The sequence below is a fragment of the Actinophytocola sp. genome, assembly GCF_035762905.1.
Taxonomy (GTDB): domain Bacteria; phylum Actinomycetota; class Actinomycetes; order Mycobacteriales; family Pseudonocardiaceae; genus DASYTH01.
This window is the reverse complement of record NZ_DASUCC010000061.1, coordinates 115,343-172,159: the sequence shown is the minus strand read 5'-3', so window position 1 is coordinate 172,159 and position 56,817 is coordinate 115,343. Positions and strand designations below refer to the sequence as shown.

The window sequence follows — 56,817 nt, the reverse complement described above, 5'->3', positions numbered from 1 at the left end:
GGCACCCGCAACATCCTGGAGTTCCAGGCGCTCATGTACCGCCCGCTGTACTACTTCGGCAGTGACGGCACTCCAGAGGTGGACTATGCCAACAGCATCGGCGAGCCGCCCGAGTGGAGCGCGGACGGGCTGACCGTCACGGTGCGGGTCAAGCCGTGGAAGTGGTCCAACGGCGAGACGCTGTGTGCCGACAACGTGCTGTTCTGGGTGAACCTGATGAAGGTCAAGGGCGCCCGGTACGGCGAATACGTTCCCGGGTACTTTCCGGACAATCTGACCTCATACGGAAAACTCGCCGAGGACACCTGCTACTTCACCTTCGACAAGGTGTACTCCAAGCGATGGGTGCTGATGAACCAGCTCAGCACCATCACGCCGCTGCCGAAGTCCTGGGACCGCACGGCCACCGGACCGGCCAATGCCTCCGGCGATCTGGCCGATGTCGAGGCGGTTTACGAGTTCCTGATGGCCGAGCAGGGCGACATCGTGGCCGAGGGCAACGAGCACCGAACCCGGTGGCCAGACAGCCCGATATGGAGTACTGTCAGCGGACCATGGGGGCTGGAAAGTTACACGCTGGATGGCGTGGTCACTTTCGTACCGAACGAACATTACTCCGGGCCGAACAAGCCGCAGCTGGACGTTTTCCGGCAGATACCCATGTCCTCCGACGAGGAGGAGTACGAGCTGCTGCGCTCGGACCCGGCCGCGGTTCAGGTCGGCTACCTGCCGCTGAGCTTCGCCACCGCGGGCGAGGCAAACCCGCTGGCCGACAACTACACGCTCGTGCCCCAGGTCGCATACTGCATCCGGTACACCAGCCTCAACTTCAACAATCCCACCGTGGTCGGCAAGCTGTTCGCCCAGACCTACATCCGGCAGGCCCTTCAGTCCACTTTGGACCAGGATCGGGCGGTCCAGGACATCTACCAGGGCTTCGCGTACCGGCAGAACGGTCCGGTGCCGATGCTCCCGGCCACCGACCTGGTCTCCCCCGCCCAGCGCGACCGGGCCTGGCCGCTGCCGTTCGACATAGCGCATGCCAGGAAGCTGCTCGACGAGCACGGCTGGGACACCAGTGTCACACCGGCCGTCTGCGTCGACCCGGACAAGGCCGGCCCGGGAATTCCCGCCGGCACCCGACTCAGCTTTCTGCTGCGCTACGTCGAAGGCAGGCCAGCTCTGACCCGCCTGATGACCCGGTACCGAGACGACGCCGCCGCCGCCGGAATCGAGCTGCGGCTGGAGGAGGTCTACGGCTCCATTCTGGTCGCCGAGGACGCACCCTGTTATCCGTGCGAGGAAACCCCTTGTCTGTGGGAGATGTGCTGCTGGAACGGCGGTTGGGTCTACCACTATCCGACCGGCGAGATCCTGTTCAAGACCGACGCCGGCGGCAATTTCGGCCATTACCACGACCCCGCGGCCGACGCCCTGATCGAACGCACCGTCACCACCGACAGCGTCGACGTCCTCTACGAGTACCAGGACTTCATCGCCGAACAGGTGCCGGTGATCTTCAATCCCAATTTCCCGATCCGGCTGTTCGAGGTCGCGAACAATCTGCGCGGCTTCGAGCCGGTCAATCCTTTCGGGATGATCAACCCGGAGAACTGGTACTACGTCGACTGATCATGTGGAGGCTGCGCCCATGAGTCACCCGGTTGCTCTCGCGCCGGTCGCGCCGATCGGGGCGCACGCGATCCTGGTGTTCCTGCTGCAGCTCGGGTTGCTGCTCGGCCTTGCTCTGCTGCTCGGCCGGCTGGCCATGCGGCTGAAGATGCCGGCCGTGGTCGGCGAGCTGGCCGCGGGCGTCATCGTCGGGCCGAGCCTGCTCGCCCACCTGGCGCCCGGGCTGTCCGCCTGGCTGCTGCCGGCGGACACCTCCCAGCAGCACCTGCTGGACGCGGTCGGGCAACTCGGCGTGCTGCTCCTGGTCGGCATCACCGGGATGCACATCGACCTGAAGCTGGTGCGGCGCAAGGGAACCACCGCCGCGCGGGTCAGCGCGGGCGGGCTGCTCATCCCGCTCGCCTTCGGCATCGGCCTCGGTCTGATGCTGCCCGCGTTCCTGCTCACCCCCGGCACCGACCGAGCCGTGTTCGCCGGGTTCCTCGGCGTGGCCATGTGTGTCAGCGCGATCCCGGTGATCGCCAAGACGCTGCTGGAGATGCGGCTGCTGCATCGCAACGTCGGGCAGCTGATCATCAGCGCGGCCACGGTGGACGACGTGATCGGCTGGCTGCTGCTGTCCATCGTGTCGGCGCTGGCCACGGTCGGGTTGACCACCGGTTCGGTGCTGCTGTCCGTGGGTGGCCTGGCTCTGATCGTGCTGATCACCCTGACCGTGGCCCGGCCGGTGGTACGCACGACGATGCGGCTGGCCGGGCGGTCGGCGGAGTCCGGCGTGACCATCGCGGCGGCGGTCACGCTGCTGCTGCTCGCCGCCGCCGGCACCCACGCGCTGGGCATGGAGCCGGTGCTCGGCACGCTGCTGTGCGGGATCCTGATCGGCGCGTCCGGCCACTTCGACCCGAAGCGCATCGCTCCGCTGCGCACCCTGGTGATCTCCGTGCTCGCCCCGATCTACTTCGCCACCGCGGGGCTGCGCATGGACCTCACCCTGCTGCGGGATCCCGCGGTGCTCGGCACCGCCGTCGCCGTCCTGGCCGTGGCGATCCTCGGCAAGTTCGCCGGCGCCTACCTCGGGGCCAGGGCCAGCCGGATGTCCCACTGGGAGGGCATTGCCCTCGGCGCCGGACTCAACGCCCGCGGGGTGATCGAGGTGATCGTGGCCATGGTGGGGTTGCGGCTCGGCGTGTTGAGCACCGCCACCTACACGATCATCGTTCTGGTGGCGATCGTGACCTCCCTGATGGCGCCGCCCATGTTGCGCTACGCGACCCGCCGGCTGGACGTCACCGAGGAGGAGAAGCTGCGAGAGAAGGTGTTCGATGGATAGGCCGCTGCTGCTGTTGATCGCCACCGGAATGCGGGTCTACCGCGAGTACCTGCTCCGGTCGATCAGCTCCCGGTTCCGCATCCACCTGTTCCACACCGCCGAACCATCATGGGAACGGGACTACCTGACCGGCTGGACCGTCGTCCCCAGCACCATCGACGGCCCCGCCATGGCCGCCGAAGCCGTTCGCCTCAACCGGGTCGCGCCGATCGCCGGCGTCCTGTGCTGGGACGAGGGCCGCATCCACGCCACCTCCGCCGTCGCCGAGGCTCTCGGCCTGCGCAACGGCGACCCCGCCGTGATCTGGCGGCTGCGCGACAAGGCCCAGACCCGCGCCGCCCTGGACCAGGCCGGCATCCCCCAACCCCGCTCCGTCCCGGTCCGCACCCTGCCCGAGGCCCTGGCCGCCGCCGACCGCGTCGGCTACCCCGCCATCCTCAAACCCCGCGGCCTCGGCGCCAGCCTCGGCGTGGTCCGCGTCGACACCCCCACCCAGTTGCGCACCATGTTCCCGTTCACCCGCGACACCAAGCCCCCCGACCCGGTCGTCTACGCCACCGACCACCCCGTCCTGGTCGAACAGTGCGTCACCGGCGAGGAAATCAGCGTCGACTCCGTCGTCCAGGACGGCAAGGTCATCCCCCTGTTCCTCGCCCGCAAGGTCGTCGGCTATCCCCCCTACGCCGAAGAGATCGGCCACTACGTCGACGCCGCCGACCCCCTCCTGCACGACCGTGCCCTCACCGACCCCCTCCAACACACCCACGAAGTCCTCGGCTTCCGCGACGGCTGGACCCACACCGAATACATGCTCACCCCCACCGGCCCCCAACTGATCGAGGTCAACGGCCGCCTCGGCGGCGACATGATCCCCTACCTCGGCCACCTCGCCACCGGGTTGAACCCCGGCCTGCTAGCCGCCTCCGCCGCCTGCGGCCTCGCTCTCCCCACCGAACCCACCACCACCGGTGTCGCCGCCATCCGCTTCTTCTACGTCACCCACGACGACTCCACCATCCGCACCATCCACTTCACCCCCTCCGCCCTCCCCCCCGAGATCGACCGCGCCATCACCGTCGCCCAACCCGGCGCCGTCGTCTCCCCACCTCCGAAGGGAACGGTCTGGGGCCGCATCGCCTACGCCACCGCCCTGGCCCCCACCGCCACCGCCTGCACCGCTGCCCTGGACGCCGCCGAAGCCGCCCTCCACGTCACCCTCGCCCCCCGTCCAACTTAATGATCATGTCCCGAGCCTCCTCCCGACACACCAAACTCCACCGCGCAAGATCACAAGCCGCCCGCCGCCGCACATGCCACGCCACCCCCTCATCCCCCATCAACTCCCGCGCAACCACCGACGCCGGCTCCCGCTGATCCGACCGCAACTTCGCCAACCCCTCGGCCGCCCGCAACCGAACCACCGCCCCGACCGACCGGTCGTCCGCCATCGCCCCCAACAACGGCGTCGCCTCCTCCGGATTCAACCTGCCGATCGCGGACAGCGCCGCGACCCGCTGCAACGGCTCGGCCATACTCCCGATCTCGTGCAGGACATCGATCACCTCGGGCCGACGGGCCGGACAGATCTCGCCCAACTGCCGAGCTGACCGGATCCGGATGGTCGCCGGCAATGTGGCAGTCCGCATCATTCCGGTCAGCACATCGATCGCCCGCCGCCGGCCCGGCCTCCCCAGCTTGGCCAGCGTCTCCAACGCCCGCAACCGCAACGCGGGCCGGCTTTCCCCATCCTCCGCGACCTGACCCGACATCCGGGCCGCCACGGCCCGGTCTCCGGCCGCAAACGCGACCAGCTTCGCCGCCGCGTCCAACCGGACCGGCATCGGCAGCAGGGCATCATTACGGAGAGCTCGCAGCGGTCCCGGCCCATCGACATGCCGGAGCAGGTATCTGGCGGATACCCGGCACCTACCCGCGAGCGTCGGGTCCGCGCCAACCTCGCGCAGGAAGTCCACAGCGACCCTGTTCGTCCGGTACTCGATGACCATCAGGGTCTCGGCGGCCAGCCGGCGATACCGCGCCGGCAACGAATCGTCGACCACCAAGGCTTCCGTCCGGCTCAACGCGTCACGCCGGGCCGGGCTGTCCAACCAGGCCAGTTCGGTCAGAGCCGTGAACCGGATCGGAGCGTCGGTCTCGGCAATCTTGATCAGGATCGCGACCGCTTCGGGCAGCAACCGGAAACTCAGTTCCGCCAGGGCGACCGCGGCAGAGATCCGTTCCCGGGGACCGAACTCCGGCGCAATGAGCACGTCCCGGATCGCCCGCTCGGTCTCGACGCGCAGCGGGGGCGACTCCCTGTAGCCCTGAGCGGCCGGCATGCGGTTGCCGATGCCGGCTTGATGATCGGCAAGCTGGACCCGTTGCGCGTCCAAGCGCATGCGGCCGCGAAGGAGATCGATGGCCTGCCTCCGATCGGACGGATCCAGCGCTGGATCTCGGATCAGCGCGCGGACGGCATGCAGCCCCTCGTCGGCCCCGGTCGCCTTGAGCGTGTCGACGCACTGGATCAACGCAAGCTGGTCGCCGCTCGTCCCGTACGGATCAGCCAGCCACCCTCGAACGCGGGCAACCGCGTCCGACCACCGCCCGCGATCCAGGCGAACAAGTCGTGCGGCGGCATCGCACCGCACCGGAACCGGCTGTTCGTCGTCCGCGAGCAGATGCTCCAGCAACGCAACCGCGGCCGCCGCCGCCTCCGGGTCCAACTCGACCAGGCTCATCATGATCTCGCTGCGCGTATGCTCGTCGAGATGCTCGTCACGGATCTGGCCACGGAGTTCGGCGACTGCGTCCCCGATCAGGTCCGGCTTGAGCTGCGGTAGCAGTTCGGCGGCACGCTGTCGGAGTTCGCGCTCGGCATCGAGACTCGCGAGTACGGACCGGACCATGGGGGTGGCATCATGACCCAACTTGGCCAGCGTCCAGCCCGCGCGACGCATGGTCCAGAAGATGTTGACAGGTTCGACGCACCGGAGCGTTGCCGCCACGACGGCCACTCGGCGGTCCGGGCGGAGTCCGGTTAGCGCGCAGGCGGCGTCGAACCTCGGCCCGGGCGTCGCGGTATCGTCGGTCAGCACCGCTTCCAAGACGGCGATCGCCTCCGCAGCGTGATCATCAGAAAGTGCGCTGATCACACTGGCCAGCTCGACCGTCCGCCGTGGACCCGCGTGGGGGTGGGAAAAATGTCTCAGCAACGCGGCGGCCAGCTTTGTGCGGGCCTCGATGCCCATACCGGAGAATGCGTCCCAGGCGTAGTTCGGCGGCAGATCGACAACATCGTGACGCAATAGGTCCAGCAGGCCGGCTGTGGCCTGGCGGTCGTACTCTCCCCCAAGGCCGGCGAGTGCGTTGCCGGCGGCGATGCGATGCTGGTCGGGCCGGGCCGGGTCGGTGAGCACCGAAATGAGAAAGGCGCCCGCCATCTTCCGGCGTTCCGGCCCCCGTTGGACGAGATCGGCCGCCGCCTGGGTCAGCACGGTGCTGTCCACAGTCACGGATCGGAGGATGCGGGCCAAGACCCGCGTCACATTGTCGTGGTGCTGCGTGCCTGCGTTGGACAGTCTGTAGCAGGCCGTAAAGATCCGGGGTTGCTCCGGTGCAGCCCGGTTGACCACCTGGAGCAAGAAATCCTCGATCTCGCGGTGGAATTCCGGGCCCAATCGGTTCAGCTCGGCTGCCGCCTGAATCCTGGCACCAGGTTCCAGTCCATGGTTTCGAACCTGCTCCAGGAGCCGATCGACGGCATGGTTGCGATGAGTCTGGCCCAGGGTGGCGACTTTCCCGAGCGTCCAATTCCGGACCCACCCGTCATTCAGAGGATCGTCGGCCACCTGTAGCAGGGCCTGTGCACAGTCCGCTTGGTATTCCGGTCCCAGTTCGACGAGGCCGTGGGTGATGTCAGAGTCCCAATCGGCCCGGATGCGGGCCGTCTCATACATCGCCATCAAATGGACAGCAGCGTCCGCGTGATGCGCGGAACCCAGCCGAGCCAGGGTGGAGGCATAGCGGGTCCGCTCGTCCAGGTCGGCCGACGGCTCGGCCAACATCTCGTGTACCAGATCAACCGCGGCAATCCCGAACTGCGACCCCAACTCGCGCAAGGTTTCCGCGGCCTCGGTCCGCCGGAAGTAGCGCTGGGTGCGGTCCCGGGCGATGGCTGTCAGCGCATCAGCAGCCTCTTGCGCGTGGCGCGGCCCCAGTGCCGCGAGACCCAGTGCCGCATTCCGTTTCACGGTGCCGGCGCCCCTCGCATGCAGGACGGACCGGAGAACCTTGGTGCACCGGTTGTGGAACTCCAGGCCGATCTCGGCCAGTGCGATCGCGGCCTCGACCAGCTGGCTCCACGGGGTCCACGGATCGTCCAACGTGGTGAGCAGGCTTTCCACCGCTTCGGCTCGTGCGTCGGCGCCGAGCCTGGCGAGCACGACTGAGGCACTTCGCCGCCGCATGGCCGGTGTCGCCGGATCGGCCAACAGCAGCCGGAGCCCGCGACGTGCTTCCTCGCGGCGGGATACCCCACACTCCGCGAGGCCTTCGGCGGCGTCCAGTCGGTCTGAGACGGCGAGCGTGGCGTCATTGACCACAATCTGAAGGAGGTCCGTGGCGCGACCGTCGTCCTGCCGGGTGGCTAAGGCGATCGCCGCCTTGATCCGAGACTGCCAAGGCGCTCTCTCGTCGTTGCTCAACTCGGCGAGCCAGGAGACGAGTCCGGGGTGGTGGGTGGCCCGGGTGACGTTGGCCAGGATCTCCCCGCTCGGATAGGTGGTCGTAAGAGCCCAGCTCTGCGCCGTGGCAAGGAATTCGTCGAAGACTTCGGTGCTGGCAGGTGCGCGTTTGGCGAGCAGGCGGGCCGCGAGAACGTGGTCCCGGGGAATGCCGGCGTGCAGGGAACGAATCAGGCGGTCGGCTTGGTCGGGGTGCAGACGGGTGTAGTGCAGGAGGACGGCGCGAGGGAACCGGCCGGCGTCCTTGTCGCGGGCGGTGTGCAGGAGGTGGGTGAACGTGGCGTGGTCCGCGGAGAACTCCGGGGGGAGGTCGCGGGCCGTGGAGGTGGCGGCGAGGTGTTCGGCGAAGCTGTGGTGGAGGAAGCGGAGTTGGTCGGCGCGCATCGTGAGGGGTCCGGCTGAGCTCAGCAAGGAGACCAGCTCGTCGCGCCAGTTCGGTGGGCGGTGTTCGGGTGGGATTCGGTTGGCGTACCAGTCGAAGGCGGTGATCAGGAGTGAAGCGTCGGAGGAGAGGCGGATGCGGCCGAGGTGCTCCAGCAGGGCGGTGCGCAGCGGGTCGAACGGGCCTCCGGCGGGCCGGCTGGCGCGGAGGTAGTCCAGGTAGGTCTCGTAGAGCTGGTACTGGTTGTCCGGCAGGGGACGGTCGCGGTACTCGGTGAAGATGATCGCCGCGATGGTGGCCAGGAGCGGGACGCGGACCAGGTCGTCGAGGTGGGCTCGGCGGATCTGGTGCAGGAATTGGTCCGCGGTGCCGGGTTCGTCGGCGGCGAACCAGCTTCCGGCGAACGTTCGCAGTGCGGCTTCGTCGAAGGGTTGCAGCTCGTACCGGGCGGCGCCGGCGCGGTGCAGTGGCGCCAGGGCTTCGCCCGGGACGGGACGGGTGGTCAGCACGACGCGGTAGGCGGACGCGGCCGGGTCGGAGGCCCGGGTCGCCAGCACGGTGACGAGGCGGTCGCGATCGGCGGTGTTGGCGACCTCGTCCAGGCCGTCGACCAGCAGCAGCCATCTGCGGCCGGCCACCCGCTCGGCGAACACGGCCGCGTCGACCGAGGTGCGGAGCAGTGAGCCGTACTCGTTGTGCACGCACTGCGCGAGTGCCTGGGCGAACGGGAAAGCGAGGCAGGCGGCCAGGCCCGGCGCGGTCAACCGAAGCGGGACAACGGGTTCGGCCAGCGGAGCGTCGCCCTCGTCCGGCCGGCTTTCCCAGGCGGCGGCGATGTCGGCGGCCTGGCGCAAGGAAAGTGTCGACTTGCCCTGGCCCGGTCCGCCGGTGATCAGCAGGTGGTCGTCGGCGTCCAGCACGGACCGGACGGTGCGGGCCGGTGGCCGGACCGCGAGCCGGACCGTGGGTGGCTCCGGCAGGCTCGCCGGTACCTTGCCGTCCCGGGACGGCTCGGTGCGTGGTTGTTCCGGCTGCGCGGTCTCGACACCGGTGCCGAGCTCCTGGCGGACGTAGACGGTGGCCAGCGACGGCTTCCGGGCGCCCGGTAACCGGTAGGGCAGTTCGCTGCCCGCCTGAACCTGCGCCCGCAGCAGGTCCGCCACCGGTCCGGGTAGCTCGTCGATGGCTCCCCACGTGGCCGGTGCGACCGCACCCCGGCCGGTCACCGGCGACGGGCCGGTCGGGTGCCGCAGGATCACGCCGAGCAGCTCCCTTGCGGCCGCGACGGTCAGCTCGCCCACCGCGTAGCGGCTGCCGGAGTTGGGTTGCAGGAACAGCGGGATCTCGTCGGGCCCGTGGCCGGCGAGCAGTACCGGGAGGACTTTCGGCAGCCAGACGGCGCGATCGCCGTAGATCAGGTCACGGAGCAGTGCGGCCTCGGACTGGACACCCTTGTGTGCCTCCGTCCAGGCCGAACCGTCGCCGACCTCCCGGTACCGCTTCGAGGCGATCACCAGCACGAAGTCGGCCTCGGTCAACTGCTCGATGGCCCACACGTACCAGTCCCGCCGCGCGCCGGTGAACCAGGTATCCAGGATCACCTCGATCCCCTGATCATGCAGGAACGAGGCGAACCGGCGGACGTGTTCCTTGTGCTCCTCGCCGTCGTGGGCGTACGAGATGAAAACCCGAGGTGGCGGATCCGGCGACATCGACGAATGGCCTCTCAACGGCGCACGCGTTGACCATGACCCTTCGACAGTATTCCGGCCTTCTCGATCACACAGCATGCCCCGGCGTGCCGGCATCGCTTCGGTCGGGAAGTGTCAAGTTTCCAGCCGGTGTATGGCATTTCCGGGTCAATTCGACACCGCCTCCGGTTTCCGCGCGCGGATGATCGCGGAGTGCATGCCGTCGGCGACCTGGTGGGTGGGGGTGATCTCGATGTCGGTGAACCCGGCCGCGTCGAGGCCCGCGCGGTATTCGGTGATCGAGAGCGCGCCGGCGATGCAGCCGACGTAGGAGCCGCGCTCGCCGCGCTGCTCGGCGGTCAGGGTGTCCTCGGCGACCACGTCGGACACGCCGATCCGGCCGCCGGGCACCAGCACCCGGAAGGTCTCGGCGAAAACGGCCGGCTTGTCCACCGACAGGTTGATCACGCAGTTGGAGATCACCACGTCGACGCTGCCGGCCGGCAACGGGATGTTCTCGATGGTGCCCTTGACGAACTCGACGTTGGTCGCGCCGGCCTTGGCCTGGTTGGCCCGAGCGAGGGCGAGCATCTCGTCGGTCATGTCCAGCCCGTAGGCCTTGCCGGTCGGGCCGACCCGCCGAGCGGAGAGCAGCACGTCGATCCCGCCCCCGGAACCGAGATCGAGCACCCGTTCGCCCGCCCGCAGCTCGGCCACCGCGGTCGGGTTGCCGCACCCCAGCGAGGCGGCGACCGCCTCGGCGGGCAGCTCGTCGCGCTCGGCTCCGGTGTAGAGGGTGGAGCCGAAGTTGTCGTCGAGCTCCACCGGCTGCGGGCCGCAGCAGTCGTTGGCCGCGCTCCCCGCCAGCACCGAGGACGCGGCGGTGGCGTACCGGGCCCGGACGGTCTCCCGCAGGTCTGTCTGTTCGCTCATGGGTGCTCTCCAGCCTGTATCGATGGTTGTCGATATGACTATTGCACTCTGATTCGAGAGCTGTCAATATAGAACTATGTCGAACCAGGAGCTTCCGGTGGTCCAACCGGACGCGGCGTGCTGCACGGACCTGTCGGCGGCGCCGCTGTCCGAACGGCGGGCCGCCGAGTTGGCCGGGGGGTTCAAGGCGCTGGGTGATCCGGTCCGGCTGCGGCTGCTGTCGATGATCGCCGCCCGCGCCGGCGACGACGTGTGCGTGTGCGAGCTCACCCCGGCCTTCGCGCTGTCCCAACCGACCATCTCGCACCACCTGAAGGTGTTGCGGCAGGCCGGTTTGATCGACTGCGAGCGGCGCGGCACCTGGGTCTACTACTGGCTGGTGCCCGAGACCGCCGCGACGCTCGCCGCCCTGCTGCGCGACCCGGCCAGCGACCCGCTGCCCACCCCGGCGTGAGGCGGCCACCGATGTCCGCGGTTCCGGTGGTGCTGTTCGTGTGCGTGCACAATGCCGGGCGATCGCAGCTGGCCGCCGCGCTGCTGCACCATCACGGACTGGGCCGGGTGACGGTTCGGTCGGCCGGATCCCAGCCGGCCGAGGCCGTGAACCCGGCCGCCGCCGCGGCGCTGGCCGAGTGGGGCCTGGACATCACCGCCGCGATCCCCGCCCGGCTGTCCGCCGCGGACGTTGCGGCGGCGGACGTGGTGATCACCATGGGCTGCGGAGACGCCTGCCCGGTGTTCCCCGGCAAGCGTTACCTCGACTGGCAGTTGGACGATCCGGCCGGGCTGCCGGTGGAGCAGGTGCGGCCGATCCGCGACGACATCGACCGCCGGGTCCGGGCGCTGCTCGCCGAGCTCATCGACGGCTGACCGCGCTCGACGGGGGACCTGAACAGCTCCGAAGACCAGTCCTCATCGTCTATTCGGCGCAAGGGGATGGCGGCGCGCCGGACGGGCCGGTGGCCCAGGTCGCCTCGGTCGGGTCGTCGGTGAGGTCGAAGGTCAGCGTGGTGCCGCCGGCGAGCGGGGTGTGGTCGATCCAGGCCCGGTCCCACCGCTCGTCGCCGACGGTCAACCCCTTGACGTACTGCAGTTTCGACGGATCCGCTCCGGGCGCGCGGAGCACGATGTCGCGGCCGTTCTCCAGATGGATGACGGCCTCGGGGAACCGGGGGGCGTGCAGCAGGAACTGGCCGGTGCCCGGCACGGCCGGATAGATGCCCAGGGCGCTGAACAGGTACCAGGCGGACATGGTGCCGAGGTCGTCGTTGCCGGTAACCCCGTTGGGAGCGTTGACGAACAGCGTCTGCGCCGCGCGCACCACGGCGGAGGTCTTCCACGGCTGGCCGATCAGCGTATACATCCAGGGGGCGTGCAGATCCGGCTCGTTGTTGGGGTTGTAGGTGTACTGCCGATAGTAGGAGTACGGGCCGACGACCCATTGTTCGCGCACGGCCCGGGCCGGATCGGCGACGAGCTGGGGGTAGGCGAAGAACTCGTCGAGCCGCCGCAGGGCCTCGTCCTTGCCGCCGAGGAGCGCGACCAGGCCGGGGACATCCTGCTGGGCCAGCCACTGATACTGCCACGCGGTGCCCTCGTGGAACCCGCTGGACTGCTGCGGGCCGTAACGGCGGAACAGAGCCGAGTACCACCGGCCGCTGCGGCGTTTGGGGCGCGGGAAGCCGGTGAACCCGCGATCAGTGACGCCGGAATCCCACAGCAGTCGGTAGTTGCGGCTACGCCGGCGCAGCGCGGCCGCGTCCTCGGTGCGGCCGAGGGCGTCGGCCATGATCGACAGTGCACCGTCGGCGAGCGCGTACTCCAGGGTGGCCGAACCGCCGTGCCGCGGGTCGGCGTCGTGGCCCTTGGCGCCGCTCAGCAGCTTCCAGAACGGGTTGTGCTGGACGAACCCCTTGGCCAGGTAGTTGGGATTCCCGGCCCGGCCCTGGAACTGCGAGTCCGCCGGCGGCACCTCGGTCACGTTCTGCCACAGCGCCGCATACGCCGCTTCCTCGCGCCCGGCCAGCGCGCCGAACCGCCACAGGTCGACCAGGAACGGGGTAACCGGGTCACCGGTCATCGTGTTGGTCTCCTGGTTGGCGTAGGCCCACCGGGGCAGCCAGCCGCCCTGCTCGTGCACGGCAAGCACGGACCGGGCGAGGTCGACGGACCGGTTCGGACGCAGCACGGCCAGCAGCTGGTTGTGCGACCGGTAGGTGTCCCACAACGACCAGAACTCATGGTAGGTCCAGCCGTCCGCCCGGTGCACCCGGTCGTCGAACCCGAGGTACCGGCCGTCCACGTCGTTTCCGGTCAACGGTTGCAGCAGCGCGTGGTACAGCGCGGTGTAGAAAACCGCCCGGTCGTCCTCGGACCCGCCGGTGATGTCCACACAGGACAGTTCGGCGCGCCACGCCGCGCCGGCCCGGTCGCGCAGCTCGTCGAAGCTCAGCAGCGTCCCGCCGGACCGCACCTCCGCGTCCAGGTTGCGGTCGGCTCCGGCATAGTCCACATGGGATATCGCGGTGTAGACGGTGACCTGGTCGGTGTCGGCGAAGGTGACCCACGCCCCGCGCGACCCGATCCCGCCGGCCGACACCCGCTGACCGGACGCGGCCACGGTCGGCCCCCAGGTGCCGAAGCCGTCGAACGGCCGGTCGAACGTGGTGACGAAGTAGGTCCGGTACGGTCGGCCGCCGCAGAATGCCTGCGCGACAACGGAACCGGAGATGGTCCGGTCGTCGTGCACCCGGATGTCGCTGGCGAAAACCGGTTCCTGGTCGTTCGCCTGGCCGACGTTGACGAGCACGTTGCGCTGGCCGGGTCCGTCGAAGGTGAACCGCTCCACGCCGGCCCGCACGGTCGCCGTGCACTCGACGGTGATCCCGCCGTATCCGGTGAGCCGGATCCGGAAGTAGCCGGGCTTGCCCACCTCACCGTCGTGCGTGAACGGCGTGGCATACCGCTCCTGGTCGAACGACCGGACCGGCCCGGTGGTCGGCAGGATCGAGACCAGCCCGCCCTGCTCGGGACATCCCGCCCCGGACAGGAAGAAATGACCGAAGCCGCGGATCAGCGGCTCGTCGTAGCGCCAACCGGAGTAGTGCGCGCCGATCGGGCTGGAATGCGCCATCCCGAACGGCATCGACGCACCGGGAAACGTGTTGCCGTCGTCCCTGGTGCCAATGAACGTGTTGACCGAGTCCACCGGGTCCTCAGGCGACATTCCCGAGATCGTACTGGAGCCGGTCACCCGGCAAGCGTCACCTCGGCCAACGGGACGAGCCCGTCGCCGGTGGCCCGTTCGATCGTGGTGACGGCGGTCCGGCCGGACAGACTGATGGTGGTGACGGCGTTGCCGAAGTGCGGGCCGGAGATCCGGGACCAGTCCACCGCCGCCGCCGGTACACCGGCCCGCCGGGCCCACCGCAGCGACACCGCCGCCAGCGGCGCCCACCATCCGGCGCGGAACGCCAGCCGCATCGGCCCTGGCACCGTGTTGTGGATGGGTGAGCAGGTGATCTGATAGACCGCCGCGCCGACCGGTTCGGCGAAGGTGGCGCGGGTGACGTAGGCGTGGTGCACGTCGCCGGAGAGCACGGCGATGGTCGCAGGCGGGTCCGGCTGCCGGCCGACCCGGGCGATGAGCCGGGTCAGCCGGTCGAACGAGGCGCGAAACGCCGCCCAGTGCTCGAGGTCGAGGGTCTGCCGCAGCCACTCGGCGAACCGGCCGCGCCAGCCGGGGCGGCGGCAGGCCCGCTCGTTGATCGACTGCAGGTCGGAAATGGTGTGCGGCAGCAGCCAGGGCAGCGACGACCCGACGAGCAGGTGGTCGATGTCCCCGTCGGCGTTGTCCTCGATCCAGGCGAACTCGTCCTCGTCCACCATCGACCGGGTGCCGCCGGCCAGGATCCGCCCGGCGCGGGTGTCGATGACCAGCAGCCGGGTCCGCCCGAAGTCGCGCCGGTAGCTCCACCGGGCGCCCTTGGTGCCGTCCACCTCGTTGTCGGCCTCGTCGGCGAACGCGACCAACAGGTCCTGGTTGTCCCGGCCGGACCGGACGACCTTCTGAAAGGTGGGGTCGGCGGCGAGGTCGGCCGGCCCGAGGTTGCCGATGTGCTGGTACACCCAGTAGGACGCGATCGCGGCGCGCAGCCGTTCGGTCCACCAGGGTTGCCGGCGCATCTTGCGCTGCCAGGCGTGCGAGGTGTTCCAGTCGTCCCGCACGTCGTGGTCATCGAAGATCATCGACGTTGGCACCGTGGACAGCAGCCAGCGCATGGTCGGCTCGCTCCACGCCTCGTGGTACAGGTGGGCGTACTCGGCGAAGTCGGTCACCTCGGTGCCGGGCGGCTGGCTGATGTCGCGCCGCTGCGCCAGCCATTCCTGGGTGGCGTCGCTGGTCTCGTCCGCGTAGACCTGGTCACCGAGCAGCAGCAGGGCCCGGGGCCATTCCGATTCGTCGCGGCCGGCCATCCGGCGGGCGTAGGCGGACAGCGCATCCGGGCCGAGGGCGTCCACCTCGAGCGGCTTGCGGCAGGAGCCGAACACCAGCAGCAGCGCGTCGTCCTCGCTGGGCGGGGTGCGAATGCGGCTGTACGGCAACGGGGATCGCGGTGGCGGCCAGACCGGTTCGCCGTCCAGCCGCACCTCGTAGGGTGTGCTGGTGCCCGGTCGCAGTCCGGTGAGGATCACCAGCGCGAAGTGGTGACCGGACACCTCGAACGTCCGCGCCGTACCGTCCAGGACGTCCACCGCGCACGGGCCGTCGGTCTCCACCCACACGGTCGCCGAGGTCTGGTCGACGTGCCGTAACAGCGGGCCGAGCACGAGTCCGGCCATCAGTGTTCCCCGGCAGATACGGCGATCGTCACCCGAGCACCGTATATACCGCGTCAGGGGGAAGGAAGTCACCGGACCGCGTCGGCGGCGTCGAACCAAGAACCGGGGTCGGCCCAGTCGGCGAAGGTCATTCCGGACGCGATCCTGGTCAGCTCCCCGGCCGGGTAGCCGGCCGGGTTCTCGGGCGCGGAGATCTGAAGGTGGAAAGCGCCGAGGTCCACGGTGATCAGCCCGTCCCAGACCATGGCGGGGTGACCGCCGATGGTGGTGTTGGGCCGCCACTTCGAGACGGAGATGTCGAGCGGCGGGCCGTCGCTGGCGAGAACGTGCATGACCCGCTTGCCGTCCTTGCCGAGGAACAGGCCGGCCGCCGGGTCGTGCCTGGCCAGCACGACGCCGCTGGGTTGCAGCTGGGCGGGAAGCTCGCCGAACCGGAACGGCAGCCGGGCGTGTCGGGGTTGCTCGAGCGTGACCCGGGAGGCGATCTCCAGCAGCCGGTCCCGAGCGGTGGCCTCGTCGAACCTCGCCTGCAGCACCGCCCACCCGCCGTCGGTGTACTGCCAGGTCAGCGACGGCTCGCCGGGCACGCCCACCTTGTCTCCGGCCGGGTAGGGCTCGATGCCGTAGTAACCGGGCCGACCGCCGACCTCGACGGGCTGGCCGGTCTTCGGCTGGTACGCGCCCGGCTCGAACAGCCAGAGGAACACGTCGGCGGCGTTCGGGCCTGGTGAGAGCGACAGGGAGGCGAACTGGTGCGTCGCGTCCGCCTCGAGGGTCAACACGTGCAGGCCCCCGATCGTGTTGTCGGACAAGGTGTATCCGAGAGCGGGCCGGGCGGTGAGCGGGGGCTCGGCCGTCAGCGCCTGCGTCGGCCGGCCGGCGGGTTCGCGGGGCCAGGTGGCGTAGCCGACCGAGACGGCGGTCGCCGCCACGGTCACCGCCGCGGCCGCGACGATCGTCGTCGCGGTGCGCCGCCCGCGGTGCCCCACCCGCGCCCGCACCCGGGCGAACACCCGCTCCGGCTCACCCGCCTGCTGCTCGCGGGCGACCAGCAGGTCCCGCAGGTCCGATTCGGTGAATCTCATGGCTGCTCCCTCGTCAGGACATCGGTTTGCTGATCCACCCGCAACGTGGCCAGGGCGCGCGCGGCATACCCGCGCACGGTCACCGGCCGGCAACCGAGCAGCTCGGCGATCTCGGCGTCGGCCAACTGCTCGTAGTAGCGCAGCACCAGGACGGCCTGCTGGCGCCGCGGCAACCGGGCCAACCGGGCCGCGAGCTCCTCGCGTTCGGCGTGCACCCAGGCGTGGTCCGGGGTGTCGGGCCGGGCCGGGGTGACCGTCTCGACCGGCACCACGCGGCCCCAGCGGCGGCGCCAGGAGATGAACTCGTTGACGATCATCCGGCGGACGTACAGATCGGGTGCGGCCATCTCGCCCACCCGCCGCCATCTGCCGTGCGCGCGGACCAGCACCTCCTGCACCACGTCCTCGGCAAGACCCCGGTCCCCGGTGAGCACCGTGGCGAACCGCAGCAGCACCGGCAGCCGGGCACGCACGAACTCCTCGAACGTCATCGCACCTCCAGCGGGCAATCCGCCATAACAACGCATTCCGGCGCCGATCCGTGGTGCCGAACCGTGGACCCGGTTCGCACCGTTCGCTATCGTGGTCGCGATCCTGGGGGTGGTACCGATGTCTGAGGCGAATCGCCGTGGTTTTCTGTCCTGGTTGTCGCGCAGTGGTCTGGCAATCGCCGCGGTCGGCGCCGGTGGAGTGTGGCCGGCGACCGCAATGGCCGAACGATCCAATGTTCTGGTTTTCACCAATGCCACGCTGATCGACGGAACCGGAGCGCTTCCGCGCCCGGGAACCACGATCGTGGTTGCGGGAAACCGAATCGCGGCCGTCGGACGGCACGGAATCGCGCCGCCCGACGGGGTTCGCGTGGTGGACCTGCGCGGGAAGTACGTTCTGCCCGGGCTGTGGGAGATGCACAGCCACACCATCGACCTCGAACGGATTCTGGCGCCGTCGTTCATCGTCAACGGGGTGACCAGCGTCCGGGAGATGTGGGGGACGCCGCACGTCCGCGCGGTGCGGGAACAGATCGAATCGGGTGCGCTGCTCGGGCCGCGCATGGTGCTGGCCAGCAACATCATCGACGGGCCGGACTCGATGCTGGCCGGCTTCGCGGGCAACAACCCGATTCAGGTGCGCACCGTCGCGCAGGCCCGCGCCGCGGTGCGGCAGGCGAAGCGGGACGACGCCGACTTCGCGAAGCTGTACTCGTTCCTGCGCCGGGACACCTTCGTCGCCGCCGCCGAGGAGGCCAGGCGGTTGGGCGTGCCGATCGCGGGACACGTGCCGGACCGGCTTCCGGTGACGCTGGGCAGCGAACTCGGGATGCGCAGCCAGGAGCACCTGTACGCGCTCTACGTCGACGTGTCGAGTGCCCGCGACGAGATCCGCCGCACCATCGAGAACACGCCCGTGGACCCGGCGAATCCGCTCGCCTTCTTCTTCACCGTGCGCGGGCTGGAGCGGGAGGCGATCAAGTCCTACGACCCGCGGCGCGCGGCCGAGGTGTTCGCCACGCTGGCCCGCAACCGCACCGCGCTGTGCCCCACACTGAGCGTGACGCGCGTGTTCTGCTTCCCGGAGGAGGAGTTCCTCCCCGACCCGCGGCTGCGGTACGTGCCACCGTGGGTGCGGCAGATCTGGGACGACAGCGTGCCCACCGAGGCGGAGTTGCCACCGGGTGAGCTGGAGGCGGGCCGGGAGTTCTTCGACGCGACGCTGCGGTTGGTCGCCGAGGCGAACCGGGACGGGGTGCGGTTCATTCCGGGCACCGACGTCAACTACCTTGCCCCGTACCAGTTCGCCGGGTGGAGCCTGCACGACGAGCTGGCGCTGCTCGTGCGCGCCGGGCTCTCGCCCATGCAGGCCATCCTGGCCGCGACCCGGGAGGCCGCCCGCACCGTGGACCGGTTGCACGTCAGCGGCACGGTCTCCCCGGGGAAGTTCGCCGACCTACTGGTCCTGGACGCCGACCCGCTGGCCGACATCCGGAACACGCAACGGATCCACGCGGTCGTCGCCAACGGCCGCCTGATCACCGGCGCGGAGCGGGACCGCATCCTCGCCGAGATCGAAGCGGAGGCGTTGCGCACCCCACCGCCGGCCGGCGGGCAACGGCCGGCGCGGCCCTGCTGCGCCGTGCCGCGCTAGCTGCGCCAATACCACCCCGAGGCCGCCGGGCGGATACTCGGGGTACACTGTGGCCGGTGGCCCGTTCTGTTCTGCCTCGGGCCGTTTTTGTTGCCCACGTCACGCGCCGCGGCCACATCGGGTTCGCGCCGGGCAGAACACCCCTCGACTTTTGGAGTTGTTGCATGCCGGCTGACCCGACGTTCGCCCTGTTCGGGTTGCCGCTCCGGCTGGTCAAAGCACTGGCCGCCCGGGGCATCACCGCGCCGTTCCCCATCCAGGCGGCCACGCTGCCGGACGCGCTGGCCGGTCGGGACGTGCTCGGGCGCGGCCGGACCGGATCGGGCAAGACCTACGCGTTCGCGCTGCCCGTGCTGGCCCGGCTCGCCGCCGCCCCCACGGTCCGTGAGCCCGGCCGGCCGCGGGCGCTGATCCTCGCGCCCACCCGCGAGCTGGCCCAGCAGATCGACGCATCGGTCGCGCCGCTGGCCAAGGCGCTGGGGCTGCGGACGCTGACCGTCTTCGGCGGGGTGCGCCCGAACCCGCAGATCGCCGCGCTGCGGGCCGGGGTGGACATCGTGATCGCCTGCCCGGGACGGCTGGGCGATCACCTCTCCGCCGGCCACGCCCGGCTCGACGCGGTGGAGATCACCGTGCTGGACGAGGCCGACCACATGGCCGACCTCGGCTTCCTGCCGGTGGTCACCCGGCTGCTGAACCAGACCCCGCGCGACGGCCAGCGGCTGCTGTTCTCGGCCACCCTCGACGCCGAGGTCGACGTGCTGGCCAGGCGGTTCCTGCACAACCCGGTCACGCACAGCCTGGACCCGGTGGCCACCCCGGTCGCCGAGATGGCCCACCACGTGCTGCGGGTGCAGCCGGCGGCCCGGCTCGAGGTCCTGGTCGACCTGGCCGCGGCCCCGGGGCGCACCCTGGTGTTCACCCGGACCCGGCGCGGCGCGCAGCGGCTGACCCGCCAGCTCATCGAGCAGGGGGTGCCGGCCGTCGAGCTGCACGGCGACCTGTCCCAGCAGGCGCGCACCCGCAACCTGCGCGCGTTCGCCGACGGCAGCGCGGCCACCCTGGTGGCCACCGACATCGCCGCCCGCGGCATCCACATCGACGACATCGCACTGGTCATCCACGCCGACCCGCCGGGTGAGCACAAGGCCTACCTGCACCGGTCCGGCCGCACCGCCAGGGCCGGAGCGTCCGGCACCGTGATCACCCTGACCACCGACGCGCAGCTGGCCGACGTGCAGGCCCTCACCCGCAAGGCCGGCATCAAACCGACCACCACCCGGCTGCGTCCGGGCCACCCGCTGCTCGCCGAACTGGCTCCCGGCGAGCGCACCTTCGTCGCCCCCGGCGCCAAGCCGGCCGTCGCCGCCGCACCGGCCCGGCGGCCCCGGCGCGGGCCGGCGAAGCCGGCCCGGAACCGGTCCGGAGCTCCGAAGAGCACCGGCAGCAAGCCGACGGCGGGCGCGGCGGCCTTCTCGTCCGGCTCGGGAGCCGGACGGCGCCGCGCCAGCTAGTACCCCCGCCCGGGATAAGCCCCCTCACCCGCGCTCGATCAGGTGGCCGATCACGTCCGGGCCGGGATGGGCGGAACCGGAGCCGTCCCGGCGCGGGTCGGCGGCGGGCAGCTCGACCGCGACGCCGGTGTCCGACGCGCCGACCGGCCGCGGGCCGACCCAGGCCAGCACGAGCCGGCTCTCCCCTTTGAGGAACCGGTGCGCGCGCACGCCGCCGGTGGCCCGGCCCTTGGCCGGGTACTGATCGAACGGCGTCACCTTGACGGTGCGCCCGGTCGAGGTCACCACCATCGGCTGGCCGTGCTCGTCGTCGTCGGTCCGGACCGCGCCGAAGTACACCACCGTGGCGCCCGAACCGAGGTTGATGCCGGCCATCCCGCCGCCCTTGAGGCCCTGCGGCCGGACCAGGGCGGTGGCGTAGCGCAGCAGTGACGCGTCGGACGCCACGAACGTGAGGTCCTCGGTCCCGTCGGTGAGCCAGGTCGCTCCGACCACCTCGTCACCTTCCTTGAGCCCGATCACCTCGAACTCGTCGGACCGGACCGGCCATTCGGGCGCGCACACCTTCACGACGCCGGCCCGGGTGCCGAGCGCGAGGCCCGGCGACGCATCGGCCCCGCCGAGCGGCGCGATGCCGATCACCTTCTCCCCGGACCGCAGCGACACCAGCTCGCTCGCGGCCATCCCGCCGGACAGCGACACCGTCCCCGGTTGCTCGGGCAGCACGGGCAGCGGCAGCACGTCGGTCTTGACCGCCCGCCCGTGGCTGGTGATCAGCAGAACCTGGCCGCGGGCCGTCGTGTGCACCACCGCGGCGACGGCGTCGTGCCTGACCCGGCCGCTGCGCCTGCGCCCCTCGGAGACCTCCTCCGACTCGGCCGCGGTCCTGGCGACCACACCGGTCGCGGACAGGATCACCTGGCACGGGTCGTCGGCCACCTCGAGCGGCCCGGCCGGCACCGACGCGGCCAGCACCTCCTTGAGGTCGCCGTCGACCAGCGCCGTCTGCCGCTCGGTGGCCAGGTCCTTGGCGACCTCGGCCAGTTCGGCCGCCACCACCCGGCGCAGCACCGCGTCGTCGTCGAGAATCCTGGTCAGCTCGGCGATCTCGTCGGTCAGCCGGTCCCGCTCGGTCTCCAGCTCGAGCACGTCGTACTTGGTCAGCCGGCGCAGCGGGGTGTCCAGGATGTAGTTCGCCTGGAGCTCGGACAGGCCGAACTCCCGCATCAGGCCCTCCTTGGCCGCCTGTGCGTTCTCGCTGCCCCGGATCAGCCGGATCACGGCGTCGATGTCGACCAGGGCCAGCAGCAGGCCCTCGACCAGGTGCAGCCGTTCCTCCCGCTTGCGCCGCCGGTACCGGGTCCGGCGGGTGACCACCTCGAAGCGGTGCGCGAGAAACACCTCGAGCAGCGCCTTGAGCCCGAGCGTGCGCGGCTGCCCGTCGACCAGCACCAGGTTGTTGATCCCGAAGGACTGTTCCATCGGGGTCAGCCGGTACAAGTCGGCCAGCAGTGCCTGCGGGTTCACGCCCACCTTGCACTCGATCACCACCCGGGTGCCGTTCTCCCGGTCGGTGAGGTCCTTGACGTCGGCGATCCCGGTGAGGCGCTTGGACTTCGTCACCTCGTCGGTGATCTTCTCGATGATCTTCTCCGGCCCCACGCCGTAGGGCAGCTCGGTCAGCGTGATGGCCTGCCGGCCGCGGCTGCCCTCCAGCGGACCGGTCTGCACCCGCGCGCGCATCCGGACCACGCCCCGGCCGGTCTCGTAGGCCTTGCGCACCTCGTCGAGGCCGAGCAGGATCCCGCCGGTCGGCAGGTCGGGACCGGGCACGAACTCCATCAGCTTGTCCAGCGTGGCGTCCGGGTGGTCGATCAGCCAGCTGGCCGCGTTGATCACTTCGCCGAGGTTGTGCGGGATCATGTTGGTCGCCATCCCGACCGCGATCCCGGACGTGCCGTTCACCAGCAGGTTGGGAAACGCCGCCGGCAGCACGGTCGGCTCCTGCAGCGAACCGTCGTAGTTGGGCCGGAAGTCGACGGTGTCCTCGCCCAACTCGCCGACCAGCAGCATGGCAGCCCGCGACATTCTCGCCTCGGTGTACCGGGATGCGGCCGGACCGTCGTCCGGGGACCCGAAGTTGCCGTGCCCGTCGATCAGCGGCGCGTTCATCGAGAAGTCCTGCGCCAGCCGGACCATGGCGTCGTAGATCGCGGCATCGCTGTGCGGGTGGTACTTGCCCATGGTGTCGCCGACGATCCGCGAGCACTTCACGTGCGGGCCGTTCGGGCGGTAGCCCTGCTCGTGCATCGAGTACAGGATCCTGCGGTGCACGGGTTTCAGACCGTCCCGGGCATCCGGCAGCGCGCGGGCATGGATGACGGAGTAGGCGTACTCGAGGTAGGAGTCCTCGATCTCGTGCTGCAGCGACTTGTCGATCACGGTCGCGCCCGCGCGGTCGAACGCGCCGGGGTCGATCCGCGTGGTTGGGCCCTTACGGCGTGCCATTGTGGTTCTCTCTTGCTCAGACGTCGATTGCTTCCTGGTCCACCCGCGCCGCCGACTCCACCAGCCAGGCGCGCCGGGGCTCCACCTTCTCCCCCATCAACAGCTCCAGCGTCTCGTCCGCCGCCCGGGCATCCTCCAGGGTGATCCTTCGGACAGATCGCGTGGCCGGGTTCATCGTGGTCTCCCACAGCTCGTCGGCGTTCATCTCGCCGAGGCCCTTGAACCGCGGCACCGGCGTGACGACCTGCTTGCCGGCCTTGATCAACGCGGCGACCGTGCTCTCCATCTCCTGCTGGGTGAACGTGAATCGGGTCTCCGGGTTGCGTCCCCTTGTCATCACCTTGTGCAGCGGCGGCATCGCGGCGTAGAGCCGGCCGTCCTCGATGACCGGTCGCATGTACCTGGCGAACAGCGTGATGAGCAGGGTGCGGATGTGTGACCCGTCGACGTCCGCGTCCGCCATCAGGATCACCCGGCCGTAGCGCATCGCGGCCAGGTCGAAGGTGCGTCCGGTGCCGGCGCCGAGCACCTGCACGATCGACGCGATCTCGACGTTGCGCAACGTGTCGGCCAGGCTCGCCTTCTGCACGTTCAGGATCTTGCCGCGCAACGGAAGCAGCGCCTGGTACTCGGACACCCGGGCCATCCGCGCCGAGCCGAGCGCGCTGTCGCCCTCCACAAGGAACAGCTCGCTTCGGGCCACCCCGGTGGTGCGGCAGTCGACCAGCTTGGGCGGCATCGCGGCGCCCTCCAGCGCCGACTTGCGGCGGGCGGCGTCCTTCTGCTGCTTCTGGGTCAGCCGGACCCGGGCCGCGTCGACCACCTTCTGCAGCACGATCTTGGCTTCGCCCTTGGTCTTTCGGCCCTCGGTCCAGGCCTTGACCTCGCGCTCCACGACGCCCTGGATGACCTTGGTGATCCCGGCGGTGGACAGCTCGTCCTTGGTCTGCGAGGTGAACTGGGGCTCCGGGATCCGCACGTGGACGACCGCGGTCATGCCCTCGAGAACGTCGTCGAGCGCCGGCGGATCCTCCTTCGGCTTGAGCAGGCCCCGGGAGCGGGACACGGCGTCCTGCACGGCCCGCGTCACCGCCCGGTCGAAGCCCTTGCGGTGCGTGCCGCCGTGCAGGTTGCGGATCGTGTTGGTGAAGCACTCGATCGTCTGCTCGTAGCCGGTCCCCCAGCGCAGCGCCACCTCGATCTCGGCCCGGCGCTCCACTTTGGACCGCATGACTCCGTTCTGGTCGGCGGCGTTCTCCTGGTAGCTGCCCTCGCCGGTGATCAGCAGGGTGCCGCACACCGGCCGGTCGCCGGCCGGGGTGAGGAAGTCGACCATGTCGGACAGGCCGCCGGGGAAATGGAAGGTCTCCTCGCCGACCATGCCCTCGGTGGCCTGGCGCAGCACGTAGCTGACCCCGGGGACGAGGAACGCGGTGTTGCGCAGCTTCGCCCGCACCGCCGCGACGTCCAGCGCCGCGCCGGCCTCGAAGTAGCGGGAGTCGTACCAGTAGCGGATCGACGTGCCGGTCCGCTCGCCGCGTTTCATCCGGCCGGCCACCTGCAGCCCGGACCGTTCGGTGAAGCCTGCGGACGGGCCAGGTCCATCGAACACGCCGGGTGTGCCGCGGGCGAACGACATCTTGTGCACCTTGCCGTCCCGCCGCACGGTCACGTCGAACCGGTGCGACAGCGCGTTCACCGCCGACGCGCCGACCCCGTGCAGGCCGCCGGAGGTCTTGTACCCCGAGCCGCCGAACTTGCCGCCGGCGTGCAGCCGGGTCAGCACCAACTCGACCCCGGACAGGCCGGACCTGGCGTGCACCCCGGTCGGGATGCCCCGGCCGTCGTCGTCCACCTGGACGCTGCCGTCCGCGTGCAGCGTCACCACGACCCGGCTGGCGTGGCCGCCGATCCCCTCGTCGGTCGCGTTGTCGACGATCTCGGTGAACAGATGGTTGATACCGCGGCTGTCGGTGGACCCGATGTACATGCCGGGCCGTTTCCGCACCGCTTCGAGACCCTCGAGATGGGTCAGGTCATCCGCCCCGTACAGGGCCTCCGCGCTCACCACCCGAGCGTATCCGCCGACCCGGCCGGTTCCCGGTCACACGCGCCGGAACGGCTGTGAGATAGTCCGCCGCTTGGTCACGGTGGGTGAAGGATCGTCGTTGCCGACCCGGTTCCGGGTCCGGTTCGCGGACCGGATCGCCGGCCGTGTCGCGGCACGGCGAACTGGCCGCGGCCGTGGTGGCGGTCGCGGTGCATCTGGTCACCCTCGGTAGCGCGGTGCTGGGCCTGTGGCTGAACCCGGGCCGGGTCCACCGCGAACTTTCTTCTCGGCCGGACGGGACAAGTCCCCCATGGCCCGACCTGCGGTCGGTGGCCGCGTGATCGGTAGGCTGCGCCGGTGAACATCGTCGCGAACGTCCTGATCGGGCTGGTTGCCCTGTTGCACGTGTACTTCCTCGTGCTGGAGATGTTCCTGTGGAAGACCCCTCGGGGCCGGGCGATCTTCGGCACGGACGCCGAGTTCGCCGAGCGATCCGCCGCGCTGGCGGCCAACCAGGGCCTGTACAACGGGTTCCTGGTGGCCGGCCTGGTCTGGGGCCTGATCGCCGGGGGCTCGATCGGCTACCAGGTCTCGGTGTTCTTCCTGCTCTGCGTCATCGTCGCCGGGGTGTTCGGCACGGCCACGGTCAGCCGGCGCATCCTGTACGTCCAGGCGGTCCCCGCCACCCTCGCGCTGATCGCGGTGTTCATGTCGCAGTGACTCAGCCGGTCACCGGCTCCCGGCCGATCCTGATCGTTTGTTGAGCTTCCCGCCGTCGCTCTTCGTCCGAATACTGTCCACAATGGACACTGCCCATGGGTCACGTTCGCCGCCTGGCCGCCGAACGGGCTCCTCCGCACGGCCTCGTTTCCCTGCCTCTTCGTGCGCCCGATCGGCACGTCGCGATCACGCTGGGTCCGAACGAATTCACTTCCGGACACAACAACCGCTATGGGAGGTCCTTGTGGCAGAAGTCCGGTTGCAGCAGGGTGATCACGGAGAATGGGTGGAGTATTTGCAGAAGGTATTGGAAAGCAGGGGAATCTCCCCCGGCAAGACCGACGGGGTGTTCGGTGATGTGCTGGGCGACGTAGTCAGGACCTATCAGGAGAGCAACGGGCTTACCGTCGATGGCGTCGTCGACACCAAGACCTGGGCCTCGCTGAAGGGCGAGAGCACCAACGGTGGCAGCACGATGGTCGTCGACTGGGCGCAACTTCCCTTCCTCACGGAACTGGCCCGATACGAGGCCACCGAAGCGGGGATGCGTCAGTTCCTCATCGATCGCGGTGTCGATGTCGATCTGCTGACCGGCGGACAGGTGTAGGGAGCTGACATGGGTGAATGGACAGAAGCGGACAAGACCTCGATGGTCATGCCGATCGGTGGCTTGATCAGCGGGTTGACCGTCATCGCCGGCGGGATCGCCGGAATCGTGTTCGGCACGCAGGCCAATGAGCGGGAGGCCGGCAGCGGCCAGGCCATGCTGACCGGCGGCATCACGGCCATCATCGCCGGCGCCGCGACGGCGACCGCGGGGATCACCGCGATAGGCCGAAAGATCGCGGAGGTCATGGCTCGCGACGACGGCAACGACAATGACAACGCGGCGCTGGACCAGACCAACCAGGTGCTCTCGCAGCTCGCCGTCGAGGTCGACAACGATGCAAACAAGGTGCGGGAAACAGCGGAGCAGTCGGTCTAGCCGATCACGGGTGATCCGCCGAGCCGAACGCGAACAGCAGCACGTCTCTCCTCAGGGAATGGGCCGGCCGGGGTGTCCAGGAGGCACTCCGGCCCGCCCAGCTCACGGCTCACCTGCCGATGGCGAACGTGAGTGCTCCCGCCGCGGCCAGCAGGCGGCACGCGCTGCGGTCTGGGACCCCTACAGGACTTTGGCGCCGTACATCTCGCCGAGCGGGTCGGCGAGCAGTTCGAGGCGAGCGCCGTCCGGATCGCGGAAGTAGATCGACGTCTTGCTCTCCAACAGGTACTCCACCTCCGCGGCGTCGAGCTTGCCGCGCAGGTGCTCCCAGCGGTCCGGCTCCACCGAGATGCACAGGTGGTGCAGGCCGCCGAGGACCTCGGCGTACGGGCCGAGGTCGAGGCCCGGCATGTCGAAGAACGCCAACAGGTTCCCGGCACCGATGTCGAAGAAGAAGTGGCTCGAGCCGGCGTAGTCGCGGTTCTCGAAGATCTCGGTCAGCGGGAACTCGAGCACGCCTTGGTAGAACTGGATGGTGCGCTCGACGTCCGAGGACAGCAGCGCGACGTGGTGCACACCTCGGGCGGAGGTGCGCGGCCGGTCGCCCGCCTCCTTCAGGTACGTCGTCCTGATCTCTTCGCGAGCCTTGTTGATGGCGTCGATGTCGATGGTCATGGTTCCGTGGCCCCCTCGGGTTCAGATGCGGAAGAACCCGCCGAGGAACCGGTTGGCGAGCGCAAGGTCGCCGCGCGCCGTGCCGGCGTTCATCCGACCGAACGCGGTCAACACGAGGCTCGCCGGGTCGAATTCGAGGACGGCGGGTAGGCCGTCGACCGGCCCTGGCTCGATCGCGACGCCGTCGGGGCCGGTGGTCACCTTGTGCTCGCCCGCGTTGACCCCGGACGCGACCCGGATGCCGAGCTCCGCGTGCTCGGTGAACGCGCCCGCCCGGGCGGTGGCCGACCAGAGCACGAAGTTCAACGGGACGAGCAGATCCGCCGCCTCCGCGGACAACGCGTGCGGCTGACCGATGCCCTGGCGGATGTCCCAGTTGTGCACGGCGTAGTCGACGACCTGGAAGATCGGGTAGAAGAACGCGGGCAGCGGGCCCATGTAGGTGTGGGGCACCAGCAGGCTCGTCCACTCCTCGTCGGTCAGGCCGTCGAAGATGCCGGTGAGCTTCTCCCGGTCGGTTCGGAGCCGGGCGATGAGCTCGTCCCGGCTGAGGTCCCGGAACCGCCGCGCGCCCGCGTCGACGGCGGTGGCCATGTCCCCTAGCGGGATGCCGGGATTCGGCTCCCCACGTCCTCGGGCGGCGTCGAATCCGACGAAGTAGCTCTCGGTGGTGTCGACCAGGTGGCCGATGACGTCCCTGGCCTGCCACTCCCCTGCCGCGGTGGGTGCTTCCCAGAAGGCGGGGTCTTCGACGAGGGCGAACATCCCGTCGGATTCGGTCTGGATCGCGCGGCGAAGGTTGTCCCTGCTTGCCGGGTCCATGAAGTTCCAGGCATCCACGACTGGCTCCTTGTCCGTATAGTGGACAAATGTTTGCTGTGCGGACACGTTAGGCTCGTCGAATGCCTGGTGTCAACGACCCGGCCGGCGCCGTCGAGCCCAACGACCGCGGTGACTTCGTCACCGCGTTGCAGCGTGGGCTCGACGTGCTGCAGACGTTCTCCCGGGCGAACCCGGTCCTTACGTTGACGCAGGTCGCCGAGTTGACCGGCCTGTCGCGGGGCACCGCGCGACGGCTGCTGCACACGCTCGCGCAGCTCGGCTACGTTCGGCAGGACGGGCGGGAGTTCCGGCTCACGGCACGGGTGCTCAACATCGGCTACGCGTACCTGTCCGCCCTCGACCTGGTCGAACTGTCGCGAGACGAGATGGAGTCGCTGGGGCAGGCGACCGGCGAGTCGTGTTCCATCGCGGTACTCGACAGCACCGACGTCGTGTACGTGGCCCGGGTGCCGAGCTCGCGGATCATGAGTACCGCCCTGGGGCTCGGTTCCCGCCTGCCTGCGCATGCGACGTCGTTAGGCCGCGTACTCCTGGCCGGCCTGGCAACCGCCGATCGGGACTCCTACCTGGCGACCGCGGCCCTGGAAGCGTTCACCGGCCACACGGTGACCGACAGCGCCGCGCTGCGCGCGGAGCTCGAGCGCGTGCGGACGCAGGGCTGGGCGCTCATCGACCAGGAACTCGAGCTGGGCGTGCGAGCGATCGCCGCCCCACTGCGAAACCGCACCGGCTGCACCGTGGCCGCGATGAACGTGTCGGCCCCAGCGAGCCGGGTCACGCTGGACTCCATGCGCAGCGAACTGCTACCACAGCTGCTGGCCGCGGCCGACCGCATCAGCGACATGCTCGCCAAGCAAATGTGAGATCACCGCGCGATCCGGCGTGGCGTGGGTCCACTTACCGTTCGTCGGTGCCTGATGTCGGTGCTGACCGGGAAGCCGCCGTCGGCTCGCGCCGGATAATGCGGGGCCTCGTGGGTATCCAGGCACATGTCGCATCAGCCTGCTGCCTTGACCGTCGGCGTCGAGGAAGAGTTCTTCCTGACCGGGAACTCCGGGGAGCTGGTGCACGTGGCCGAGGGCACCATCGCCACCGCCGACGAGGCCAATGCCGAGGGCGAGGGCGACGCGATCGACGTGAAGGCGGAGCTGCTGCGCGCGCAGGTGGAATCAGGCAGCGAGATCTGCCGGGATCACCGCGAGTTGCGCGCCAACCTGACCGATCTGCGGGCCCGGCTGGCCGAGGCCGCGCGGGAGCAGGGTGCCCGGTTGCTGGCGTGTGGCACGATCCTCACCGATTCCACCGACCCGCACCGGATCACGGTAGGACGGCGGTTTCACCGGATCGTCGACCATGTCGGTGATTTCGTGGTCGACGGCACGACCTGTGGCTGCCACGTCCACATCGGCGTGGACAGTCCGGACATCGCGATGCGGGTGAGCAACCATCTTCGTCCGTGGCTGCCGGTGCTGTTGGCACTGTCCGCCAACTCGCCGTTCTATCGCGGCGCCGACACCGGCTACGCCAGCTCGCGCTACCTGCTGTGGGGGCGGTGGCCCACGTCGGGACCGCCGCCTTACCTGGAATCCGTTGAACACTACGAGCGGATCGTGCGGGGGCTGCTCACCTCGACCGCGGCGCTGGACCGCGGGATGATCTACTGGGACATCCGGCCCTGCGAGCACCAGCCGACCGTCGAGATCAGGGTGCACGACACCGCCGCCACGGCGACCGAGGCCACGCTGATCGGGGTGCTGGTACGCACACTGGTCGCCGGCGCCCTCGAACGCATCGATCACCGTGTGCCGGCCGAGAAACTGCCGCACGAGGTGCTGCGGGCCAACCTGTGGCTGGCGGCCCGGGACGGCCTGGAAGGACAGTGCGCCGACCCGGTCACCGGCGAACTCCGCCCGGTGCACGACATTCTGGCCGAACTCGCCGCCCGCTGCCCGGGCGGCCGGGCGGAGACGGACTTCGCCGCCAGCACGCTCGCCGAGTTGCGCCGAACCGGCGGCGGCGCGGCCCGGCAACGCGCGGCCTACCGACGCCGGCATCGCTGGGAAGACGTGGTCACCATGCTGGTCGCGCAAACCCATGACACGTCCCCGGTGTAGCTACCCGCCCCTGTCGTGGCGGGATCAGGGCTTTGGTCGTCACCCGGGATGGTGGCCGGGGCCGGGATCGTGAGCGGGGTGGGGTGCCAGCGGAGTGGGACTCAGCACGGTGTCGTCCTCGCCGGCTTCCAACAGGGTCGCGGCAGCCCCGACGATGCGGGGATCCGGTTCACCGATGACCTCAGGATCTCTGTCCGAATAGTCGAACCGAGCCAGCAGGCTGCGCATCGCTTCGATACGGGCACGCCGCTTGTCGTTGCTCTTGACCACCGTCCACGGCGCCTCGTCGGTGTCGGTGGCCCGGAACATGGCGACCTTGGCCTCGGTGTAGGCATCCCACAGCTTCAACGCCTGGATGTCGTTGGAGCTGAGCTTCCATCGCCGCACCGGGTCGATCTGGCGGATCAGAAACCGGGTTCGCTGCTCGGCGCGGGACACCGAGAACCACAGCTTCACCAGCAGCACACCGTCATCGACGAGCATCCGTTCGAAGGCGGGGGCTTGGCGGGTGAACCGCTCATACTGCTCGTCGGTGCAATAGCCCATCACCCGCTCTACGCCGGCGCGGTTGTACCACGATCGGTCGAACAGCACGATCTCACCGGCCGTCGGAAGGTAGTTGACGTATCGCTGGAAATACCATTCACCCTGTTCGCGGTTGTTTGGTTTGCCCAGCGCGACCACCCGGGCTCCGCGGGGGTCGAGGTGCTCGGTGAACCGCTTGATGGTGCCGCCCTTGCCGGCCGCGTCGCGGCCCTCGAACACGATCACCATTCGCTGGGCCGTCTCCGTCACCCAGTACTGCAACTTGAGCAGCTCGATCTGCAGTAGCCGCTTCTTCCGGTCGTACTCCGGCCGGCTCATCCGCTGCTGGTACGGATAGTTGTCCCGCCAGGTGTCCACTTCGGAACCGTCCGGGCGGCGCAGGACCGGTTCGTCCTCGTCGCTGTAGTCCGCGGTGACACCCTCACCCAGCTCCGGGAACGCCTCCGCGACGTCGAGCGACTCATCGATCACCCGACCGGCATACCCCATGGACCCACCGGCAAACCGGACATCCGGGTACAGCTCTTCCAGGACAATGTGACCATGTCTGAGCCTCCGTACTCCTGGCCGGCGACGCCACCACGGCACGGCGACGTGGTGCTCCGGGAGTTCCGTGCCGACGACATCGGCGCGGTCATCGAGTTGTCGACGGATCCGTACCTCCCGCTCGTGACTACCTTGTCCGCGTGGGCCACTGCGGAACAGGCCGCCGACTGGATCGCCCTGCAGCGCGGCCGGCTGGACGAGGGTGTCGGATTCTCCTTCGCGATCATCCGCACCGCCGAACAGGGCGGCTACCTACGTGAAGGCCTGCTGCGCAGCCATCAGCGCATCGGCGACAGCCGGCGGGACATGCTCCTGTACGCCGCGATCAGAGCGACAAACACCTTGTAGCATCAGCGATCCGACCAGCATCGGCAGGCGGAGCAGCGGTTGCGGAGGGGGACAGCGGGGAGGGCCGACCGGTCGGCGTTTCATCCGGGATCCCAGCGACTACTCGGGCTCGCACAAGAGGACGCTGAGATTGCTCGTACCTTCCCCGACACCGGCCGGGGCATCCAGTTCCATTGCTTGAAGGTCCAGCACAGCCACGGATATCACCTCCTTTCGGCAGTTCGGCAGCACTGGACGCTACCGGCGATCACGATCATTGGGAACGTGCGGAACGCACGTTTCGTTCATGCGCGAGCGGCAGGCACGAGACCATGCCTGCCGCCGGCCGAACGGTCTTGTCGGGTGGATCAGCACGGACCAACGGACGACGCCTGGTCGTTCGGGTCCTTGCCGACGTAGAGCGAGGCCGTGCCCGCGTTCATGGGAAGGTCACGCACGGCGAAGTTCTCGTGCCAGTGCCAGCAGTAGACCATCGACGTGTTGTTGACCCACGAGCTCATCATGTCCGACCAGGTCCGTCGTTGTTGTGTTTGGAGCTGCGACAACCGGGGCAGGCATCCTCGGAGGCGTTGCGCGAATCCATCGGTGCCGATGACTCCGGCGCGAGGCGGCCGCTTTGGTGCTCGTCGCCGCCATCGACTGTCCACAGGAGACATGAGCTAAGGTTGCGGGGTGGAGATCTTCGACGACCTTGAGGCCGAGTACGACCGGCTCGATCAGGTCTTCGCGGGCTTGTCGGCGGCGGACTGGGTGCGCCCGTCGCAGGCGGCGGGCTGGAGCGTGGTGGACGTGCTGCTGCACCTGGCGCAGACCGAGGAAGCCGTGGTCGCCACGGTGACCGGTACCCCGCTGCAAGCCGAGGTCGCCGCGCCGAACCAGGACGCGGCCGGGGTGGACGAGGCGATGGACCGATGGGTGGCCGCCGAACGGGCCGGGCCGGAGCTGGTTTACCCACGCTGGCAGGCGGCTCGGCGCGCATCGGTTGCCGCGCTCCGGGCGGCGGACCCTCAGCGGGTCTCCCCGTGGGCGTCCGCGCCGCTGCGGCCGGCCACGCTCGCCACCACCAGGCTGGCTGAGCACTGGGCGCACGCCCTGGACATCACCGGTCCACTGGCCATTCCGTATCCGGACACCGTGCGTCTGCGGCACATCGCCTGGCTGGCACACCGGTCGTTGCCGTACGCGTTCACGTTGGCCGGTGTGCGGCCGGCCCCGGTGCGGGCGGAGCTGACCGGTCCCGACGGCGCGACCTGGCGGTTCGGCCCGGACGACGCCGACTCGGTGATCAGTGGGCCGGCCGGAGCGTTCTGCCGGGTCGGCGCGCAACGGTTGGCGGCGCGGGACTCTGGCCTGACCGCGACCGGTCCGCACGGCCCGACCGCATTGCGCGTGCTGCGCAACTACGCCGCCTGACCCAGCAGAATCGGGTTGACCATTGCCAGGCGTGTGGGGCTGTGAAATTCGCTGTCCGGTTGCCGGAGCACGGTGATAGACAGTCAGCGTGGCGAAGGCTCTGGGGTTCCCCGTTGTGCTGCGGCTGATCGACGAACGGTCGGTCGCGTTCCGAGCCGCGGTCGCCGCCGCGCCGAACCTCGAGGTGCGGGTGCCGACCTGCCCCGAGTGGACGTTGCTGGATCTGGTGCGACACTTGGGCAATTGGCACCGCCGCTGGGCCGCCACCGTCGCCGCGGGGCCTGCCGATGCTCCCCCGGCCGAGACCGCTTCGAACGGTGCCCCGGCTGTGCCCGGAGAACGCGAAGCCCTGCTGGCCTGGTCGGCCGAGTCCGCGGAGCAGTTGCTGAGCGCACTGCGGGAGTCCGGCCCGGATCGCGGCTGCTGGACGTGGTGGGGCGGGTCGCAGTCGCCGCAGACCTGCGGTGCTGTCGCCCGGCACCAGCTCCAGGAGGTCGCGGTACACACCTACGACGCCCAGATCACCTTGGGCGCCCCGCAGCCGCTGCCGGACGAGGTGGCACTCGACGGTGTCGACGAGTTCCTGTCCACCTGCTGCGCAGGGACGGCCGCCTGGCCGTACGAGCCCGCTGCCCTCGACTTCCACGCCACCGAGGGCCGAACCTGGCGCCTTTCGCTCTCCGCCGACGGCGCACAGGCCACCCGTCTCCCCCCGCCCGGCCCGATGCCCGCCACCCCTGCCGGCGAGAACCCGGACGCGGCCGCCGCCTCCCTCCGGGGCACGGCCAGTCAACTGGTTCTGGCCCTGTACGGCCGTGCTCCGGTGGACTCCCTGAAGCTCGACGGCGACCGACGTCTCTTCGACCTGTTCATCGCCTGGGCCCCGGATGAGTAGGGCAACGCTCGTCGTCGGCGCGAATGGGGTAACCCCATGGTCCGGACCGACTCAGGTCTCGTCGGGATATTGACGCCGCCGACGGTTCCCCGATAGGCACGAGCGGTGCGTAGAAAACTCCGGCTCGTCCCACTGTTCGCCGTCGCCCTGACCGCCCTGGCGACGCTGGCCGCGGCACCGGCCGAGGCCCAGCCGGCACCGGTCACCAAGGGTGAGGAACCGGCCAACGGGCCGGAGCGGAACGAGGTTGCCGCGAGCGATCCCGCGGTGCTGACCGCCGCCGCGGCGGGAGAGAACGTCGCCGGATCGCGGGCCGGGTACCCGAGGCAGACCCGGCTGCGGGTGTTTCCGGAGGACCCGGCGGACCGGTCGATCAAGCTCGGGCTGGTGCCCTACCACGGCATCGCGCCGCGGCTCAACGCGGTGCAGGCCCGCAGTGACCGGGTGTCCGTCGAGGTGGTCGGCCGCAGCGGCCTCGGCCGGGACCTGTATCTGGTCACGCTGACCGCTCCGGAGCGCCCGGCGCAGACCCGCCAGCAGACGGCCTGGCGGGAGCTGATCGAGAACGATCCGGCCCGGGCGGCGCGGGACCGCGGCCTGGACCGCGACTACAAGGTCCCGGTGTGGATCAACAACAACATCCACGGCAACGAGTGGGAGGGAACCGACGCGGCGCTGCGCCTGATCGAGGATCTGGCCACCAGCCGCGACCCGAAGGTGCGCCGGTTGCTTGAGGAGCACCGGATCTACTTCAACGTGACCGCGAACCCGGACGGGCGGGTGGCCGGAACCCGGGGCAACGCCAACGGGTTCGACCTCAATCGCGACTTCGTCACCTCGTCACAGCCGGAGGGCGTGGTGATGCGCGAGCTCGTGGAGCACACCCAGCCGGTGATGGTGCTCGACGAGCACGGCTACATCGACGGCACGCTGATCGAGCCGACCGGACCACCGCACGGCCAGAACTACGACTTCGATCTCTACATCCGGCACGGCCTGGCCAACGGGCTCGAAATGGAGCGTGCGGTCAAGGCGCTCGGCTTCCCCGAAGCGCAGCAGGTGATCGTTCCGTTCCGCGACATCCCGCCGGGCGAGTGGGACGGCTGGGCGCCGATCTACACCTCGCAGTACGCGATGTTCCACGGCGCGGTGTCCTACACCATCGAGATTCCCTTACAGGTCAACAATGATCTCTACGACACGCTGCCGGTGGACGAGCTGCGCAGGCGCGCGACGATCAACGCGGCGGTGTCCGAGCAGACCATGCGAACCACCCTCGACTACGTGGACCGGCACGCCGGGGAGCTGGTGGACAACCAGATCGAGATCTTCCGCCGGGGTGCGGCCGGTGAGCCGCAACGGTTCGTGCCGGACGGGTTCGTGCCCGGGTTCGGCCCGGAGGACCGGTTCACCACGCGGTTCCCGCGCGCCTATGTGATCCCGGCCGGGCCGGCCCAGCGCTCGGCGGTCGCCGCGGCCCGGTTGGTCGACCATCTGGTGGCGCACGATGTGCGGGTGCGGCAGGCCGAGCGTGCCTTCCGGCTCGGCGGACGCGACTATCCGGCCGGCTCGTATCTGGTCGACATGCACCAGCCCAAGCGGGCCCTGGCCAACGTGATGCTCGAGACCGGTCGGGACATCTCCGGCGACGCACCGGTCACCTTCGACATCGCCGGCTGGAGCCACCGGCTGCTGTGGGGCGCCTCGGTGGACGTGGTCACCGGCGGCGACCTGCGAGTGCCCAGCCGGCCGGTGCTGGTCGCCGCGCCGACCGGTCGCGTGGACGCGCCACCCGGCCGGGATCTGGCGATCGTCGTTCGGGACGGCAACGACGCCAAGGCGGTCAACGACCTGCTTGGCCGCGGCTTCGAGCTGCGCCGCAGGGCGGACGCGACGGTGATCGTGCCGGCCGCGGCACGGGTGGCCGCGATCGAGGTGGCCGACCGCTACGGGGTCCGGTTCACCCAGGTCCCGGCCGGCCCGCCCGGCGCCGTGCTGCGCCGGCCGACGGTGGCCGCCGCGGTGGCCGCTGATGAGCTGTTCGTGTTGCGGGACATGGGTTTCGATATTCGCCCGGTGTCAACCGCGATCCTCAACGCCGGCTTCGACCTGTCCCGGATCGACGTACTGATGGTGTCCTCGGGGCTGCGCTTCGACCAACTCGATCCACCGGCCGCGGCCGCGGTCGAGGCATTTCTGACCCGGGGCGGAGTGGTCACCCGGGGCGGCACGGGATCGCGATTCAATGCGGCCACGCGGCTGCTCGACGTGCGGGCGGTGGCCGGCCCCCAGGACGCCAACGGCATAGTGTCCATTGTGGACTCATCAGGGTCCGGGCAGTCGTTGGTGTTCTCGCCCCAATGGTTCACCAACCTCGGCACCGGGGTCACCGTCGAGCAGCGCTACGGCGCCGGCAACCCGTTGCTCGCCGGACACTGGCGGCCGGGCGATGACGGGACCGGCGGCCCGGAGGCGGCCGGTGGGCAGCCGGCGGTGGTCTCCGGCACCGACGAGCGCGGTGCCCGGGTGGTCATGTTCGGCACCGAGCCGCTGTTCCGGGCCCATCCCAAGGGCCTGTTCGCCCAGGTCGCCAACGCCGTGTACTGGGCCTCGGGCACAACGCGAGCGGCGGCACGGTAACCGGGCACTATCCAGCGTAACGGGAAGTCATCGCGACGAACCGTTTCGATACCGCGCGGCCAGCCGCCCGGAACGCATTCCTGAATCGATCAGCAATCGTCGAGGCTTACCTGCTGAAAGCCGAGTATTCCGCCAGGTCGCGGACGCTTCCGGGCATCATAAACCCGCTCGCCCAACTTTGCTGAATGAGCGGCCAAACATCCCCCGAATTAGTGCCGTGCTGAACCCCTGCGGAAGGTCACGCGTACTGCGGAGTGCAGTGTCTTCGCTTCTGAGGAGTTTTCATGTCAATGAGCCTTGTACGTCACGGCATTACCGGGCTCGCATCATTGCTGGCCATGGCGGGAAGCGTACTTCTCCCGGGGGTCGCCTCGGCCGACACGCAGGCACCATCCGTCCCAACGAACCTTCGGCTACAGGATCTTTCGTTCACCAGCGGCACGCTCATCTGGAACCCGTCCACCGACGAATCGGGCTGGGTCATGTACGAAGTCGAGGCCAACGCGCTCCCCCGATCTCTCCTGCGCTACGGATCGACCACGGCGAGCAAGGCCATCACCGGCCTGGTGCCGGGCCTGACCTACACGGCCTCCGTCGTGGCCGTCGACGGATCGCAGAACAGGTCCGCCCCGGCGTTCGTGCAGTTCACCACGCCGGTGGACAGCGCGCCGCCGACCACCCCGACCAACCTGCGCGCGGTGACGGTCAACGGGGCACTGGACTCGATCACCTGGAACGCGTCGGCGGACAGTTCGCCGGTGGCCTATGTCCTGCGCTCCAGCGAATTCACCTACCGCACCCTGCGCACCAGCGTGACCGCATTCGAACTGCTGTACCTCAACTGCGTCGTCCTGCCCGGCAGCACCCACACGCTGACCGTGGAAGCAATGGACGCCCACAACAATTTCTCCGGTCGCAGCAGCCCGCTCACGGTGACCTTCCCCAACCCTGCCTGAGCGATCGGCACGGTGTCGCCCGACGACGGCGCAGACCTCGATCTCGAGAACCGCCGGTGTCAAGGGGTAGCCTGATCGAGGCGGATGACTCCTGGCACGAGAGGCAGGATATGTCTACTGCGGCGGGCCCGACCTCGATTCCACAGGACGTTCCGTTCCTCAACATCGTTGACCCGGAATTCGACTTCGGCGCCGCGGAAGTGATGTCGGCTCAGGAGAAGAACTGGTACGCGCACAGCCCGGCCGGGTTGGTCGTGCTCCGCTACGAGCAGGCCCAGGAACTCGTCCGCGACCACCGCCTGCGACTCGACGGCCGGACCTTTCTGGAGACGAACGGGATCGTCGATGGTCCGATCCATGACTGGTTCATCCCGATGATCTCCAATCGCACCGGCGAAGACCACCGCCGCCTGCGCCGGCTGGTGAACCGGGCGTTCACTCCCCGAACGGTCAACCGCCTACGACCATTCATCCGCACGGTCGCCGAACGGCTCGTCGACGACATCGCGACGGCCGGTGTGTGCGAGTTCGTCGAGGACTTCGGCGATCCCCTGCCACTGGCGGTCATGTGTGAACTCCTCGGCGTTCCAGGCGAGGATGCCGACATCTTCCGGGCCTGGACGTTGGACATCGGGCTGGTGTTCAGCCTGGCCTACGGCGGCGACATCCCCGAACGGGTCGAACGAGCGGTCCTTGGCCTCAACGGATACATCGACTCACTGATGGCCGCCAAGGGCGCCGCACCGGCCGACGACCTCATCTCCGCGCTGGTGACCGAACAACGTGCCGACGGCGAGGTCAGCACCGACGAGTTACGCAACCTCATCGTCACACTGGTATTCGCCGCGCACGACACCACCCGCTTCCAACTCGCCAAGATGATGGTCACCTTCGCCGACCACCCCGACCAATGGGCGATGCTCGGACGGCAAGCCGAACTCGTCCCGCGCGCCGTCGAGGAGGTGATGCGCTGGAGCCCCACGGCGAACGTGGTGTTCCGCTCCGCCGTGCAGGACTTCGACTACCACGGGCTGCGCATCACCGAGGGCACCTTCGTCATCATCTGCGTGGCCGCCGCCCAACGCGATCCGAGGCTGTTCGGGCCGGCCGGCACCCGGTTCGACATCACCGTCGACCGCACGGCGGCGGTCCTGCAGTTCGGCGGCGGACCGCACCACTGCCTCGGCGTCGCGCTGGCCAGAGCCGAACTCGCCGAAGCTCTCGGCGCGCTGACCCGCCGGCTCGGCCCGCCGTCCGTCGCGGGGCCGCTCACCTGGCGCCCACCCATCGGCTTTCACGGCCCGAACACCCTTCCGCTCCGGTTCGCCTGATCCGCACCGCCTATCCTTGGGCATGCCCGAGATCCGCCTGGAGTCCGACATCCGCGGCACCGCCGAGGCGGTCTTCACCGCTCTTGTCGATCTTCGCGGCTACTCCCGATGGCTGGCCCCGTCCACGGCGTTCCCGGGTACCACGGAGATCAGCCCGGGTCCGGTCGGCGTCGGGACCACCTATGTCGAGTCCAGCTCGCAGGGTGTGCGCCGCGGAACCGTGACCGAGTACCAGCCACCGGACGCGGTCGCCTTCCACCAACCGATGACGATGAAGCCGGGCCTCCTGGGCGTCATCGACATTCGGGTGCGCTACACCCTGACCCAGGCCGCCGACTCGGTCCAGCTGAGCCGGGTCGTCACGCTGACTCTCCCCACCCTCCTCAAACTCGCCCGACCGGTCGTGCTGCGCGAGTTCCGCAAGGAAAGCGAACGCACCATGCGTGCCCTGAAGGCGTTCGTGGAGACGCAGGCCGCCGGGTGATCCCCGGGCCCCTCGGCCTCTCTCGTTACCGTCGCCCGCCGAACTGCCAGTTGTGGACCTCGATGGCGGCGTACCGGTCCGCGGTCAGGACGGCGCGTGCCGTGTCCGGGTCCGGCGCCCGGACCAGCACCGCCGTACCGAGCCAGCCGGTGCCGTCGTCGGACAGCAGCGGCCCGTGGGCGATCAGCTCGTCCCGCTGGGGCGGCACGGCGAGGTCGGCCTGGCCCGTGCCGAGGCCGAGCACCAGGTACCGGTTGCCACCGGTACGGCCGCCGGGGAAGTCCCACATGGTGCGGCCGAGCGTGTTGCGCCACCGGCGCAGCAGCACGTCGCGGTACACGCCGGCCTGGTAGTTGGGCTCGTCGAAGGCGAACGCGCGGGCGGCGGCGGGATCGGGCAGGTCGACGATGTGCACGCTGCCGGTCGGCGTGTCGCCGTCGCCCGCCAGGGTCGGGCCACGGGCGATCAGCTCCGCGGCGTACCGGTCCATGTAGGACCAGTGCTCTTCCAGCAGCTCATCGCGCAGCGCCTCGGAGCCGGGCCGATCCCGGTGGTAGCAGAAGAACTCCATGCCCAGAGTCTCTACCAATGATCTCCTGCGTGCGGTTGGTTACCGGAGCGCGTCGGGGTTGACGAGGGTGCGGGGGCGTTTGCCGGTGATGCCGGCGAGCAGGTTGTCCACGGCGAGCAGACCCATGGCGGTGCGGGTTTCGATGGTCGCGCTGCCGAGGTGCGGAAGGAGGGTGACGTTGTCCAGGTCCAGCAGGGCTTCCTCGATCTGCGGCTCGCGCTCGTAGACGTCCAGGCCGGCGGCGAAGATTTCGCCGGCGCGCAGGGCCTCGGCCAGGGCCGGCTCGTCGACGATGGGACCGCGGGCGGTGTTGACCAGGACGGCCGTGGGTTTCATCTGCCGGAAGGCGTCGGCGCCGAAGAGGTGCCGGGTCTGCGGCAGCAACGGGGTGTGCACCGAGATGACGTCCGACTCGGCGAGCAGGGTCTCAAATGGACACCACGTGACGTTGAGCTCGCGTTCCACCGCCTCGGAGAGCCGGACCGGGTCGTGGTAGATCACCCGCAGGCCGAACCCGGTGGCCCGGCGGGCAACGGCCTGACCGATCCGCCCGCACCCGGCGACGCCGAGGGTCTTGCCGTACATGTCGTAGCCCAGCATCATGCTCGGGCCCCAGATCCAGGGTCGGCGCGACCGCAGGAACCGGTCGCCCTCGGCCACGCGGCGCACGCAGGCCAGGATCAGTGACCAGGCCAGGTCGGCGGTCGCCTCGGTGAGCACGTCGGGGGTGTTGGTGACCAGCACGCCACGGCTGGTGCACTCCGGCACGTCGACGTTGTCGAAGCCGACCGCGTGGTTGGCCACGATCTTGAGCTGCGGTCCGGCCGCGTCCAGCAGCTCGGCGTCGACCCGTTCGGTCAACAACGTGAGCAGCCCGTCCTTGCCGGCGGCGCGGCGCAGCAGCTCCTCGCGCGGGATCGCCTCCGGCGGCCCCTGGTAGAGATCCACCGCGCAACCGCCGTCCAGGGCCCGCATCGCCTCGGGCACCAGGGCGCGGGTGACCAGAACCGATCTGGTCGACAGCAATGACTCGCTCATGCCTCGCTCACCAGCGTCTCGAAGGCCGCCAGGGCGGCGCGGATGTTGTCGATGGAGGTGGCGTAGGAAAACCGCAGGTAGCCCTCCCCGTAGCCGCCGAACGCGGTGCCCGGAAGGCAGGCCACCCCGCATCTCCGCAACAGCAGGTCGGCCAGCTCAGCGGCGGACATGGCGAGGTCACGCACGTTGGGAAAGGCATAGAACGCGCCACTCGGTGCCACGCAGGACACGCCGGGAATCGCGTTGAGCCCGGCCACGATGACCTCGCCCCGCTGCTGGAACTCCCGCGCCATGCCCTCGACGTCGTCCCAGGGCCCGGTCAGCGCGGCGATCGCCGCCCGCTGGCTGAACGCCGAGGTACACGACACCGAGTTGATCACCAGCCGGGTGACCGGTTCGACAAGCTCCGGCGGGAACACCCCGAAGCCCAGCCGCCACCCGGTCATCGCGAACGTCTTGGACCACCCGTCCAGCAACACGGTCCGCTCGGCCATGCCGTCGATGTCCAGGACGCTGTGGTGCCTGGCACCGGTCCGCAGCGCCCAGTAGACCTCGTCGCTGAGCACCACCAGATCGTGCCGGACGGCCAGGGCGGCGATGGCCTCGAGCTGCTCCGGAGTCGACGCGCTGCCGCACGGGTTGTGCGGGGAGTTGAGGATGAGCAGCCTGCTGCGATCGGTGATCAGCGATGCCAGCTCGTCCGGATCGATGGTGAACCCGTTCGCCTCGCGCAGCGGCACCGGCACCGGGCGGGCACCGCAGAACGCCGCGATCGAGGCATACATCGGGAATCCCGGGTCCGGACAGAGGACCTCGTCGCCCTCCTCGCACAGCGCCATGATCGTGAAGAACATGATCGGCTTGGCGCCCGGCGTGACCACCACCCGGTCCGGCGTCGTGCGCATCCGGCCGGTGCGCTCCAGAAACTCGGCCACCGCCGAGCGCAACTCCGGGATACCGGGCGCCGGCACGTAGTGCGTGTGGCCCGCCGCGAGCGCCTCCCGTGCGGCGGCGACGATATGCGCCGGCGTCTCGAAGTCCGGCTCGCCGATCTCCAGGTGAATGATCTTACGGCCCTGCCGCTCCAACTCCTTGGCCTTGGCCAGCACCTCGAACGCCGACTCGGTCCCCAGCCGGTCCATCCGACGGGCAAGTTTCACGACCGCTCCCTCCCATGGTCAGGTACAGGCCACCCGGCCGGCGTCGCGGATCACCCGACGCCGGCACAGCAAACAAACGCGATCCCGATCGCAAGGTCAAGCCGGCGCCGGCAACCCACGACCGGGCGCAGCACCCCGACCGGCATCCGGTGAGTTATGCGTTGTGGCCCAAACGGGAACGTGGCTGGTCGGATGCCCGTCGTAACATCCGGACGCGAGGGAGGTTGGCACGATGGGCAGGCAGACGACGATCGATGTCGACGGGGTCCGGACGCTGGCGGCGGCCGCCCGGCACGACCTCAGCGGTGCCGCTCCGGTAGACCGGCTCGCTCGGCCGGTCGCGGACGGCGGGATCCTGCTGGCGCACGGCGCGGCCACGGCCGCGCTCGGCGACGCGGCCGGGCGGCTGCGGGAGCGGCTCGACGCGCTGCAGGATTTGGTTGGTCGACTTGCCGACGCCGTCGATGCGTCGGCGACCGCGATGGACACCATGGACAACGGGAACGCGGACCGGCTGGACCAGATCCCCCGCACCCAGACCGGGCGTGGCTGGGCGTCCGTGTTGTCTCCGGACGGCGAGTCGGGCTGATGGGCACCGAGTGGACGTGGCAGCACGTGTTGCGCTCGGATCCCGCGGGCGCCACCCAGGCGGAGGCCGGATTTGCCGCTGTGGCAAGGGCTGCCGCGCGGCTCTCCGCGGTGGTCGACCGGATCGGGCAGGCGCCGTGGAGCGGGGACGCCGCCGAGCAGTTCCGCGACTACGCCGCAGTCCTCGGTCGGTCCATTCGCGATGTCGAGGAGGCCGCCGATGCCGGCCGATCGGCGGCCGCCGCCGCGGGCGCTGATCTCGAGGCGCTGCGCGGACCGGCCGGCGATGCGGCGACGCTGCTCAACCAGCTTTCCGCGGCCGATGCGCAGGTGCGCGCCGGCCAGCCGGTCGACCGGCTGCCCGAACTGGAGGCCGAGGCCATCGGCGCGCTCAAGCGGGTGCGCGCGGAGCGCGGGGACACGCTGGACACGTTGGCCAGCAAGGTAGGCGGCGGGATCGAGCGGCTGCTCGACCGTCCGCTTCCGCCGGAATGCGACAGCGACGAGCTCACGGTCATGACGCTCAACGTCGGTGGCGGGGCGGGCAACAGCGGCTTGAGCTCCGACGGCATGGACGAAGGCGACGTCGACGAGTTGGCCCGGCGGATCGTGGCGCAGGACGTGGACGTGGCCGCCCTGCAGGAAGTCTGGCAGATGGACGTCGCCCGGCTCGAGCGTGAGCTCGAGGAGCGCACCGGGGAGGACTGGGACCTGCATTTCGTGCAGGCCAGCTCCAAGTTCCGCACCGACGACGGCTTGTTCGAGCCCGGCTACCCCGATCAGCCCTTCGGTCAGGTGATCGCGGTGCGGCGGGGTGACGGTGTGGCCTACTCCGAGTTGGTGGGGACCGAGAAGCTCGATGAGCCCGGCGACGACGGTTCGGACGGCCGGGCGGCGATCAGCGTCCGGGTGCACACCGACAACGGCGGTGTGGTCGACGTCGCCACCGCGCACACCGACTACGACGGGGTCAGCGAGGCCGACCGCGCCGGCCAGATCGACCAGCTCAGGGAGTTCGCCGAAGCCGGCGCGGACGGCAACCCGGTCATCATCACCGGCGACCTCAACCACGCCATGACCGGTGACGGCCGGCCGAGCCGGGCCCTGCAGGATTACGTGGACGCCGGCTACACCGACGCAAGCGACATCGGTCCCACCGAGCAGTACGGCGACGGCCCCCGGCGCCTCGACTACATCTTCACCGGCCCGGACCTGACCGCAGGCGATCCCGAGCGGGTCCAGGGCGACTCTCCCGACCATGAAGGCCAGGACCACGACCTGTCCGACCACGACGGCATCGTCGTCGACGTCGAGGTGCCGGTCAGCGGCCGCTCCCCCACCGACCCGCCACCCAACCGGGACTTCGACGACGACGCCGACCACCGCCCCGACAACGACTACTGAACTCGGGTGTCAGCCGATCAGGTGTCGTTCGTCAAGCTCGCCTCGCGCAGGATGAGCAGGTCGGTGACGAAGCAGGCGACCTCACCGGTCGCGGTGCGGCCGAGCCAGGTCGGGTACATGCCGTCGCCCCAGCCGGATGAGAAGGCGACCAACGAGCCGCCCGACTCGGGGTCGGCCAGCTCTGCCGCCTTGGCGCCCCACACGGCGCAGATCGGGCTGTCCGGATCGTCGAGGGCGGTGTTGACGATGTCCGACAGGTCGTCGCGGGCTTCGGCGTCGGCGAAGCATGCCTGGCCGGTGTCGACGACGAAGCCGTAGTACTTGTCGTCGTCGAGCAGCCGTGGGTCCTCTCCTGGTTCGGCCGCGTGTTCCCAGGACACCACCGGTTGGCTGGACACGGTCAGTTTGGCCGCCGCGACGCGCTCGTGCGACGGGTCCTCGACGAACCGGATCATGGCCAGCTCGACCGGATATTCGCCGGGGGCGACGGTGGCCTCGAAACCACTCAGCCCGTCGTGCAGCAGCGAGGGGTCGGCGGCGACCAGCCGACCGCTGGGCGTCCGGACCGTGCCGGCGGGCACGACCTCGGTCACCACGACCGGGTTCGAGTTCCGCCTGCGCAGCGTCCACCGTTGGCCTGGCTGGAAATAGGAGTCGGCTTGGTCGGGTCGCATCGGCACGACCGGCCGCCACGGTGGCGTGGCCGACTCCTCCACGTCCGGGTCCGCCGCCACCAACTCCACGCCCGGGCCGGCCTCGATCACGCCGGCCCAGTCGCCGAAGCGCGGCGCCTCGCCGAACAGCCCGGCCGGGTCTTCCTTGGCGTTACGCACATCGCTTTCGCCGTTGGTCCGTTCGAGGTGCCGGGTCTTCCCGTCAGGCGCGTGCGTCGTCCTGATCAGATCGCAGCGGTTCTCGTCGAATTCCGGGCACTCGTCGTCCGGGTAGGTCCATTCGGCGGAGCGCAGCCGAAACAGCCTGCCGTCGAGGTTGCGGTATTCGACCATGCGGTTTCGCCGGCCCTGTTCGTCCAGCGACCAGCAGCGAGCGAAGTGGTGCTGCCAGGCGATCTCGACGACCTTGCCGATCCGCTCGGTGTCCGGCTCCACGACGCAGAACGCGTACTGCTCGCCGCGCTGGTCCCGTTCCCGCGCCGTGGCCGTGGCCAGCCGGCCGGCGATCGCCCGGCGCTCGGCATCCCAGCCCTCGCAGTACATCACCCGTAACAGTGTGTTCTCGCTCACGCCGCGCACTCTATTGAGTGCGATCTACGAACCGGGCGAGCGGGGCACAGCTGTCTCGATTGCAAATAGCTATGTGCGGGGCGCCTTCGAGCCTGGCTACCGTCGCCTGGGAATCGATCAACAACGGGGAGGACTCGGTGACGATCCTGGTGACGGGCGCAACCGGGCTGGTCGGCGGGCACCTGGTCGGACACCTGGTGACGTCGGGCGCCGACGTGCGGGCGCTGACCAGGCGGCCGGAAAGCGCCGGGTTGCCGGCGGCGGTCCAGGTCGTGGGAGGTGATCTGGAGGAGCCGGAGTCCCTTGCGCCGGTGTTCGACGGTGTCGAGCGGATGTACCTGCTCGCCGTCGGGAACACCCGGCGGGTGACCGAACTCGCCGGGCGGGCCGGTGTCCGGCGGATCGTGCTGCTGTCCTCGGCCAGCGCCGGGTTCGACCAAGGCATGGGCGGCGAGTTTCACCGCGCGGCGGAACGTGCGGTGGCGGACTCCGGCCTGGAATGGACTCATCTGCGGCCGGGCATGTTCGCGGGCAACCTCCTGGATTGGGCCGACGCGATCCGCGCCGAGGGCGTGGTGAAGGCGCCCCACGGTGCCGCGCGGCAGTCGCCGGTGCACGAACTCGACATCGCCGCGGTAGCAGCCACCGCGTTGTCGTCCGACGGCCATGGCGGAATCCACACCCTGTCCGGTCCCGAATCGCTCACCAAGCAAGAACAGGTGGCGGCCATCGGCACCGCCATCGGGCGGGACGTCCGCTTCGAGGAACTGACCCCCGATGAGTGGCGCGAGTCGGTCGAGGACGCGCTGCCCACCTACGTCATCGACTGGCTGCTCGGCCTCTGGGCGCAGGCGGTGGACAATCCCGAACCCGTACTGCCAACCGTCCCCGACATCCTCGGCCGGCCGGCGCGGACCGTGGCCGAATGGGCGGCGGATCATGCGGAGGATTTCCGTTGACCACTCCCGGACTCGTTCTGGTAACCGGGGCTACCGGGAATATCGGACGCTGTGTGGTGGACCGGCTGATCGGCGCGGGCCAGCGCGTGCGAGCCATGACCCGCAATCCGCGCACCGCGCACCTGACCGCAGGGGCCGAGGTTGTCTACGGCGACTTCGAACGCCCGCAAACCTGGCCGGACGTGCTGGATGGAGTCGAGCGCGTCTATCAGTTCCCCTTTCCCTGTGTCGGCACGGACTCCGGGTTCGTCGGGGCCGCGGCCCGGGCCGGCGTGCGCAGGTTCGTCGTGCATTCCGCCGCCGCTGCCGGGTTCGCGCCCGGCGACGACCCCGGCGACCAGACCCTCAGCGCACTGCGGCGCCACCTCGCCGAGGAACGCAACGCCCACCGGGAACTGGAGCTCATGGTGGAGGCCACCGTTGTCGAGTGGACCCACGTCCGGCCGGGGTTGCTCGCGGCCAACGCCCTCGGCTGGGCCGAGCGGATCCGCACCGAGCGCGTGGTGCGCGAACCGTACGGCACGGCCGGTTACCCCTGGGTCCACGAAGCCGACGTCGCCGAGGTAGCGGTCGCGGCACTGCTGACCGACGCCCACGTCGGCGCCGCTCACACGATCACCGGTCCGGCGAAGGTCTCGCAAGCCGAGCAGGTGCGGGCGATCGCGGAGGCAATCGGCGAGGAGATCCGCTTCGAGGAACTGAGCCCGCAGCAGGCCCGCGAGCATTGGCTGCGCGACGGCTGCCCACAGGAGTACCTCGACTGGCGGATCGAACTGCTGGCCGCCTCCCTCGACGGGACGGGCGCGCTCCCCCCGACCAACACCTTCCAACACGTCACCGGGCATCCCGCACGCACCTTCACCCAATGGGCCAAGGACCACGCCGGCGACTTTCGCCCACCCACCACCACCATGGCGGACACCGTTTGATCTCGGGTCCTCGTACCGCGTGGCGGAATGTTCCAGTGCCGTCATCGTGGTGTCGAGGTCCATCCTTTTCCCAGCAACGGTATGCAGCGTGACGTGATTGGGGTTCCCCTGATGCCAGCCGACGATGCCGGTCGGCCAAGCGGCGACTCGCCCGCCGCCGACCCGGCTCCCGCCCAGCCCGAGGCGGCCGATCCGTCCACTGTGGATCCGGGCGTCCCGGACCAGGTTGCCGTTGCGCACTCCGCCGGCCCGTTCTCCGGGTCGGACACGCCTACTCCGCCGGGCGGGTTTCCCGGTCCGTGGGGCGCCGGCGTCGCCCAGCAGCCGAGGGTGCGAAAGTCGCGGCGGAAGTTGTGGCTTTCGCTCGGGGCGGCCGCGGCGGCGGTTGTGCTGCTGGTCGTGGGGTACACCGGAGTGCGGTTCCTGGTGGATCTTGGCAGCTATCACGACGGGCACGAGGCGTATCAGCGTGCGGACTGCGCGGCCGCGGTCGGCGAGTTCGACTCGGTGATCGGCGGTTGGCGGGTCGTGACGCTCGGCGGCACCGTGCGGCGGGCCGAGACGGAGAAGGCCGAGTGCCAGGCCTACCAGGCGGGGGTGGACAAGTGGGCGGACGGTGACGGCCCCGGGGCGCTGATCGCCTACGTCCGGTTCGTTCCCGGCCGGCCGGCGAGCCCGTTGACGGAGGCCGCCCGGAAGCGGATCGCCGAGATCTTCGACCGAGCCGACTTCACCACGTTCGCCACCGTGGACACCTGCAACACCCTGGACGTGATGCGCGAGCAGAAGATGCTGGTGCCGGACAGCGCGCCCGGCTTCCACGCCGCGTGCGGCGAGGCGTACGCCATCGCACACCAGGCGACCACGGCGCTCGGCGCGTACGCCCGGCTCTTCACCGACTACGCCGACCACGAGGTGGCCGCGGCGACCGAGGCGAAGATCGCCGCGGACACCCGGTGGTGCGCCGAACTCGACCAGATCCGTGCCGACAAGGTGCTGTCCGTGCGCGGCGACCTGTTCCCCGGCCTGCTGGCCACCTGCGCCACCGCACAGACCACAACCGACCCCATGGTCGAGACCCACGCGGACGAGTTCCTGAAGAAGTACCCCGGCCACCCGCGCACGGGTGAGGTCCTTGGCGCCCTGGCCCGGGTGCTCAACAAGACCGCACGCCAGGGCGGCACCGAGTTGTCCGCGCCGCCGCCAAGCCGGTCCGTCGGCGGAGACAAGGCCGTGATCCTGCTGCACAACGACTCCGACGACCCGCTGCGGATCGCGTTGAGCGGTCCGGAGCCGCGCGTGGACACCCTCAGCGCCTGCCCGACCTGCACGGTCCTGCCGGACGCCGGCAACCGCTTCTGCCGCCCGGAAGCGGTGCTGCAACGGATCGTGGTCGCGCCGGGGGAATACGACGTCTCGTTCACCCGGCCAGGCAACGGAAGCAGCATCGCCGGTGTCCGGGATTCCTACTTCCACTGGAGCCTGCAGCCCGGCAAGGAGTACTTCGCCTGCGTCGGTACGTTCCAGGTCACCGGCTGATCCGGTCGCTGGGCCCTGGGGTGGGACACTAGCCTCGATGTCATGACCGTGGTGGAGCGGATCCGTGCGGGTGGTGCCGAACGTCGTCAGGCGATGATCACCGACGTGCTCGTGGACGCGTTCGAGGAGTTGATGCGGGCGAATCCGGCGGCCTTCCGGCGCCGGTTCCGCCGAATGGCCGCGGCGCCGTTCGCCTTCTACCGTGGGGCCGCGTGCCTGTTCTACGCGGACATGGCCGACGACGAGGACCCGTGGGCCGACGAGCGGACCAGCCGGGTGTGGATCCAGGGTGACCTGCACGCGGAGAACTTCGGCACCTACATGGACTCCTCGGGCACGCTCGTGTTCGACGTCAACGACTTCGACGAGGCCTATCTCGGCTGTTTCACCTGGGACCTCAAGCGGCTGGCGGCCAGCGTCGCCCTGCTGGCCTGGAGCAAGGCGATCTCCGACGCCGACATCGCCGCACTGCTCGGCACCTACCTGGGCGCCTACGTCGAGCAGGTCCGGACGTTCGCCGAGCGCCCGGGCGATGAGATGGTCAAGTTCCAGCTGGACAGCACCGAGGGCGTGCTGCACGACGTGCTGCTGCGGGCCCGGTTGCGCACCCGGATCGAGCTGCTGCAGGACCTGACCACCGTCCAGGACTTCGACCGCCGGTTTCGGCGCGGCCCCGGGGTGCGCGAACTCGATGACGACGAGCGGGCCGCCGCGCACGAGGCGTTCGACGGCTACCTGGACACGATTCCGACGGGTAAACGGTTCGGCAGCATCTCCTACAAGGTCAAGGACATCGTCGGCCGCACCCGGTTCGGCATCGGCTCGGCCGGGCTGCCGGCGTACAACGTCCTCGTCGAGGGGCGTAGCCAGGCGCTGGAGAACGACGTGGTGCTGTTGATGAAGCAGGGCAACGTGGCCGCACCCAGCCGGCTCGTGCCCGACCGGCGCATCCGCGACTACTTCACGCACGAGGGCCACCGCACGGCGGTGTCGCAGCGGGCGCTGCAGGCGCATGCCGACCCGTGGCTCGGCCACACCGAGCTCGGCGGCACCGGGTTCGTGGTGGTCGAGTTGTCGCCGTACGTCGGCGATCTGGACTGGGCGGACCTGACCGAGCCGGCGGAGATGGAGCCGGTGCTCGGTTATCTCGGTCGGGCCACCGCGAAGATGCACTGTGTGTCCGATTCGGACTCCGAACAGTGCCTGGTCGACTTCCAGTGCGAGGAGGCGATCACCAACGCGATCGGTGCTCGAACGGACGAGTTCGTGCGTTCCCTGACCGAGTTCGGGATGGCCTACGCCGAGCAGTCCCGCGAGGACCACCGGCTGTTCGTCGACGCGTTCCGGGGCGGCCGGATTCCCGGTGTGCAGCCGGCCGATTCGGCATGACCGATGGCGCCGGCGCGCCGGAGTGACTGCGCGTCACCGGCGATGCCGGGCCTGAGCGGGGCCCGGCGGGGTGGGGCCCTACAATCCCCGCCATGCCTGCGGGAGGCTTAGGCCAGGTCGTCGACGGCCGGTTCGAGTTGCTGGACCGGCTCGGCGGCGGCGGCATGGGGCTGGTCTGGCGCGCGCGGGACACCATGCTGCGCCGCGAGGTGGCGCTCAAGGAGGTCCGGGCCCCGGACGCACAGGGATTCGGCACCGATCCGGCCTGGCTGCGCGAGCGGGTGTTGCGGGAGGCCCAGGCGCTGGCCCGGTTGCACCATCCCAACGTGGTCACGATCCACCACATCGTGGATTCGCCCGGCCTTGCGCATCCGTGGCTGGTCATGGAGCTGGTCAGGGGCGGATCCGTGCAGGACCGGCTCAAGCGCGGGCCGCTGGCACCGGCCGAGGCGATCGTGATCGGCCGGGGGGTGCTGGCCGCCCTGCGGGCCGCGCACGGGGCCGGCATCCTGCACCGCGATGTCAAGCCGGGCAACGTGCTGCTGCGGCCGGACGGAACCCCGGTGCTCACCGACTTCGGCATCGCGGCCCTGCAGGAGGCGCCCGGCCTGACCACGACCGGCATGCTGATCGGTTCGCCGGAATACATGGCCCCGGAACGGCTCCACGGCCAGGAGGGCAACCCCGCATCGGACCTCTGGTCGCTCGGCATGCTGCTGTACGTGGCGCTGGAGGGCCACCACCCGCTGCGCCGCGAGACCACCGTGGCCACGATCGCCGCGGTGATCGGCGCTCCGATCCCATCCCCGGTCCGGAGCGGCCCGCTGGCAGCGGTGCTTTCCGCGCTGCTGAACCGGGATCCCGCGCGGCGGGCGAACATCGCGACGGCGGACCGGATGCTGGCCGAGGCCGAGCACGCCCTGACCGGAACACCGCCGCCGGCCTACCACCGGCATCCGGACACCGGTTCGGTCGCCGGTGCACCGCCGGACCGGCGCGGCAGGCTGCTTCCCGTGCTGGTCGGCGCGCTGGTGCTCGCCGTGGTCGCGACGGCGGCGATCGTGCTGTGGAAGTCGAACCAGCCCAGCGCCGGCCAGCAGTCCACCGGGCTGCCACCGTCGAACACCCCCGCGACGGCGACCGGACCGGCGACGTCGGCACAACAACAGCCGACGACCGGGCCGGCCACCCCCGAGCCCGCGCAGAACCTCCTTGCCCCGGAAGGCATCCGCGCGCTGATCAAGGACCTGGAACAGCAGACCAAGGGCACCAAGGTGGTCCAGCTGACCGCATATCCCACCTACGCCAGCATCGACGTGGTCAAGGCGGACGACCCGAAGCTCTACGACAAGTACACCTACCGGGACGGGAAGACGGAGTTCGACGGGCCAGGTCGCACGCTGGACAAGGACCAGAACACCATCGACCTCAACACGGTCAACTGGGATGCGCTGCCCGCGCTCGTCAAGCAGGCGGACGCCGAGCTCAACGTGCCCAACCCGACCACCCGCTACTTCATTCTGGATTCCGATCTCATCAGCCAGAAGCCGGAGTTGCGGATCTATGTCGCCGACGACTACGGCGGCGCCTACCTGCGCGCCGATCTCACCGGCAAGGTGACCAGGAAGTTCCCGCGCGGAAGCTGATTCCGTCTGGAATTGCCTGGTAATGTGGCCTGCTCCCCATTCTGGATCGCGCGGAGGGAGCGGTGACGATGACGGCACCAGGTGATCGGGATACCGGCGGCTTCACCGCACCGAGTCTGGAGGAAGTCGCAGCCAAGTACGACCAGTTCACCGACCTGTACGGGCTGACCGCCGGCGACATCGGCATCCACATCGGCATGTGGTCCCGGCCGGGCGAACGCGCACCCGCGTCGACCCTGTTCGACCTGGCCAACCTCGCCCAGGAGCGGCAGACCGAGTACCACATCGAAACTCTTGGCCTGAAGACGGGCGAACGGCTGCTGGACGTCGGCTGCGGCACCGGCGTGCCCGCGGTCCGCATGGCCCAGCACAGCGGCGCCCTGGTCACCGGAATCAACATCAGCCGCGAGCAGCTCACCAGGGCCGAAGCCGCGGCTCGATCGGCGGGCGTCTCCGATCGTGTCTCGTTCCGCTACGGCAACGCCATGGCCCTCGACTTTCCGGATGAATCATTCGACGCCGTCATGGCGATCGACGTGTACGACCATCTGTCCGACCGCCAGAAGGCATTCCACGAGACCGCCCGGGTACTGCGGCCGGGCGGCCACTTCATGATGAGCGATTTCACCCTGCGCGGGACCCCGGACGAGGCGGAGTTGGCCGCCTACACGCAAGGGTGGTCCAGCATGCCCCCCGGCACGCCGGCACAGACGATCGCAGCGGCGGCCAATGCCGGGTTCGAGCTGATCAAAGCGGAGAACATGACCCAGAACTGTGTGTTCTCCGGCGAGTTGATGGGACTGCTCTACGCCGACCGGCACGACGAGATCGTCGAACGCTACGGACCCGAGATCGTCGCCCAGCTGGACGCCGCGATGCCCGTGATGCGCACGTTCATCCGCGATCACCTTGGCTACTATCTGTTCCTGCTACGGAAACCCGCGGTCGGTTGACCTCCTGTCGCGGGGCCGGAACGGTGGCCATTCCATGGCTCCGCAACAGTTCGGTGAACGTCGCCCGGCCGGCCGCGAGTGCGGCGCCGATCAGACGGTGGTCGCTTTCCAAGGATTTCAGGCGGCGAAGGTCCGCGGCGGGCGGGACGACGAGAACCGTGGGGGGCAGCGAGCGATTGTGCAGGTTGACGTTCAGTTGGGCCGCACTGGTCGCGCCGCGGTGATAGGCCTGCCACAATGCCGTTCCGTATTGGCGCATCCATAATGCGCCGAAATGCCGGCGAAGCGATCCGAACATCGACGGGTGTCCGTCCGAACGCGACCGCAGCACCAGCAGGTGGGTCACGCCGGCGGCCAGGGGCGTCGCCAGCGGCACCGGCTCCGCGATCGCCGCGTCCAGATAGCGGCGACCACCGAGCCGCACCGGCGGACCGGTGAGCAACGGCCACGCCGAGCTGGCCAGTATGGCAAGCACCAGGGAACGCGCGCACCGCAGATGCGGGTTCAGGTCCATCGCCGCACCGGATCCCATGTCCGTTGCGAGCGGGTGCAGGCTGATCGGGTTGGTCAAGATCGACTCGTAGTCCAGTTGCAGCACCCGATCGAACAGATGCGCCATCAGCCGCTCGAGATCCAGGAACGGCCGGCGGCGCAACAGGTTCCCGAAGTTGGCGTACGGGGTGAAGGAGTCCGCATGCGCCCAGGCTTCGACACCGCGCCGAAAATCGGAGCTCAGCAGCCAGGCCGCGGTGACCGAACCGGACGACGAACCGTAGACCGCATCGACCGTGCTCAGCAATCCCGCCTCGTACAGCGCCGACGCCATTCCCGCCGAGACGCACCCTCGATTTCCACCGCCCTCGATGGCCAACGCGACCTTGTACCCGTCGGTCCGTTTGCCCGGCTCGCTGCCCTCCCGGGCCCGATCACGCAATACCTGCATAACCGGAATGAGATTTGTCACGAATCGAACTCCATCGCCTCAATGGGACTTTTCGGATCGCACCGGGGATTTCGGCTCCCCATTGCCGGTGGCCCCGAACAAACGCATCCGCCGCCCGTAGGGCGACCGCTCGCCGGCCGCGGCGGGATGCGGCCGCGGCCGGGCGGGGGCGGAGCGCGGGGTGATCCCGCCCTGGAACGCGGCCCAGAGCCGGGCGTAGCGCCCGCCGAGCGCGAGCAGCTCGTGGTGGTTCCCGTCCTCGCAGACCCGGCCCCGGTCGAGCACGACGACCCGGTCGGCCCGGGCGGCCAGGCTCAGCCGGTGCGCGACGATCAGTGTGGTGCGGCGGGCGGAGAGCCGGTCGGTCGCCCGGTTCACCAGCGTCTCGGTCACGGGGTCCAGCGCCGCGGTCGCCTCGTCGAGGAGCAGCACCGCCGGTCGCACCAGCGCGGCGCGGGCCAGGGCGATCAGCTGCCGCTGCCCGGCGGAGAGGTTGTGCCCGCCCTCGGTGACCTCGTGCCGGTAGCCGCCCTCGAGCGCGAGGATCATGTCGTGCGCCCCGACCTCCTCGGCCGCCGCGACCACCTCGGCGTCGGTGGCGTCCATCCGTCCGTAGGCGATCGCGTCGCGGGCCGTCCCGGCGAACAGGTACGGGTCCTGCGGTACGACGCCGAGCCGTTGTCGAAACCCCGTCGGGTCCAGCTGCCGCAGGTCGATGCCGTCCACGAGGACCGCGCCCCGGGTCGGGTCGTAGTACCGGGCGACCAGCTTCACCAGCGTCGACTTGCCCGACCCGGTCTCGCCGACCACGGCGACCGTCTGGCCCGCCGGGATCCGCAGGTCGATGCCGGCAAGGGCGGTCGAGTCGCCGTCGTAGCTGTGGTGCACGTCCCGGAAGACGATCTCCCCGCGCAGCGCGCCGACCGGCCGGGGGTGCGCCGGGACGGGGGTGGAGCTGGGTAGGCGCAGCACGTCGTCGACCCTGGACAGGGACACCCGCGCCTGCTGGTAGCTGTCGAAGAGCTGGGCGAGTTGCTGGAGCGGGGCGAAGAACAGGTCGAGGTAGAGCAGATAGGCGATCAGCGCGCCGACGGTCATCGCGCCGTCCCGCACCAGGAGCACGCCGACGGCGAGCACCAGCGCGGCGACCACGGCGGCGAGGAACTGGATGAACGGGAAGTACAGCGCGACCAGCCGCACGCTGCGCAGCCGCGCCCGGCGGTAGTCGTCGCTGTGCGCGGTGAACAGCGCCACCGCGGCGGCCTCCCGGTGGAACGCCGTGGCGAGCCGCAGCCCGGCGGCGTGCTCCTGCAGCGTGCCGTTGACGACCGCGATCCGTTCCCGCGCGTGGGCGTAGGCGCGCACCGAGCGCCGGCGGAACAGGGCCGTTGCGACGCCGAGTGCCGGCAGCGCGCCGAGCAGGACCAGCGCCAGCCGCGGGTCGATGATCAGCAACGCCAGCACGACACCGCTCAGCGTCAACATGCTGACCAGCAGGTTGACCAGCCCGTTCTGCAGAAACGCGGACAGCGAGTCCAGGTCGGTGGTCATCCGGGTGATGGTCCGGCCGGCGGCTTCGTTCTCGTGGTGGTCCAGGCCGAGCCGGTGCAGGTGCGCGAACACCCGCAGGCGCAGCGAATAGAGCAGCCGCTCACCGGTCCGGCCGCTCAGCCGGACCGCGCCGCGCTGGGCGAGCCACTGGATGGCGACGATGGCGAGCGCGAGCCCGGAGGCCACCCACACGGTGCCGGTGGCGAGATGCCGCACGCCCTCCTCGAGGCCGTGCCGGACCGCGATCGGCAGGGACAGCCCGGCGAGTGCGTCGGTGACGACCAGGGCCAGCGCACCGGCGAGCGGAATCCGGAAGCCGCGCAACAGCCTGCCGAGGCCGAACCGGTCGTCCCCGCGGGCGGCCGCCTCCTCGTCCACGTTCGGGTCGACGTCGATCGGGGGCAGCGCGGTCACCCGCGCCTCCAGATCCGACCGCGCCTGCGACGGTTCGGCCGGCTCGTCCCGCACCGCCCGGAACACCAGGGTCGGCGCCTCGGCCAGCGCGGTCGCCCGAACCGCCGCGGCGGACTCCGGCTCGTCGCGCAACACGCTCCGGTAGAACGCGCTGCGCCGGCACAGCTCGGCGTGCGTTCCGACGTCGACCAGCCGGCCGCCGTCCAGCACCGCGACCCGGTCGGCGAGGGCCAGGGTCGACTCGCGCCGGGCCAGCAGCAGCGTGGTGCGGCCCGCGAGCAGCGGACCGAGCCCGCGGTGGATCTCGGCCTCGACCGACGCGTCCACCGCGGCGGTCGCGTCGTCCAGGACCAGCACGGGCGGGTCGGTCAGCAGCGCGCGGGCGAGCGCGACCCGCTGGCGCTCCCCACCCGAGAGCGACAGGCCGCGCTCGCCGACGATCGTGTCGTAGCCGTCGGGCAGGTCATCGACGAACCGGTGGACCTGCGCGGCCCGGGCGGCGGCGCGGATCTCGTCGCCGGTGGCGTCCGGCCGGCCGTAGGCGATGTTGTCCCGGATGGTGCCGGCGAACAGAAACGTCTCCTCGGGCACGAGCCCGACCGCGGTGCGCAGCGACTCGTAGGTCAGCTCGCGCACGTCGATGCCGCCGACCCGGACCGCGCCGCCGCTGACGTCGTAGAACCGGGAGAGCAGCAGCGTGAGCGTCGACTTGCCCGAGCCGGGCAGGCCGACCACCGCGACGGTCTCCCCCGGCTCGATGCGCAGGGACAGCTCGCTCAGCACCGGCCGGTCGGTGAAGCCGAAGCCGACCCGGTCGAACTCGATCCCGGGCGCGGATCCGGTGGGCAGCCGCCGGGTGCCCTCGGTCATGGCCGGTCTGGTGTCGATGAGCTCGAGGACCCGCCCGACGCCGGCTCCGGCCTGCTGGCCGAGGGTGAGCATCGTGGCCATCGTCCGGATCGGACCGACCAGCTGGGCCAGGTAACCGGCGAACGCGACGAACGTGCCGAGCGTGATCTCGCCGCGGATCGTCAGCCAGCCGCCGAGCGCGAGGATCCCGACCTGGCCGAGGGCCGGCACGGCCTGCAGCGCCGGCCCGTACCTGGCGAGCAGCCGGATCGCGCGGATCCGGCCGG

Annotated in this window: 48 protein-coding genes and 1 pseudogene (2 of these 49 only partly in view); 29 read left to right on the top strand and 20 right to left on the bottom strand. The window is 70.0% G+C overall.

All coding sequences use genetic code 11. The annotated features are described in order from the left end of the window. The 3 genes in view from VFV67_RS11690 to VFV67_RS11680 are tightly spaced (at most 19 nt apart) and all read left to right on the top strand, a layout consistent with a single transcriptional unit that may run on beyond the window. Window positions 1–1,632, top strand: the 3' portion of a protein-coding gene (locus VFV67_RS11690; RefSeq protein WP_326469536.1) for an ABC transporter substrate-binding protein. Its footprint begins 129 nt before the window's first position; 1,632 of the gene's 1,761 nt are visible here — the last part of the coding sequence; its start codon lies off the left edge, out of view; it ends in the stop codon at window positions 1,630–1,632. Between the two features lie 19 nt (window positions 1,633–1,651). After that, window positions 1,652–2,962, top strand: coding sequence for a cation:proton antiporter (locus VFV67_RS11685; protein ID WP_326469535.1), 1,311 nt, complete (start codon window positions 1,652–1,654; stop codon window positions 2,960–2,962). Further along, a complete protein-coding gene (locus VFV67_RS11680; RefSeq protein WP_326469534.1) occupies window positions 2,955–4,199 on the top strand; it encodes an ATP-grasp domain-containing protein in 1,245 nt (414 codons plus the stop codon). The genes VFV67_RS11685 and VFV67_RS11680 overlap by 8 nt, the downstream gene beginning before the upstream one ends. On the opposite strand, the gene VFV67_RS11675 is transcribed toward VFV67_RS11680, so the two are convergent. After that, window positions 4,174–9,252: an NACHT domain-containing protein gene (locus VFV67_RS11675; RefSeq protein ID WP_326469533.1), complete on the bottom strand. Its 5,079-nt coding sequence runs from the start codon at window positions 9,250–9,252 to the stop codon at window positions 4,174–4,176. The two genes, VFV67_RS11680 and VFV67_RS11675, sit on opposite strands and share 26 nt — an antisense overlap. A 19-nt stretch (window positions 9,253–9,271) precedes the next feature. Between VFV67_RS11675 and VFV67_RS11670 the strand changes: the two genes are divergently transcribed. Beyond that, window positions 9,272–9,397, top strand: coding sequence for a hypothetical protein (locus VFV67_RS11670; RefSeq protein ID WP_326469532.1), 126 nt, complete (start codon window positions 9,272–9,274; stop codon window positions 9,395–9,397). A gap of 140 nt (window positions 9,398–9,537) precedes the next feature. Here the strand turns inward: VFV67_RS11670 and VFV67_RS36765 are convergent. After that, window positions 9,538–9,801: pseudogene (locus tag VFV67_RS36765) on the bottom strand (SEFIR domain-containing protein); the annotation flags it as partial. Between the two features lie 147 nt (window positions 9,802–9,948). Next, complete coding sequence (gene arsM / locus VFV67_RS11665) at window positions 9,949–10,713, bottom strand: arsenite methyltransferase (RefSeq protein WP_326469530.1); 765 nt, start codon at window positions 10,711–10,713, stop codon at window positions 9,949–9,951. A 76-nt stretch (window positions 10,714–10,789) separates the two neighbouring features. Between arsM and VFV67_RS11660 the strand changes: the two genes are divergently transcribed. Further along, window positions 10,790–11,167 carry a metalloregulator ArsR/SmtB family transcription factor gene (locus VFV67_RS11660; protein WP_326469527.1) on the top strand — a complete coding sequence of 126 codons (378 nt, stop codon included), beginning with the start codon at window positions 10,790–10,792 and terminating at the stop codon, window positions 11,165–11,167. Between the two features lie 11 nt (window positions 11,168–11,178). Continuing rightward, a complete protein-coding gene (locus VFV67_RS11655) occupies window positions 11,179–11,583 on the top strand; it encodes an arsenate reductase ArsC (protein ID WP_326469525.1) in 405 nt (134 codons plus the stop codon). A 49-nt stretch (window positions 11,584–11,632) separates the two neighbouring features. Here the strand turns inward: VFV67_RS11655 and VFV67_RS11650 are convergent, their stop codons facing one another. The 4 genes from VFV67_RS11650 to VFV67_RS11635 all read right to left on the bottom strand — a co-directional run bounded on the left by VFV67_RS11650 (window position 11,633) and on the right by VFV67_RS11635 (window position 17,131). After that, on the bottom strand, window positions 11,633–13,939 hold the full coding sequence (locus tag VFV67_RS11650; protein WP_326469523.1) for a GH92 family glycosyl hydrolase: 2,307 nt from the start codon (window positions 13,937–13,939) through the stop codon (window positions 11,633–11,635). 23 nt (window positions 13,940–13,962) lie between these two features. Further along, entirely contained in the window at window positions 13,963–15,555 is a 1,593-nt protein-coding gene (locus tag VFV67_RS11645; RefSeq protein WP_326469522.1) for an alkaline phosphatase D family protein, read from the bottom strand. A 68-nt stretch (window positions 15,556–15,623) separates the two neighbouring features. Next, on the bottom strand, window positions 15,624–16,640 hold the full coding sequence (locus VFV67_RS11640; protein ID WP_326469520.1) for a hypothetical protein: 1,017 nt from the start codon (window positions 16,638–16,640) through the stop codon (window positions 15,624–15,626). After that, the gene (locus VFV67_RS11635) at window positions 16,637–17,131 is read right to left on the bottom strand and encodes a SigE family RNA polymerase sigma factor (RefSeq protein WP_326469519.1); all 495 of its coding nucleotides are present in this window, start codon (window positions 17,129–17,131) and stop codon (window positions 16,637–16,639) included. Before VFV67_RS11635 ends, VFV67_RS11640 begins: the two co-directional genes overlap by 4 nt. A 118-nt stretch (window positions 17,132–17,249) precedes the next feature. Here VFV67_RS11635 and VFV67_RS11630 point away from each other — a divergent pair, with 118 nt between their 5' ends. Together VFV67_RS11630 and VFV67_RS11625 are read left to right on the top strand one after the other, a co-directional pair. Beyond that, window positions 17,250–18,785: an amidohydrolase family protein gene (locus tag VFV67_RS11630; RefSeq protein ID WP_326469517.1), complete on the top strand. Its 1,536-nt coding sequence runs from the start codon at window positions 17,250–17,252 to the stop codon at window positions 18,783–18,785. 164 nt (window positions 18,786–18,949) lie between these two features. Next, window positions 18,950–20,299, top strand: coding sequence for a DEAD/DEAH box helicase (locus VFV67_RS11625; RefSeq protein ID WP_326469514.1), 1,350 nt, complete (start codon window positions 18,950–18,952; stop codon window positions 20,297–20,299). Window positions 20,300–20,323: 24 nt separating this feature from the next. Here VFV67_RS11625 and VFV67_RS11620 read toward each other — a convergent pair whose 3' ends face one another. After that, window positions 20,324–22,807, bottom strand: a complete 2,484-nt coding sequence (locus tag VFV67_RS11620) for a DNA topoisomerase (ATP-hydrolyzing) (RefSeq protein ID WP_326469513.1) — start codon at window positions 22,805–22,807, stop codon at window positions 20,324–20,326. Between the two features lie 16 nt (window positions 22,808–22,823). Then, window positions 22,824–24,875: a DNA topoisomerase IV subunit B gene (locus tag VFV67_RS11615; RefSeq protein WP_326469511.1), complete on the bottom strand. Its 2,052-nt coding sequence runs from the start codon at window positions 24,873–24,875 to the stop codon at window positions 22,824–22,826. 146 nt (window positions 24,876–25,021) lie between these two features. Here VFV67_RS11615 and VFV67_RS11610 point away from each other — a divergent pair, with 146 nt between their 5' ends. The 4 genes from VFV67_RS11610 to VFV67_RS11595 all read left to right on the top strand — a co-directional run bounded on the left by VFV67_RS11610 (window position 25,022) and on the right by VFV67_RS11595 (window position 26,562). Further along, on the top strand, window positions 25,022–25,198 hold the full coding sequence (locus VFV67_RS11610; RefSeq protein ID WP_326469510.1) for a hypothetical protein: 177 nt from the start codon (window positions 25,022–25,024) through the stop codon (window positions 25,196–25,198). A 16-nt stretch (window positions 25,199–25,214) separates the two neighbouring features. Next, the gene (locus VFV67_RS11605; RefSeq protein WP_326469508.1) at window positions 25,215–25,577 is read left to right on the top strand and encodes a DUF1304 domain-containing protein; all 363 of its coding nucleotides are present in this window, start codon (window positions 25,215–25,217) and stop codon (window positions 25,575–25,577) included. A 286-nt stretch (window positions 25,578–25,863) separates the two neighbouring features. Continuing rightward, a complete protein-coding gene (locus VFV67_RS11600) occupies window positions 25,864–26,184 on the top strand; it encodes a peptidoglycan-binding domain-containing protein (RefSeq protein ID WP_326469506.1) in 321 nt (106 codons plus the stop codon). Window positions 26,185–26,226: 42 nt separating this feature from the next. After that, window positions 26,227–26,562 (top strand): hypothetical protein, encoded by a 336-nt coding sequence (locus VFV67_RS11595; RefSeq protein WP_326469504.1) that lies wholly within the window; start codon window positions 26,227–26,229, stop codon window positions 26,560–26,562. A 180-nt stretch (window positions 26,563–26,742) separates the two neighbouring features. Here the strand turns inward: VFV67_RS11595 and VFV67_RS11590 are convergent, their stop codons facing one another. Together VFV67_RS11590 and VFV67_RS11585 are read right to left on the bottom strand one after the other, a co-directional pair. After that, complete coding sequence (locus tag VFV67_RS11590; protein ID WP_326469502.1) at window positions 26,743–27,237, bottom strand: VOC family protein; 495 nt, start codon at window positions 27,235–27,237, stop codon at window positions 26,743–26,745. Window positions 27,238–27,258: 21 nt separating this feature from the next. Beyond that, window positions 27,259–28,077 (bottom strand): maleylpyruvate isomerase family mycothiol-dependent enzyme, encoded by an 819-nt coding sequence (locus VFV67_RS11585; protein WP_326469501.1) that lies wholly within the window; start codon window positions 28,075–28,077, stop codon window positions 27,259–27,261. A gap of 62 nt (window positions 28,078–28,139) precedes the next feature. Between VFV67_RS11585 and VFV67_RS11580 the strand changes: the two genes are divergently transcribed. Further along, window positions 28,140–28,943 carry an IclR family transcriptional regulator domain-containing protein gene (locus VFV67_RS11580; protein WP_326469500.1) on the top strand — a complete coding sequence of 268 codons (804 nt, stop codon included), beginning with the start codon at window positions 28,140–28,142 and terminating at the stop codon, window positions 28,941–28,943. A gap of 147 nt (window positions 28,944–29,090) precedes the next feature. Then, window positions 29,091–30,194 carry a glutamate--cysteine ligase gene (locus VFV67_RS11575; RefSeq protein WP_326469498.1) on the top strand — a complete coding sequence of 368 codons (1,104 nt, stop codon included), beginning with the start codon at window positions 29,091–29,093 and terminating at the stop codon, window positions 30,192–30,194. A gap of 39 nt (window positions 30,195–30,233) precedes the next feature. Here the strand turns inward: VFV67_RS11575 and ppk2 are convergent, their stop codons facing one another. After that, window positions 30,234–31,211 (bottom strand): polyphosphate kinase 2, encoded by a 978-nt coding sequence (gene ppk2 / locus VFV67_RS11570; RefSeq protein ID WP_326469496.1) that lies wholly within the window; start codon window positions 31,209–31,211, stop codon window positions 30,234–30,236. Window positions 31,212–31,283: 72 nt separating this feature from the next. On the opposite strand from ppk2, the gene VFV67_RS11565 reads away from it, so the two are divergent. Then, window positions 31,284–31,634: a hypothetical protein gene (locus VFV67_RS11565; protein ID WP_326469494.1), complete on the top strand. Its 351-nt coding sequence runs from the start codon at window positions 31,284–31,286 to the stop codon at window positions 31,632–31,634. Window positions 31,635–31,733: 99 nt separating this feature from the next. Here VFV67_RS11565 and VFV67_RS36760 read toward each other — a convergent pair whose 3' ends face one another. Together VFV67_RS36760 and VFV67_RS11560 are read right to left on the bottom strand one after the other, a co-directional pair. Further along, entirely contained in the window at window positions 31,734–31,826 is a 93-nt protein-coding gene (locus VFV67_RS36760; RefSeq protein WP_414636231.1) for a SapB/AmfS family lanthipeptide, read from the bottom strand. Window positions 31,827–31,981: 155 nt separating this feature from the next. Next, a complete protein-coding gene (locus VFV67_RS11560; RefSeq protein WP_326469493.1) occupies window positions 31,982–32,137 on the bottom strand; it encodes a hypothetical protein in 156 nt (51 codons plus the stop codon). 169 nt (window positions 32,138–32,306) lie between these two features. On the opposite strand from VFV67_RS11560, the gene VFV67_RS11555 reads away from it, so the two are divergent. From VFV67_RS11555 to VFV67_RS11530, 6 genes are all read left to right on the top strand, one after another. After that, window positions 32,307–33,047, top strand: coding sequence for a maleylpyruvate isomerase family mycothiol-dependent enzyme (locus VFV67_RS11555; protein ID WP_326469492.1), 741 nt, complete (start codon window positions 32,307–32,309; stop codon window positions 33,045–33,047). 88 nt (window positions 33,048–33,135) lie between these two features. Continuing rightward, window positions 33,136–33,942, top strand: coding sequence for a maleylpyruvate isomerase family mycothiol-dependent enzyme (locus tag VFV67_RS11550; protein WP_326469491.1), 807 nt, complete (start codon window positions 33,136–33,138; stop codon window positions 33,940–33,942). 105 nt (window positions 33,943–34,047) lie between these two features. Next, a complete protein-coding gene (locus tag VFV67_RS11545; RefSeq protein ID WP_326469490.1) occupies window positions 34,048–36,582 on the top strand; it encodes a M14 family zinc carboxypeptidase in 2,535 nt (844 codons plus the stop codon). A gap of 284 nt (window positions 36,583–36,866) precedes the next feature. Next, complete coding sequence (locus VFV67_RS11540) at window positions 36,867–37,538, top strand: fibronectin type III domain-containing protein (protein ID WP_414636230.1); 672 nt, start codon at window positions 36,867–36,869, stop codon at window positions 37,536–37,538. 110 nt (window positions 37,539–37,648) lie between these two features. Continuing rightward, entirely contained in the window at window positions 37,649–38,869 is a 1,221-nt protein-coding gene (locus tag VFV67_RS11535) for a cytochrome P450 (protein WP_326469488.1), read from the top strand. A 22-nt stretch (window positions 38,870–38,891) separates the two neighbouring features. Beyond that, window positions 38,892–39,353, top strand: coding sequence for an SRPBCC family protein (locus VFV67_RS11530; protein ID WP_326469487.1), 462 nt, complete (start codon window positions 38,892–38,894; stop codon window positions 39,351–39,353). A 25-nt stretch (window positions 39,354–39,378) separates the two neighbouring features. Here VFV67_RS11530 and VFV67_RS11525 read toward each other — a convergent pair whose 3' ends face one another. The 3 genes from VFV67_RS11525 to VFV67_RS11515 are packed head-to-tail and all read right to left on the bottom strand — an operon-like array spanning window position 39,379 to window position 42,122. Beyond that, a complete protein-coding gene (locus VFV67_RS11525; RefSeq protein WP_326469486.1) occupies window positions 39,379–39,924 on the bottom strand; it encodes a YciI family protein in 546 nt (181 codons plus the stop codon). Window positions 39,925–39,963: 39 nt separating this feature from the next. Further along, window positions 39,964–40,962, bottom strand: a complete 999-nt coding sequence (locus tag VFV67_RS11520; RefSeq protein WP_326469485.1) for a D-glycerate dehydrogenase — start codon at window positions 40,960–40,962, stop codon at window positions 39,964–39,966. Further along, window positions 40,959–42,122 (bottom strand): pyridoxal phosphate-dependent aminotransferase, encoded by a 1,164-nt coding sequence (locus tag VFV67_RS11515; RefSeq protein ID WP_326469484.1) that lies wholly within the window; start codon window positions 42,120–42,122, stop codon window positions 40,959–40,961. The genes VFV67_RS11520 and VFV67_RS11515 overlap by 4 nt, the downstream gene beginning before the upstream one ends. Window positions 42,123–42,354: 232 nt before the next feature. On the opposite strand from VFV67_RS11515, the gene VFV67_RS11510 reads away from it, so the two are divergent. Together VFV67_RS11510 and VFV67_RS11505 are read left to right on the top strand one after the other, a co-directional pair. Further along, window positions 42,355–42,711 (top strand): hypothetical protein, encoded by a 357-nt coding sequence (locus VFV67_RS11510; RefSeq protein WP_326469482.1) that lies wholly within the window; start codon window positions 42,355–42,357, stop codon window positions 42,709–42,711. Then, window positions 42,711–44,114 carry an endonuclease/exonuclease/phosphatase family protein gene (locus VFV67_RS11505; protein ID WP_326469481.1) on the top strand — a complete coding sequence of 468 codons (1,404 nt, stop codon included), beginning with the start codon at window positions 42,711–42,713 and terminating at the stop codon, window positions 44,112–44,114. Before VFV67_RS11510 ends, VFV67_RS11505 begins: the two co-directional genes overlap by 1 nt. A 17-nt stretch (window positions 44,115–44,131) precedes the next feature. On the opposite strand, the gene VFV67_RS11500 is transcribed toward VFV67_RS11505, so the two are convergent. Beyond that, a complete protein-coding gene (locus tag VFV67_RS11500; RefSeq protein WP_326469479.1) occupies window positions 44,132–45,358 on the bottom strand; it encodes a DUF4241 domain-containing protein in 1,227 nt (408 codons plus the stop codon). Window positions 45,359–45,495: 137 nt separating this feature from the next. Between VFV67_RS11500 and VFV67_RS11495 the strand changes: the two genes are divergently transcribed. From VFV67_RS11495 to VFV67_RS11470, 6 genes are all read left to right on the top strand, one after another. Next, complete coding sequence (locus VFV67_RS11495; RefSeq protein WP_326469477.1) at window positions 45,496–46,317, top strand: NAD(P)H-binding protein; 822 nt, start codon at window positions 45,496–45,498, stop codon at window positions 46,315–46,317. Then, complete coding sequence (locus VFV67_RS11490) at window positions 46,284–47,246, top strand: NAD(P)H-binding protein (RefSeq protein ID WP_326469475.1); 963 nt, start codon at window positions 46,284–46,286, stop codon at window positions 47,244–47,246. The genes VFV67_RS11495 and VFV67_RS11490 overlap by 34 nt, the downstream gene beginning before the upstream one ends. 111 nt (window positions 47,247–47,357) lie before the next feature. After that, a complete protein-coding gene (locus VFV67_RS11485) occupies window positions 47,358–48,785 on the top strand; it encodes a hypothetical protein (RefSeq protein ID WP_326469473.1) in 1,428 nt (475 codons plus the stop codon). Window positions 48,786–48,827: 42 nt separating this feature from the next. Beyond that, the gene (locus VFV67_RS11480; protein WP_326469472.1) at window positions 48,828–50,174 is read left to right on the top strand and encodes a DUF2252 domain-containing protein; all 1,347 of its coding nucleotides are present in this window, start codon (window positions 48,828–48,830) and stop codon (window positions 50,172–50,174) included. Window positions 50,175–50,266: 92 nt separating this feature from the next. Beyond that, window positions 50,267–51,820 carry a serine/threonine-protein kinase gene (locus VFV67_RS11475; protein WP_326469470.1) on the top strand — a complete coding sequence of 518 codons (1,554 nt, stop codon included), beginning with the start codon at window positions 50,267–50,269 and terminating at the stop codon, window positions 51,818–51,820. A 68-nt stretch (window positions 51,821–51,888) separates the two neighbouring features. Continuing rightward, on the top strand, window positions 51,889–52,773 hold the full coding sequence (locus VFV67_RS11470; protein ID WP_326469468.1) for a class I SAM-dependent methyltransferase: 885 nt from the start codon (window positions 51,889–51,891) through the stop codon (window positions 52,771–52,773). Here the strand turns inward: VFV67_RS11470 and VFV67_RS11465 are convergent. Then, window positions 52,715–53,716, bottom strand: coding sequence for a patatin-like phospholipase family protein (locus VFV67_RS11465; RefSeq protein WP_326469467.1), 1,002 nt, complete (start codon window positions 53,714–53,716; stop codon window positions 52,715–52,717). The two genes, VFV67_RS11470 and VFV67_RS11465, sit on opposite strands and share 59 nt — an antisense overlap. 39 nt (window positions 53,717–53,755) lie before the next feature. Further along, window positions 53,756–56,817 carry the 3' portion of an ABC transporter ATP-binding protein gene (locus tag VFV67_RS11460; RefSeq protein WP_326469466.1) on the bottom strand. 694 nt of this gene lie beyond the right edge of the window, so only the last 3,062 of its 3,756 coding nucleotides appear in the window; its start codon lies beyond the right edge, outside the window; its stop codon occupies window positions 53,756–53,758.

What these genes read in the sequence shown, in the direction of transcription:
- VFV67_RS11685 (WP_326469535.1), top strand. Translation starts at nt 1,652, where the DNA reads ATGAGTCACCCGGTTGCTCTCGCGCCGGTCGCGCCGATCGGGGCGCAC.
- VFV67_RS11680 (WP_326469534.1), top strand. Translation starts at nt 2,955, where the DNA reads ATGGATAGGCCGCTGCTGCTGTTGATCGCCACCGGAATGCGGGTCTAC.
- VFV67_RS11670 (WP_326469532.1), top strand. Translation starts at nt 9,272, where the DNA reads ATGGCTCCCCACGTGGCCGGTGCGACCGCACCCCGGCCGGTCACCGGC.
- arsM (WP_326469530.1), bottom strand. Translation starts at nt 10,713, where the DNA reads ATGAGCGAACAGACAGACCTGCGGGAGACCGTCCGGGCCCGGTACGCC.
- VFV67_RS11660 (WP_326469527.1), top strand. Translation starts at nt 10,790, where the DNA reads ATGTCGAACCAGGAGCTTCCGGTGGTCCAACCGGACGCGGCGTGCTGC.
- VFV67_RS11655 (WP_326469525.1), top strand. Translation starts at nt 11,179, where the DNA reads ATGTCCGCGGTTCCGGTGGTGCTGTTCGTGTGCGTGCACAATGCCGGG.
- VFV67_RS11650 (WP_326469523.1), bottom strand. Translation starts at nt 13,939, where the DNA reads ATGTCGCCTGAGGACCCGGTGGACTCGGTCAACACGTTCATTGGCACC.
- VFV67_RS11645 (WP_326469522.1), bottom strand. Translation starts at nt 15,555, where the DNA reads ATGGCCGGACTCGTGCTCGGCCCGCTGTTACGGCACGTCGACCAGACC.
- VFV67_RS11640 (WP_326469520.1), bottom strand. Translation starts at nt 16,640, where the DNA reads ATGAGATTCACCGAATCGGACCTGCGGGACCTGCTGGTCGCCCGCGAG.
- VFV67_RS11635 (WP_326469519.1), bottom strand. Translation starts at nt 17,131, where the DNA reads ATGACGTTCGAGGAGTTCGTGCGTGCCCGGCTGCCGGTGCTGCTGCGG.
- VFV67_RS11630 (WP_326469517.1), top strand. Translation starts at nt 17,250, where the DNA reads ATGTCTGAGGCGAATCGCCGTGGTTTTCTGTCCTGGTTGTCGCGCAGT.
- VFV67_RS11625 (WP_326469514.1), top strand. Translation starts at nt 18,950, where the DNA reads ATGCCGGCTGACCCGACGTTCGCCCTGTTCGGGTTGCCGCTCCGGCTG.
- VFV67_RS11620 (WP_326469513.1), bottom strand. Translation starts at nt 22,807, where the DNA reads ATGGCACGCCGTAAGGGCCCAACCACGCGGATCGACCCCGGCGCGTTC.
- VFV67_RS11595 (WP_326469504.1), top strand. Translation starts at nt 26,227, where the DNA reads ATGGTCATGCCGATCGGTGGCTTGATCAGCGGGTTGACCGTCATCGCC.
- VFV67_RS11590 (WP_326469502.1), bottom strand. Translation starts at nt 27,237, where the DNA reads ATGACCATCGACATCGACGCCATCAACAAGGCTCGCGAAGAGATCAGG.
- VFV67_RS11580 (WP_326469500.1), top strand. Translation starts at nt 28,140, where the DNA reads ATGCCTGGTGTCAACGACCCGGCCGGCGCCGTCGAGCCCAACGACCGC.
- VFV67_RS11565 (WP_326469494.1), top strand. Translation starts at nt 31,284, where the DNA reads ATGTCTGAGCCTCCGTACTCCTGGCCGGCGACGCCACCACGGCACGGC.
- VFV67_RS11560 (WP_326469493.1), bottom strand. Translation starts at nt 32,137, where the DNA reads ATGATGAGCTCGTGGGTCAACAACACGTCGATGGTCTACTGCTGGCAC.
- VFV67_RS11540 (WP_414636230.1), top strand. Translation starts at nt 36,867, where the DNA reads ATGTCAATGAGCCTTGTACGTCACGGCATTACCGGGCTCGCATCATTG.
- VFV67_RS11535 (WP_326469488.1), top strand. Translation starts at nt 37,649, where the DNA reads ATGTCTACTGCGGCGGGCCCGACCTCGATTCCACAGGACGTTCCGTTC.
- VFV67_RS11530 (WP_326469487.1), top strand. Translation starts at nt 38,892, where the DNA reads ATGCCCGAGATCCGCCTGGAGTCCGACATCCGCGGCACCGCCGAGGCG.
- VFV67_RS11525 (WP_326469486.1), bottom strand. Translation starts at nt 39,924, where the DNA reads ATGGAGTTCTTCTGCTACCACCGGGATCGGCCCGGCTCCGAGGCGCTG.
- VFV67_RS11520 (WP_326469485.1), bottom strand. Translation starts at nt 40,962, where the DNA reads ATGAGCGAGTCATTGCTGTCGACCAGATCGGTTCTGGTCACCCGCGCC.
- VFV67_RS11510 (WP_326469482.1), top strand. Translation starts at nt 42,355, where the DNA reads ATGGGCAGGCAGACGACGATCGATGTCGACGGGGTCCGGACGCTGGCG.
- VFV67_RS11505 (WP_326469481.1), top strand. Translation starts at nt 42,711, where the DNA reads ATGGGCACCGAGTGGACGTGGCAGCACGTGTTGCGCTCGGATCCCGCG.
- VFV67_RS11490 (WP_326469475.1), top strand. Translation starts at nt 46,284, where the DNA reads ATGGGCGGCGGATCATGCGGAGGATTTCCGTTGACCACTCCCGGACTC.
- VFV67_RS11485 (WP_326469473.1), top strand. Translation starts at nt 47,358, where the DNA reads ATGCCAGCCGACGATGCCGGTCGGCCAAGCGGCGACTCGCCCGCCGCC.
- VFV67_RS11480 (WP_326469472.1), top strand. Translation starts at nt 48,828, where the DNA reads ATGACCGTGGTGGAGCGGATCCGTGCGGGTGGTGCCGAACGTCGTCAG.
- VFV67_RS11475 (WP_326469470.1), top strand. Translation starts at nt 50,267, where the DNA reads ATGCCTGCGGGAGGCTTAGGCCAGGTCGTCGACGGCCGGTTCGAGTTG.
- VFV67_RS11470 (WP_326469468.1), top strand. Translation starts at nt 51,889, where the DNA reads ATGACGGCACCAGGTGATCGGGATACCGGCGGCTTCACCGCACCGAGT.
- VFV67_RS11465 (WP_326469467.1), bottom strand. Translation starts at nt 53,716, where the DNA reads ATGCAGGTATTGCGTGATCGGGCCCGGGAGGGCAGCGAGCCGGGCAAA.